57 protein-coding genes and 1 riboswitch (1 of these 58 cut by a window edge) are annotated in these 56299 nt (G+C 69.2%); of the genes, 29 read left to right on the plus strand and 28 right to left on the minus strand.

Features of this window, described 5'->3' with window-relative positions:
* Positions 1-268 precede the first annotated feature (268 nt).
* From ACLJRM_RS40475 to ACLJRM_RS40495, 5 genes are read right to left on the minus strand one after another with little or no spacing between them, the layout of a single operon-like run.
* Complete coding sequence (locus tag ACLJRM_RS40475) at positions 269-1291, minus strand: GNAT family N-acetyltransferase (RefSeq protein WP_410666071.1); 1023 nt, start codon at positions 1289-1291, stop codon at positions 269-271.
* A complete protein-coding gene (locus tag ACLJRM_RS40480; RefSeq protein WP_410666072.1) occupies positions 1285-2328 on the minus strand; it encodes a GNAT family N-acetyltransferase in 1044 nt (347 codons plus the stop codon). The genes ACLJRM_RS40475 and ACLJRM_RS40480 overlap by 7 nt, the downstream gene beginning before the upstream one ends.
* Entirely contained in the window at positions 2325-3428 is a 1104-nt protein-coding gene (locus tag ACLJRM_RS40485; RefSeq protein ID WP_101606053.1) for a hypothetical protein, read from the minus strand. Before ACLJRM_RS40485 ends, ACLJRM_RS40480 begins: the two co-directional genes overlap by 4 nt.
* Complete coding sequence (locus tag ACLJRM_RS40490; RefSeq protein WP_410666073.1) at positions 3422-4459, minus strand: GNAT family N-acetyltransferase; 1038 nt, start codon at positions 4457-4459, stop codon at positions 3422-3424. The genes ACLJRM_RS40485 and ACLJRM_RS40490 overlap by 7 nt, the downstream gene beginning before the upstream one ends.
* Entirely contained in the window at positions 4456-5181 is a 726-nt protein-coding gene (locus ACLJRM_RS40495; RefSeq protein WP_101606051.1) for a hypothetical protein, read from the minus strand. The genes ACLJRM_RS40490 and ACLJRM_RS40495 overlap by 4 nt, the downstream gene beginning before the upstream one ends.
* A 323-nt stretch (positions 5182-5504) precedes the next feature.
* Between ACLJRM_RS40495 and ACLJRM_RS40500 the strand changes: the two genes are divergently transcribed.
* Genes ACLJRM_RS40500 through ACLJRM_RS40515 form a run of 4 tightly spaced genes read left to right on the plus strand, consistent with a single transcriptional unit; the run spans position 5505 to position 11523 of the window.
* Positions 5505-7739, plus strand: a complete 2235-nt coding sequence (locus ACLJRM_RS40500; RefSeq protein ID WP_101606050.1) for a glycosyltransferase — start codon at positions 5505-5507, stop codon at positions 7737-7739.
* Complete coding sequence (locus ACLJRM_RS40505; protein WP_101606049.1) at positions 7736-9010, plus strand: hypothetical protein; 1275 nt, start codon at positions 7736-7738, stop codon at positions 9008-9010. The genes ACLJRM_RS40500 and ACLJRM_RS40505 overlap by 4 nt, the downstream gene beginning before the upstream one ends.
* 21 nt (positions 9011-9031) lie before the next feature.
* Positions 9032-10834 carry a carbamoyltransferase gene (locus tag ACLJRM_RS40510; RefSeq protein WP_410666074.1) on the plus strand — a complete coding sequence of 601 codons (1803 nt, stop codon included), beginning with the start codon at positions 9032-9034 and terminating at the stop codon, positions 10832-10834.
* Positions 10831-11523, plus strand: coding sequence for a hypothetical protein (locus ACLJRM_RS40515; RefSeq protein ID WP_410666075.1), 693 nt, complete (start codon positions 10831-10833; stop codon positions 11521-11523). Before ACLJRM_RS40510 ends, ACLJRM_RS40515 begins: the two co-directional genes overlap by 4 nt.
* Here ACLJRM_RS40515 and hemW read toward each other — a convergent pair.
* The 3 genes from hemW to ACLJRM_RS40530 all read right to left on the minus strand — a co-directional run bounded on the left by hemW (position 11516) and on the right by ACLJRM_RS40530 (position 13651).
* Entirely contained in the window at positions 11516-12730 is a 1215-nt protein-coding gene (gene hemW / locus ACLJRM_RS40520; RefSeq protein ID WP_410666076.1) for a radical SAM family heme chaperone HemW, read from the minus strand. The two genes, ACLJRM_RS40515 and hemW, sit on opposite strands and share 8 nt — an antisense overlap.
* Before the next feature lie 64 nt (positions 12731-12794).
* A complete protein-coding gene (locus ACLJRM_RS40525; RefSeq protein WP_410666077.1) occupies positions 12795-13151 on the minus strand; it encodes a hypothetical protein in 357 nt (118 codons plus the stop codon).
* Between the two features lie 86 nt (positions 13152-13237).
* Positions 13238-13651: a VOC family protein gene (locus ACLJRM_RS40530; RefSeq protein ID WP_410666078.1), complete on the minus strand. Its 414-nt coding sequence runs from the start codon at positions 13649-13651 to the stop codon at positions 13238-13240.
* Positions 13652-13733: 82 nt separating this feature from the next.
* Between ACLJRM_RS40530 and ACLJRM_RS40535 the strand changes: the two genes are divergently transcribed.
* The 10 genes from ACLJRM_RS40535 (at position 13734) to ACLJRM_RS40580 (ending at position 21727) form a co-directional block, all read left to right on the plus strand.
* Positions 13734-14306, plus strand: coding sequence for a TetR/AcrR family transcriptional regulator (locus tag ACLJRM_RS40535; protein WP_101606043.1), 573 nt, complete (start codon positions 13734-13736; stop codon positions 14304-14306).
* A gap of 152 nt (positions 14307-14458) precedes the next feature.
* The gene (locus tag ACLJRM_RS40540; protein ID WP_360907593.1) at positions 14459-14545 is read left to right on the plus strand and encodes a putative leader peptide; all 87 of its coding nucleotides are present in this window, start codon (positions 14459-14461) and stop codon (positions 14543-14545) included.
* A 36-nt stretch (positions 14546-14581) separates the two neighbouring features.
* The gene (locus ACLJRM_RS40545) at positions 14582-16276 is read left to right on the plus strand and encodes a nitrite/sulfite reductase (protein WP_410666079.1); all 1695 of its coding nucleotides are present in this window, start codon (positions 14582-14584) and stop codon (positions 16274-16276) included.
* On the plus strand, positions 16273-16425 hold the full coding sequence (locus ACLJRM_RS40550) for an Insertion element protein (RefSeq protein WP_101606041.1): 153 nt from the start codon (positions 16273-16275) through the stop codon (positions 16423-16425). The genes ACLJRM_RS40545 and ACLJRM_RS40550 overlap by 4 nt, the downstream gene beginning before the upstream one ends.
* On the plus strand, positions 16422-17117 hold the full coding sequence (locus ACLJRM_RS40555) for a phosphoadenylyl-sulfate reductase (protein ID WP_410666080.1): 696 nt from the start codon (positions 16422-16424) through the stop codon (positions 17115-17117). Before ACLJRM_RS40550 ends, ACLJRM_RS40555 begins: the two co-directional genes overlap by 4 nt.
* Positions 17118-17128: 11 nt before the next feature.
* Complete coding sequence (cysD, locus tag ACLJRM_RS40560) at positions 17129-18049, plus strand: sulfate adenylyltransferase subunit CysD (RefSeq protein ID WP_101606039.1); 921 nt, start codon at positions 17129-17131, stop codon at positions 18047-18049.
* Positions 18049-19311 carry a sulfate adenylyltransferase subunit 1 gene (locus ACLJRM_RS40565; RefSeq protein ID WP_101606038.1) on the plus strand — a complete coding sequence of 421 codons (1263 nt, stop codon included), beginning with the start codon at positions 18049-18051 and terminating at the stop codon, positions 19309-19311. Before cysD ends, ACLJRM_RS40565 begins: the two co-directional genes overlap by 1 nt.
* A complete protein-coding gene (locus ACLJRM_RS40570; protein WP_410666081.1) occupies positions 19308-20057 on the plus strand; it encodes a sirohydrochlorin chelatase in 750 nt (249 codons plus the stop codon). The genes ACLJRM_RS40565 and ACLJRM_RS40570 overlap by 4 nt, the downstream gene beginning before the upstream one ends.
* A 194-nt stretch (positions 20058-20251) precedes the next feature.
* The gene (locus tag ACLJRM_RS40575) at positions 20252-20875 is read left to right on the plus strand and encodes a cyclase (RefSeq protein ID WP_101606036.1); all 624 of its coding nucleotides are present in this window, start codon (positions 20252-20254) and stop codon (positions 20873-20875) included.
* Between the two features lie 78 nt (positions 20876-20953).
* Positions 20954-21727 (plus strand): enoyl-CoA hydratase-related protein, encoded by a 774-nt coding sequence (locus ACLJRM_RS40580; protein ID WP_410666082.1) that lies wholly within the window; start codon positions 20954-20956, stop codon positions 21725-21727.
* On the opposite strand, the gene ACLJRM_RS40585 is transcribed toward ACLJRM_RS40580, so the two are convergent.
* The 3 genes from ACLJRM_RS40585 to ACLJRM_RS40595 are packed head-to-tail and all read right to left on the minus strand — an operon-like array spanning position 21724 to position 22777.
* Complete coding sequence (locus ACLJRM_RS40585) at positions 21724-22080, minus strand: barstar family protein (RefSeq protein WP_101606034.1); 357 nt, start codon at positions 22078-22080, stop codon at positions 21724-21726. The two genes, ACLJRM_RS40580 and ACLJRM_RS40585, sit on opposite strands and share 4 nt — an antisense overlap.
* Entirely contained in the window at positions 22077-22562 is a 486-nt protein-coding gene (locus ACLJRM_RS40590; RefSeq protein ID WP_101606033.1) for a ribonuclease domain-containing protein, read from the minus strand. The genes ACLJRM_RS40585 and ACLJRM_RS40590 overlap by 4 nt, the downstream gene beginning before the upstream one ends.
* Before the next feature lie 11 nt (positions 22563-22573).
* A complete protein-coding gene (locus tag ACLJRM_RS40595) occupies positions 22574-22777 on the minus strand; it encodes a CDP-alcohol phosphatidyltransferase family protein (protein ID WP_101606032.1) in 204 nt (67 codons plus the stop codon).
* Positions 22778-22836: 59 nt separating this feature from the next.
* On the opposite strand from ACLJRM_RS40595, the gene ACLJRM_RS40600 reads away from it, so the two are divergent.
* The 3 genes from ACLJRM_RS40600 to ACLJRM_RS40610 all read left to right on the plus strand — a co-directional run bounded on the left by ACLJRM_RS40600 (position 22837) and on the right by ACLJRM_RS40610 (position 26636).
* Complete coding sequence (locus tag ACLJRM_RS40600) at positions 22837-23802, plus strand: zinc-binding alcohol dehydrogenase family protein (protein WP_101606031.1); 966 nt, start codon at positions 22837-22839, stop codon at positions 23800-23802.
* Between the two features lie 173 nt (positions 23803-23975).
* Positions 23976-25022 (plus strand): alpha/beta hydrolase, encoded by a 1047-nt coding sequence (locus ACLJRM_RS40605; RefSeq protein WP_101606030.1) that lies wholly within the window; start codon positions 23976-23978, stop codon positions 25020-25022.
* A gap of 135 nt (positions 25023-25157) precedes the next feature.
* A complete protein-coding gene (locus ACLJRM_RS40610; protein WP_410666083.1) occupies positions 25158-26636 on the plus strand; it encodes an amino acid permease in 1479 nt (492 codons plus the stop codon).
* On the opposite strand, the gene ACLJRM_RS40615 is transcribed toward ACLJRM_RS40610, so the two are convergent.
* The gene (locus ACLJRM_RS40615; protein ID WP_410666084.1) at positions 26611-27660 is read right to left on the minus strand and encodes an NAD(P)H-dependent flavin oxidoreductase; all 1050 of its coding nucleotides are present in this window, start codon (positions 27658-27660) and stop codon (positions 26611-26613) included. The two genes, ACLJRM_RS40610 and ACLJRM_RS40615, sit on opposite strands and share 26 nt — an antisense overlap.
* Positions 27661-27814: 154 nt before the next feature.
* Between ACLJRM_RS40615 and ACLJRM_RS40620 the strand changes: the two genes are divergently transcribed.
* The 3 genes from ACLJRM_RS40620 to ACLJRM_RS40630 all read left to right on the plus strand — a co-directional run bounded on the left by ACLJRM_RS40620 (position 27815) and on the right by ACLJRM_RS40630 (position 30694).
* Positions 27815-29578, plus strand: coding sequence for a family 20 glycosylhydrolase (locus ACLJRM_RS40620; RefSeq protein WP_168214242.1), 1764 nt, complete (start codon positions 27815-27817; stop codon positions 29576-29578).
* Positions 29579-29648: 70 nt separating this feature from the next.
* Positions 29649-30227, plus strand: coding sequence for a hypothetical protein (locus ACLJRM_RS40625; protein WP_410666085.1), 579 nt, complete (start codon positions 29649-29651; stop codon positions 30225-30227).
* A 20-nt stretch (positions 30228-30247) separates the two neighbouring features.
* On the plus strand, positions 30248-30694 hold the full coding sequence (locus ACLJRM_RS40630) for a pyridoxamine 5'-phosphate oxidase (RefSeq protein WP_410666086.1): 447 nt from the start codon (positions 30248-30250) through the stop codon (positions 30692-30694).
* 51 nt (positions 30695-30745) lie between these two features.
* Here ACLJRM_RS40630 and lepA read toward each other — a convergent pair whose 3' ends face one another.
* Positions 30746-32584, minus strand: a complete 1839-nt coding sequence (gene lepA, locus ACLJRM_RS40635) for a translation elongation factor 4 (RefSeq protein WP_101606025.1) — start codon at positions 32582-32584, stop codon at positions 30746-30748.
* 113 nt (positions 32585-32697) lie between these two features.
* Here lepA and ACLJRM_RS40640 point away from each other — a divergent pair, with 113 nt between their 5' ends.
* On the plus strand, positions 32698-33285 hold the full coding sequence (locus tag ACLJRM_RS40640; RefSeq protein WP_410666087.1) for a class I SAM-dependent methyltransferase: 588 nt from the start codon (positions 32698-32700) through the stop codon (positions 33283-33285).
* On the opposite strand, the gene ACLJRM_RS40645 is transcribed toward ACLJRM_RS40640, so the two are convergent.
* Together ACLJRM_RS40645 and ACLJRM_RS40650 are read right to left on the minus strand one after the other, a co-directional pair.
* Positions 33282-33656: a VOC family protein gene (locus tag ACLJRM_RS40645; RefSeq protein ID WP_101606023.1), complete on the minus strand. Its 375-nt coding sequence runs from the start codon at positions 33654-33656 to the stop codon at positions 33282-33284. The two genes, ACLJRM_RS40640 and ACLJRM_RS40645, sit on opposite strands and share 4 nt — an antisense overlap.
* 23 nt (positions 33657-33679) lie before the next feature.
* Positions 33680-34585, minus strand: a complete 906-nt coding sequence (locus ACLJRM_RS40650; RefSeq protein WP_410666088.1) for an EamA family transporter — start codon at positions 34583-34585, stop codon at positions 33680-33682.
* A gap of 332 nt (positions 34586-34917) precedes the next feature.
* Between ACLJRM_RS40650 and rpsT the strand changes: the two genes are divergently transcribed.
* On the plus strand, positions 34918-35178 hold the full coding sequence (gene rpsT, locus ACLJRM_RS40655; RefSeq protein WP_037310642.1) for a 30S ribosomal protein S20: 261 nt from the start codon (positions 34918-34920) through the stop codon (positions 35176-35178).
* A gap of 217 nt (positions 35179-35395) precedes the next feature.
* Here the strand turns inward: rpsT and holA are convergent, their stop codons facing one another.
* Positions 35396-36382, minus strand: a complete 987-nt coding sequence (gene holA / locus ACLJRM_RS40660; RefSeq protein WP_101606021.1) for a DNA polymerase III subunit delta — start codon at positions 36380-36382, stop codon at positions 35396-35398.
* A gap of 135 nt (positions 36383-36517) precedes the next feature.
* A riboswitch (SAM riboswitch) is annotated at positions 36518-36650 on the plus strand.
* A gap of 12 nt (positions 36651-36662) precedes the next feature.
* On the opposite strand from holA, the gene thrC reads away from it, so the two are divergent.
* A complete protein-coding gene (gene thrC / locus ACLJRM_RS40665) occupies positions 36663-37928 on the plus strand; it encodes a threonine synthase (protein WP_101606020.1) in 1266 nt (421 codons plus the stop codon).
* Positions 37929-37945: 17 nt separating this feature from the next.
* Here thrC and ACLJRM_RS40670 read toward each other — a convergent pair whose 3' ends face one another.
* From ACLJRM_RS40670 to nadD, 7 genes are all read right to left on the minus strand, one after another.
* Entirely contained in the window at positions 37946-40351 is a 2406-nt protein-coding gene (locus ACLJRM_RS40670) for a ComEC/Rec2 family competence protein (RefSeq protein ID WP_410666089.1), read from the minus strand.
* Entirely contained in the window at positions 40348-41073 is a 726-nt protein-coding gene (locus ACLJRM_RS40675; protein WP_101606018.1) for a ComEA family DNA-binding protein, read from the minus strand. Before ACLJRM_RS40675 ends, ACLJRM_RS40670 begins: the two co-directional genes overlap by 4 nt.
* A gap of 146 nt (positions 41074-41219) precedes the next feature.
* Complete coding sequence (locus ACLJRM_RS40680) at positions 41220-42065, minus strand: DegV family protein (protein WP_101606017.1); 846 nt, start codon at positions 42063-42065, stop codon at positions 41220-41222.
* A 10-nt stretch (positions 42066-42075) separates the two neighbouring features.
* Positions 42076-42801: a diglucosylglycerate octanoyltransferase gene (octT, locus tag ACLJRM_RS40685; protein ID WP_101606016.1), complete on the minus strand. Its 726-nt coding sequence runs from the start codon at positions 42799-42801 to the stop codon at positions 42076-42078.
* A gap of 3 nt (positions 42802-42804) precedes the next feature.
* Positions 42805-43419: a histidine phosphatase family protein gene (locus ACLJRM_RS40690; RefSeq protein ID WP_101606015.1), complete on the minus strand. Its 615-nt coding sequence runs from the start codon at positions 43417-43419 to the stop codon at positions 42805-42807.
* Entirely contained in the window at positions 43416-43820 is a 405-nt protein-coding gene (gene rsfS, locus ACLJRM_RS40695; protein ID WP_101606014.1) for a ribosome silencing factor, read from the minus strand. The genes ACLJRM_RS40690 and rsfS overlap by 4 nt, the downstream gene beginning before the upstream one ends.
* A 54-nt stretch (positions 43821-43874) precedes the next feature.
* Positions 43875-44474 (minus strand): nicotinate-nucleotide adenylyltransferase, encoded by a 600-nt coding sequence (gene nadD, locus ACLJRM_RS40700; protein WP_076166208.1) that lies wholly within the window; start codon positions 44472-44474, stop codon positions 43875-43877.
* Between the two features lie 161 nt (positions 44475-44635).
* On the opposite strand from nadD, the gene ACLJRM_RS40705 reads away from it, so the two are divergent.
* From ACLJRM_RS40705 to argS, 3 genes are all read left to right on the plus strand, one after another.
* Entirely contained in the window at positions 44636-46741 is a 2106-nt protein-coding gene (locus ACLJRM_RS40705; protein ID WP_101606013.1) for a RecQ family ATP-dependent DNA helicase, read from the plus strand.
* 123 nt (positions 46742-46864) lie between these two features.
* Positions 46865-48151, plus strand: coding sequence for an MFS transporter (locus ACLJRM_RS40710; RefSeq protein WP_410666090.1), 1287 nt, complete (start codon positions 46865-46867; stop codon positions 48149-48151).
* Positions 48152-48222: 71 nt separating this feature from the next.
* Entirely contained in the window at positions 48223-49947 is a 1725-nt protein-coding gene (gene argS, locus ACLJRM_RS40715; protein ID WP_410666091.1) for an arginine--tRNA ligase, read from the plus strand.
* On the opposite strand, the gene ACLJRM_RS40720 is transcribed toward argS, so the two are convergent.
* Positions 49942-51216 carry an FAD-dependent oxidoreductase gene (locus ACLJRM_RS40720; RefSeq protein ID WP_410666092.1) on the minus strand — a complete coding sequence of 425 codons (1275 nt, stop codon included), beginning with the start codon at positions 51214-51216 and terminating at the stop codon, positions 49942-49944. The two genes, argS and ACLJRM_RS40720, sit on opposite strands and share 6 nt — an antisense overlap.
* 89 nt (positions 51217-51305) lie before the next feature.
* Between ACLJRM_RS40720 and ACLJRM_RS40725 the strand changes: the two genes are divergently transcribed.
* From ACLJRM_RS40725 to ACLJRM_RS40735, 3 genes are all read left to right on the plus strand, one after another.
* Positions 51306-51941, plus strand: coding sequence for a TetR/AcrR family transcriptional regulator (locus ACLJRM_RS40725; RefSeq protein WP_410666093.1), 636 nt, complete (start codon positions 51306-51308; stop codon positions 51939-51941).
* A gap of 92 nt (positions 51942-52033) precedes the next feature.
* Positions 52034-52525: a SigE family RNA polymerase sigma factor gene (locus ACLJRM_RS40730; protein WP_101613009.1), complete on the plus strand. Its 492-nt coding sequence runs from the start codon at positions 52034-52036 to the stop codon at positions 52523-52525.
* A 2-nt stretch (positions 52526-52527) separates the two neighbouring features.
* Positions 52528-53259 carry a hypothetical protein gene (locus ACLJRM_RS40735; RefSeq protein WP_410666094.1) on the plus strand — a complete coding sequence of 244 codons (732 nt, stop codon included), beginning with the start codon at positions 52528-52530 and terminating at the stop codon, positions 53257-53259.
* Here ACLJRM_RS40735 and proB read toward each other — a convergent pair.
* From proB to rplU, 4 genes are all read right to left on the minus strand, one after another.
* Positions 53256-54365, minus strand: coding sequence for a glutamate 5-kinase (gene proB, locus ACLJRM_RS40740; RefSeq protein ID WP_101606007.1), 1110 nt, complete (start codon positions 54363-54365; stop codon positions 53256-53258). The two genes, ACLJRM_RS40735 and proB, sit on opposite strands and share 4 nt — an antisense overlap.
* Complete coding sequence (gene obgE, locus ACLJRM_RS40745) at positions 54362-55819, minus strand: GTPase ObgE (RefSeq protein ID WP_410666095.1); 1458 nt, start codon at positions 55817-55819, stop codon at positions 54362-54364. The genes proB and obgE overlap by 4 nt, the downstream gene beginning before the upstream one ends.
* A gap of 105 nt (positions 55820-55924) precedes the next feature.
* A complete protein-coding gene (gene rpmA, locus ACLJRM_RS40750) occupies positions 55925-56182 on the minus strand; it encodes a 50S ribosomal protein L27 (RefSeq protein ID WP_003067129.1) in 258 nt (85 codons plus the stop codon).
* A gap of 38 nt (positions 56183-56220) precedes the next feature.
* Positions 56221-56299: the end of a 50S ribosomal protein L21 gene (gene rplU, locus ACLJRM_RS40755; protein WP_005158538.1), read on the minus strand. The gene runs 236 nt beyond the window's last position; only the last 79 of its 315 coding nucleotides appear in the window; its start codon lies beyond the right edge, outside the window; the stop codon is at positions 56221-56223.

Below are 56299 nucleotides of genomic sequence, written 5' to 3' on the forward strand. Positions count from 1 at the left end.
AACAGCCGGTGAGCGTCCCGGAACTCGACCCCGCTTTGCCACTCACGACCCCCTCCGCAAAGCGTGCATATGGGTATCAATCAGACATTTACCCGGCCAAGCGTGTCCCGTGTGGACAGTCAGGGTGCGGCCGGTCCAGATCCGCGCTGCTGAAGGCTCCCTTCACCGCATCGGACGCGGCGAAGGGAGCCTTCAGCCCGGCACGACCCACCCGCGAACACGACACGTTTACCCTTCCCCTCAATAACCGCCCTTACCACTCACGAGGTCAGAGCAGCGCGACCGCGGCCGCGTACTGCGGCACCAGCCTGGCCCCCAACGATGCCTTCGTCTCCGCCATCTTCTTGCCGAACATCACCTGTGGCCGCCCGGTCTCCAACGCCCACCGCACCACCTCACCGTAGAAGTGGAAGTACAGGTTGGTGCGTCCGCCCAGTTCCGGCGGGAGCGCCGCCCAGTTGCGGACGATCGGCAGGGTCGGATGATCGAGAAGGGTCGTCATGGCGACCACCCGGCCCGTGGCGGTGTCGCGGTAGGTGATGAGGTGCACGTCGGGCTGCCGCAGCAGGGCGCTCCAGTAGCCCACGAACGCCGGGAGCGGCACGATCGGCACATCATGGTGTTTGGATTCGTTGTGTCGCAGCAATTCCGCGATCTCGACCGGATCTGCGTCGATGCCGCGCACGACTCGCGCCTCGATCGAAGGATCGGCCTCGAAGGTGCGGAAGATCTTGCGCAGGTTGTACTTGCGTTTCTTCGCCAGCGAGTTCACCCAGTCGTCCCGGTTCGAGAACGGCGTGACGTCGAGGACGGCGACGTCCTCGGTCCGGCGCACCATCTTCAGCCCGCCCCGGAAACCGTCCACTCCGGACTCACCGATCTGGCGCACCAGCAGGCCGCGCAGGCCGAAGCCGAGTTCCGCGCGCATGGCCGGGACGAAGCGGTCCAGCAACCTGCCGACACCGCCGTCACCGTCCTCGTCGTCGAACCACCAGCCCGGCATCGCGGACGCGCCGGGCGAGCGGACGTCGAGTCCGCCGAACCATCCTTTGCCCGAAGGCCGGGCGAACCGATGCCGTCTGGTGAGCCCGGTGACCCACGCCGAGCTGACCACGCCACGCGGCTCGCTGCCTTCGAGCAGCACGGTGACCGGCTGCGCGGTGCGCGCCGCCCACGCCTGGGTGGTGAGGACCTCCCAGCTCCAGTCCGCGCGCAGACCGGCCTTGGCCCGCAACGGTTTCCAGTACGCGGGCTCCGGATCGCGCCGGGGGTCCAGCACCTCGATCACCATCGGGTCACCGGCCTCGGCACGATGACCCCGAGCAGCGGGACCGGCCGGAAACCGAGCGTCGCCTTCAAGTCGGTCAGCCCCCGCCCCATCGACAGGGACTTCCGGTTGCCCTCGATCATGGAGCGCACGTTACGAACGACAGCGTCGAAGTAGAGGTGCTTCGGCCGTCCCTCCTCCGGCGCCACCGCGGCCCAATGCTGGTGCAGTGGCGCCACGGGGTGATCGAGCACGATGCCGAACGCGAGCAGCTTGCCGTCGGCGCCGTGGTAGGTCGAGGTGATCACGTCCGGCCTGCGCACGAGTTCGGCGAAGTACTCGGCCGTGACCGGACCACGCCAGTCGAACTTCACCGGCCCCATCCGCCCGCGGTGCCCCCGCAGCAGCGTCGCCAGCTCCAGTGCGTCGAGGTCAGTGCGAGCGGCTTCGGCGCGAACGACCAGTCCCGGGTCCGCGGCGACCTTCTTCACCTGCCCGCGCAAGCTCAGCCGCCTGCTGCGCCGCAGGGACGCCAGCCAGCCTTCGACGTCGACGAAACCGTTCTCCAGCACCGACGTCGGCATCGTGTCGCGAACGGGCCTGCCCCGTCCGGACAGCATGTCGAGCGCTTCCGGCTCGACGGTGCGGTAGACGACGCCGAGGCAGCCGGGTCCGGTGAAGCGGCAGACGGCCCGCTCGAACCGGCGCATGATCTCCCGACGGTCGGCGGCGTCGACCTCGTCCGCGAACAACCACGGCGGATAGCCGGAAAGCCACGCGTGCTGCACTTCGAGCCAGCGCGTCCCCAGTCGCGCCACGCCGCGCACCGCGCCGGGCCGGTCCGGGGAGACCGGGGCGCACAGCATCGCCAGCACCGCGGCGACGATGTCTCCCCCGTCGCTGATCACGGTGAGCAGGTTGGGGCTGCGGGAGAAGTGCGATTCCACGCGAAGCAGGTGGTAGTCCCAGGGAACCGGCGCCTGCTGAGCGGTGAGGAACGCGGCCCAGCCCTCGGGTTCGGCATCGGTTCGCGGATCGAGCACCCGCACTTCCCAGGTCATCGGCCCAGCACCGGTCTCGGCACGGCGACCGAGACCAGGGGGCTGGTGCCGAAGCCGAGCGCGGTCTTGTTCTCCAGCATCGCCCGGCCGGCGGTCAGTTCGCGGCGCCCGTGCGCGATCATGTGCTCCGCTCCCCTGGCGTAGAAGTCGACATAGAGCCCTTTCCGGCCACCGTCCGCACTCGGCAGCGCGGCCCACTGGTGCAGCACACAGGCGCCGAAGGAGTCGAACAGCGTGCCGAATCCCAGCAGCCGCCCGGATCCGTCGCGGTAGGTCCGGGTGATCACGTCCGGGCGGCGCACGAGTACGTCCAGGTAGGACGGTGCGATCGGGCTCCGGGTGTCCATGTGCAGCCCGCCGAACCGCGACCGCTGTCCCTGCGCCCAGGCCCGTTCGTCCTGCCTGGCGCGGTGGGCGTTGAGCAGGACGGCGAGTTCGTGGCAGTCCAGGTCCCGGCGGGCGGGAGCCGCTTCGGTGCGCAGGTCCCCGTCCTCGCGCAGGTCACGCAGCGTCCTCCGGGTCTCGTCGCCGAGTACCCGCTCCCAGTCGTCCACAGTGGAATAGTCGTTGGGCAGCACGGCGATCGGGTCGATCTCCCGGGTCATCCGGCCCCGGCCCGCCAGCGCCGGGAGGAGTTCCGGATTCATCGCCCGGTAGATCACGCCCAGCAGCCCGGGGCCGAGGTGGGCGCACAGTGCGCGTTCGAGCCGGCGGACCACTTCCCGCCGCTCGGCCTCGTCCAGCCGCTCGTCGAGCACCCCTGCCGGATAACCGCTGAGCTGCCAGAGATAGGCCTCGGCCCAGCGCGGGCGGAACCGTCCACCGAGGACGGACAGCGGCGCGAAGTCGTCCGCCCGCCAGCTCCGGCACACCATCACGGTGAACGCGCCGACGACCTGCTCTCCCCTGCGAAGCACCGCGAGCACCGCCGGGTTCTTCGCCAGCCAGGCTTCCCGGCGCAGGACCTCGTACTCCCAGACGGGCAACAACCTCGCCCGATGCAGGAATTCCCGCCAGCCCGCGGGTTCGGCCGCGCTCCTCGGATCGAGCACTTCGACCTCGAACGCGGTGCTCCGCTCCGCCACCTTCATCGTCACCATCCCAGTACCGGTCTCGGCACGGCGGCGGAATACACCGGGCGCGCCCGGAATCCCAGCGTGGCCTTGAGTTCGGGCAGTCCGCGCCCGGCGGTGAGTTCCCTGACGCCACGCCGCGTGGCGTAGCGCATCGCGTGGATGTAGGAGTCGAACAGCAGTCCCTGCCGTCCGCCCTCGTCCACCGGCAAGGTGCCCCAGTGCTGTTTCGCCAGGCTGTCCGGATGGTCGAGCAGGGTGTTCACCGCGAGCAGCCTGCCGTCGGCGCCGGTGTAGGTCAGCGTGTGCACGTCCGGCCGCCGGAGGAACCGGTGCAGGAACGCGGCGGACGGCATGGTCCTGGCGTCGAGCGCGAACCGGCCGTGCCGTTCACGATGCGCCTGGATGAGCGCCGCGACCTCGGCGCTGTCCAGATCCCCCCGGCCTGGACCGCCCTTGACCACCAGGCCGGGATCGGCCGCGAACCTGCGCCGCTGCCGTCTGAGCCCGCCACGCCGCGACTTCGCCAGCGACGCGATCCACTCGTCTTCCGAACCGAAGCGGTTGTCCAGCACCGCGACCGAATCGACGTGTTTCACCAGCCTGCCCCGCCCTTGGACGTCCTTCGCGGATTCCTCCCCGAGCGCCCGGTACAGCACGCCGAGCAGTCCCGGTCCGAGCCGCGTGCGCAAGGCCCGTTCGAACGCCCGGATCAGCGGACGTCGTTCGGCGGCCGGGACCGGCGGCGCGAACGCCAGTCCCGGGTAACCGCTCAGCCAGGGCTGGCAGACCTCGGCCCAGAACGGGCGCAGCAGCCGGTGTCCCGGCATCGGCGCGAAGCGATACCGCAGCCGGGGACGACAGACCAGGACGGAGAACGCCGCGACGATCCCGGTGCCACCGGAGACGGTGGCCAGCACCGGCGGGTTCCGCGCGGTCCAGGCGTCGAGTCCCATCACCCCGTAGTCCCACACCGGATGCAGGCGTGCCGCGGTGAAGAACGCCGGCCAGCCCGCCGGGGCGGGATCGGTGCGCGGATCGTGGAAAGCGATCTTCACGTGAGCACGACCGGGGTGCCGTGTCGCGGGCACGGCGCGATCTCGCCATGCACCCCGCCCGCCGGGAGCACGTCCACGAACCGCGGGGAATCCTGGCGCAGCAGGGTGAACGCGAGCCCGCCCGAGGTGGGGCGCGCGTGGACGCGGGGCCAGTCGAGATGCCAGCGGCCGCAGGCTTCGATCGCGCCCAGGTAGCCCAGTGCCGGGTCGTGGAGCACTCCGTACGGGCCGGTGTCCATGGTGTCCAGTTCCCGTCGCGGTACGGATTCGACCCGGTACGCCCGGTCTTCGGGCAGCGCGGTGGCGAAAACGGCCAGCTGCTTGTCGTCGCCGACCGCGATCACGCGACGACCGCGGCGGAGCGCCGCGGTCAACTCCGCGAGGACACCCGGCGCCGGGGTGTCGGGATCCACCACGCAGCACCGGACCCCGCCCGGCAGGTCCGCCGGCGGGCGCGTCCCCTCGTCGCCGAGCACGACGACCAGTGCGTCCCCGGTCACCGAACGTGCCCTGCGCAGCACGGGACCCAGCCCGCGATTCGGCTCGATCCGTTGCGTGCCACCGGCGAGCGGTACGAGATCGACGATCTTGTGCACCGCCTCGGACAGCGGTGCCGCGCCGGAGTCCGTTCCGGTCCGGCCGGGCACGAGCACGGGATCCGTTCTGCCGTCGAGTGCCCAGCGTTCGCGGTAGAACGGCACCGTCGCGAAGGCCGACCTCACGGATCGCCGATAAGCGGCACGCCAGGCGGCACTCACCCCCACTTTCCACATGGCGCGCAAGCCTGCGTCATCGGAACCGGTTTGGGAACACCCCACGTCTGGTTCATCCGGTTTTCGGCGAACTTCCCACCTTTTCGACTGAGCTGAAAGGACCAATTTTCCGGATGTGCTGGCGGGACCAAAGCGAACCTGCCTATAACACCGGGACCTTTCGAGCCGGCACGATCCGCCGGCCGGTCCGCGCCGAGGGGAAATATGAATCATGCACTCAGCACAGGTGACGCTACGAACACACTAGCGCACTCACCGCAGGGGTCAGGCAGATGAACTCGTCGATCCCCGGGCCTGTGCACAGTGGACTCACCGTGGTCGTCCCGTGCTTCAACGAGGTCGACAACGTGGAGCCCTCCTACCTGGAGATCATCGCCGAGTTGGGGAATCTCCCACTCGAACTGATCTATGTGGACGATGGGAGTACGGACGGGACACTGGACGTCATCCGCGCGCTGGCGCACACCGACCCTCGGGTGCGCTATCTGTCCTTCACACGCAACTTCGGGTTCGAGGCCGCTTTTTCCGCGGGTTATCGCTACGCGGGGAAACCGTGGATCTTGCATATCGACGCCGACCTGCAGTTCCCCGCTGCCGAAGCGAAGAAATTGATCATCGCGGCCGAGGCGGGATACGACGCCGTTTTCGGCGTCCGGACCAATAGGAAAGATCCTTTACTGCGGCGCTGGGGTACCGCGGCCTTCCATTTCCTCGGCCGCCGCGTGCTGCGCATCGAGATCCCGACCGGCGCGACGGCCTTCCGGCTGGTGCGCACGGAACTCGCGCGCGAAATCGTCGGCCTCCGGCTGGGCACCCCGTACTTCCTGGCCACCGTGCCGAGGCTGACCAGCCGCTACACCACGGTCCCGGTGGCACACCGGGCCAGGGAACGCGGTGAGTCCAAAGTGGGCTTCGGTTTCCTGTCCTCGCACGCCATCGAACTGTTCGTCGGCTTCACCCGGCGGCTGACGACGGTGGCTTCGGTCACGGCGATGCTCACCGCCGGGATCTCGGTGCTCGCCGGAATCGCGGCCGCCACCGGACTTCTCGGCCTGAACGCCGCTGCGGCGCTGGAGTTCGTCATGTTCGCCGTGCTGCTGACCGTGCTCGCGCTGACCGTCCGCTACCTGGTCGTGGTCGGCGCGGGGCAACCACGGCCACGGCAGTTCTACATCAGGGAAGCCAACTTCGCGGTCGACGAGGACGACCGCCTCTACGCCTCGGCCTTCGCCGAGGTCCATCCTGGGGAAAGGCAAGCGGGAGTGAAGAACACCGAAGACACGGCGGCGCCTCGGAGCCTGGTGATCCTGGGCGGCGCCGACGGTTCGGTCAGCACGTACCACCGGGCGCGGGAACTCGGGTTCCGCACCATCTGCGTCGACGTCCGCGCGAGCGCGCCGGCGGTGGCGCTGGCCGACGAGTTCGTGCAGGTCAGTGTCCGCGCGCCGGAACAGATCGCGGCCGCGCTGGACGGGCGGGACGACATCGCCGGGGTGCTCTGCCCGGCCAGCGACGTCGGGCTGCCCACGCTCGCCTGGCTCACCCGGCACTGGAACCTGCCGGATCCGCTGCCCGAAGCCGCCGTCGCCGCTTCCGTCGACAAGTCCGTCTTCCGCGCGCTCTGCGACCGCCTGCGCCTGCCGACCTACCGCAGTGTCGGCGGGAAACCGGGGCCGGATCTCGCCCTCGCCGCGCAACAGCTGCGGTTCCCCACGTTGGTGAAACCGGTCGACTCCTCCGGGAGCCGCGGTGTCGTCTCGTGCCCGAGCCCCGGCGGTCTGGACACCGCGTTCACCGAGTCGCTCGCGTTCTCGCCGTCCGGACGGCTCGTCGTCGAAGAGCACCTCGACGGCTCGCACTACACGATCGAAGCGCTCGTGGTCGACGGCCGGATCGTGTTCCACGCGGTCACCCGGCGCACACTCACCCCGCCGCCGTTCTTCGTGACGGCGTCCCACCTCCTGCCCGCCGGGTTGCCGCCGGTGGTCGATCGGGCGCTGCCGCTCATGCTGACCGCGTTGTGCGCGGAACTCGGCTACCGCACCGGGCCGCTCACGCTCGACGCCGTCCTCGGCCGCGACGGGAAGTTCTACCTGATCGAAATGGGCGCCAGGATGGGCGGGAACGGCCTGGCGGAGGCGATCGCGCTCAGCACCGGCGTCGATCTGATCGCCGCGGGGATCGCCGCCGCGACCGGCGGCGAGGTCGTGCTCTCGCCGCGCGACCCGAGGCCGACGCTGGTGCACATCCTCGCGTCCGACCGAGGCGGCCGGATCGTCCGGATCGAAGGCACCGACGAGGTCCGCGCGATGCCCTCGGTGAGCAGCCTGGAGCTGTTCGCGGAAGAGGATTCCTTCGTCAAGCCGTACGAGCAGGCGGGCTACAAGATGGGCTACGCCGTGCTTTCGGCGCCGACCGTCCCCGACGTGCTGGCGGCGGAGGACGAGATGCGCGGCACCCTGAAGTTCCTGCTCGACGAGCAGGGTCTGGCGGTACCGCTCCCTTGACCGGAACCTCGCTTTCCGAGGGCACCGCGTCGATCGCGGCGCCGAAACGTTCGACGGTGCTGCGGCTGCTCGCGGGCCGGGGCGTTTTCCGGCTGGCGATCCAGGCCATGGGGCTGGTCCTGATCACCGCATGGGGAGCACACGACTACGGCCGGTTCGCCACCGCGCTCGGGCTGATGTCGTGGCTGAACTTCGTCCCGTCGGCGGCCGAGAAGTCCGCGCTGAAATGCCTGCCCCGGCTGAACGTGACCCGGAACGCGGTCGCGGCACTGGCGATCCGGATGGCCGCGGTGCCCGTGCTGGTGGTCCTGGCGGCGATGGCCGTCGCGCTCGTGCTCGCCCCGCGTTCGGACGCGGCGCTGTACCTGACGGCCGCGAGCTGGTCGATCTCCAGTGGGCTGCTGATGACCGTCTCGGGACTGCACCGGTTCCGTGGCAAGTCCACTTTGGACGCGCTGGCCTTCACCGCGGGCGCGCTGGTGGTCGGCGTCGTGACCATGGGCACCTGGTTCGCGCGCTGGTCGCCGCTGACGCACCTCGCGTTGCTGCTCGGCGGGATCCTTCTCATCCTGGCGGGCTCCGCCGCGTTGCTGCCGAAGGAGTGGCTGCGCGCGGAAAGGATCGACGGTCACCGGCTCTGGCCCGCGTTCGGCCGCACCACCGTGTTGCTCGGGCTGACCGAGGTACTGGACGTCCTGGCGACGTCGACGGTGTTCGGGGTCCTCGCCCTGGCGGGCCGGACCGTCGACAGTGGACCGTTCTACCTCGCTTTGCTGGCCAGCAGCGCGTTCTGTTCACTGCTGTTCTATCAGCTGAGGGTGCACCAGCCCGCGATCTCGGCACGGATGCGCGGCAGCGGGGCGGCGGCGGGCCGGGCCCGGGCCGCCGAGCTGCTCAAGCTGGTCGAACGGGGCTCGCTGGTCTTCCTCGTCCTGGCGGGGATCGCACTCGCGATCCCGGCGGCCCGCGTGGTGCTGACCGCCGAGGACACCGTCGGCGCGTACGTGGTGCTCGGTGTCTTCGTCCTGGCCGAAACGGTGCTGTTCGCCGTCCGGCTCTACGCGGGCTTCCTGATCGAGAACACCAACAGCAAGGTCCTCACCCTGACCGCGGCGGCCTCGATCGCCGGACTCGTCGCCACTCCGCTGGCCGCCGCCGCGCTCGTCCCGGCGATGGGCCCGGTCGGCGGGTTCGCCGCCCTCGTCTTCGCCATCGGTGTGCGGGCGGCCGTGCTCCGGCGGCTACTGCGCCGCCATCATCCCGAACTCTGAATGTCGCACTGGAGAAGGAACATGTACGTACTGGGTATCAGCAGGGTCCACGATTCGGCGGCCGCGCTCGTGCGCGACGGCGAGATCATCGCGTTCGCCGAAGAGGAACGCTTCACCCGGGTGAAGCACGACGGGGGCTTTCCCGCGGAGGCGATCAAGTTCTGCCTGGAGCGCGGCGGGATCACGCTCGCCGACGTCGACCACGTCGCCTACTACTGGCAGCGCTGGCGCGAGGGCATCCACGCGGCGAAGGTGTTCGCGCGGTATTTCCCGGCGACGCTCGAGGTGTTCCGCAACCGGAACGGCGACGACGGCGGCTCCTCGGCGAGCTTGGTGGAGACGTTCAAGACCGGTGGTGGCAAAGGGGTCGACGACTACCACGTCGGCGGCGCGGTGCTCGCGCACCTCAAGCGCTCCTACACCCTCGAACGCGACGTGAAGGAAGCCGTGGGCTGGACCGGGCCGACGAAGTTCAAGACGCATCTGGTCGACCACCACAAGGCGCACGCCGCCAGCGGGTACTTCATCTCACCGTGGGAAGAGTCGGCGGTGCTCACCTTCGACGGCATCGGCAGCGACGGCACCGCGACCTATCTGGGGCACGGCAAGGGGAACCGGATCATCGACATCCGGCGAATCAAGTTCCCGCACTCGCTCGGCGCGATGTACGCCGGCGTCACCGGCTACCTCGGCTTCTACCCGACCCGTGACGAAGGCAAGATCATGGGACTGGCGCCGCTCGGCACCGACACCTATGTCGACGCGTTCAAGCAGCTGATCCATCTCGACGACGACGGCGGTTACGAGCTCGATCTCGGCTTCTTCGGTCACCACCGCACCGGCAAGCACGTGATGTCGAAGAAGTTCACCGACCTGTTCGGCCCGGCGCGGCCCAAGACCCGGGTCACCGCCGAGAACCCGGTGCCGCAGCACTACTGCGACATCGCGTACGCCTTGCAGGTCACCTTGGAGGAGGCCGGGCTGCACCTGGCGCGCTGGCTGCAGCGGGAGACAGGGTCACGGAGGCTGTCCGTCGCGGGCGGTGTCGCGCTGAACAGCGTGATGAACGGGCGGATCCTGCTGGAAACCCCGTTCGAAGACTTCTTCGCCCAGCCCGCCGCCGCCGATGACGGCTGCGCGATCGGCGCGGCGCTGGAGGTGTCGGTCGGCAAGTACGGCAAGCCGCGCCCCCGCGACGGCTACACCTACACCGGACCGGACTACACCGAGGCCGAGATGGAACTGGCCCTGCAGGACGCCGGGGTCCACTACACCAAGGTCGACGACATCGCCGCGCACACGGCGAAGAAGATCTCCGAAGGCAAGATCATCGGCTGGGTGCAGGGCCGGATGGAATGCGGGCCGCGCGCGCTCGGCAACCGCTCGCTGGTGGCCGACCCGCGCGACCCCGATTCGAAGACGCGGATGAACGAGAAGGTCAAGCACCGCGAGGCGTTCCGGCCGTTCGCCCCGTCATGCCTGGCGGAACGCGCGGGCGACTGGTTCGTCAGCGACTACCCGTCGCCGGTCATGCTGCTGGTGTTCGACGTCCTGCCGGACAAACGCGACGAGGTCCCGGCCATCACCCACGTCGACGGGACCGCCCGCGTGCAGACGGTGAGCGAGCCGGGCAATCCGCTGTACTACCGGATGATCAGCGAGTTCGAGAAGCTCACCGGGGTGCCGATGGTGGTCAACACCTCGTTCAACGACAACAACGAACCGATCGTCGCCAGCCCGGCCGACGCCGTCGCCTGCTACCTGAAGACCGACGTCGACGCGCTCGCCCTCGGGCCTTTCTGGGCCGAGAAGGACACCCTGTGACCGCCACGCTGCCCAGCACGGACGGCTGGGTTCCCGCGCTCTACCGGCGCCGAAAGTGGCTGTGGCTGGTGGCCGCCGTCCCGGCCGTGGTGACCGCGCTGCTGATCATGGTGATCCTGCCGCCGGACCAGACCCTGGACAACGTCGTGGACTGGGCGTTCAAGCTGTGCCCGTTCGTGTTCGCGGTCGCGACGGTGGCGCTCTTCCCGCGCACCAAAGGGGGTCCCGCGCTGATCGTGCTCGCGGTGTTCGTCTACATGTCCTATTTGGACACCGAACTGGTCATGCGGATCCAGGCGTTCGCCAGGAACGCGGCCACCGACGAGGACGCCTTCCAGCCGGTGTACCAGTTCGAACTGTTCGTCGTGACGTTCATCGTCCTGTTCGGGCTGATGGCGTACCGGCTGGGCGGCGGCCGGACGGCGAACGTGCTCAAGACCGGCGTCGCCGCGATCCTGGTGGTGATCTCGGGCGCGAACGACCTGACGTTCTGGGCGCTCAACGACGTCTGGTCCGCCGGGACGAAACCGACGGAGCTCAAGTGGGCGTCGCACATGATCGTGTTCCTCGGCGGGCCGCCGAGCGTTCCCGCTGCGGTGGCGTTCATGGTGGTGCACCTGGCGCTGGCGGCCGTCGTGGTGGCGCTGCCGGTCGGCCGGTGGGTCGACCGGGCGCTGGGCCTCAGGTGAGCCGCCGCACCAGTCCGTCCGCGAGCAACCGCCCGCGATCGGTCAGCACCGCCCGGTCCTGACCGTCCAAAGCGGACTGATCGAGCAACCCCTCGGCGGCGGCGACGCGGGCTTCGGCCCGGCCGTCGTCGTCGAGGGCGTCGAGCGGAAGTCCTTCGGACAGCCGGAGTTCCAGCATCACGCGTTCCAGATGCCGGTCTTCGTCGGTCAGCAGTTCGCGGCCCGCGGCCGGTGAGTCCCCGGCGGCGAGCGAGGCGGCGTACCGGGCCGGATGTTTGACGTTCCACCAGCGGACGCCGCCGACGTGGCTGTGCGCGCCCGGCCCGGCGCCCCACCAGTCGCCGCCGCGCCAGTAGCCGATGTTGTGCCGGCAGCGGGCTTCCTCCGAGGTCGCCCAGTTGGACACCTCGTACCAGCGCAGACCCGCCGGAGCGAGGACGCGGTCGATCAGTTCGTAGTCGGAGGCCAGCACGTCGTCGTCCGGCGCGGGCAGTTCGCCGCGGCGGATGCGGCGGGCGAGCGCGGTGCCCTCCTCGACGATCAGCGCGTACGCCGAGACGTGGTCGACACCGGCGGCCAGCACCGCGTCCAGCGAAGCCTGGAGGTCTTCGACCCGCTCCCCCGGCGTGCCGTAGATGACGTCGAGGTTGACGTGCTCGAATCCGGCGGCCCGCGCTTCCTCCGCCGCCGCGACCGGACGGCCTGGGGTGTGCACGCGGTCGAGGATCTTCAAGACGTGCTGTGCGGCCGACTGCATCCCGAGCGAGATCCGGTTGTATCCGGCGTCACGGATACCGTCGAAGAACTCGCGCGAGGTGGACTCCGGATTGGACTCCGTCGTCACCTCGGCGTCGGGCGCGAGGCCGAACGTGTCCCGTACGGCGTCGAGGACGCTTCGGAGCCCTTCGGCGCCGAGCAGCGACGGAGTGCCTCCGCCGACGAAGACGGTGTCGACCGCGGGCGGCTTCCCGAGGACGCGCGCGGCCAGGTCGAACTCGCGCTTGAGGCCTTCCAGCCAGGACTGCGGCGACGAATCGCTGTCCAGCTCACCGGCGGTGTAGGTGTTGAAATCGCAGTAGCCGCACCGGGTCGCGCAGAACGGGACATGCACGTAGACACCGAACGGCCGGGTGCCGAGCCCTTCCAGCGCGCTCTCGGGGAGCGCCGACTCGACGGGCGTGGTGGTTTCGGGCAGCAGTGCGGGCACACCCCAGTGTCCCCCACGCCGTGAAGGCCTCCTTCCCCGGGGAAAGAGGCCTTCACGGATCGCGCTATCTGTCGGCGATGTGCACCTTGACCGACGTCGAGCGGGTGCCGTCCTCGAACCGCACCCAGACGAGGGTCTCCATGCTCAACGAGTAGTCGTTGACCACGTGGTCGAGCGACCAGTCACCGTATTCGTCCGAAGCGGCGTCGCGGCTGATCGCCACCTCGACCAGCACCGTATGGGACAGGTGCCCCCGGGCGTTCGGCGAGCAGCCGACCGCCTCGAACCGGTACGAGCCGCCCTTGTGCAGCACCGCCCCCTCGTCGGGCGAAACCAGCCTGCACCCCTGCTCGGCCCCGGAAGCCGTACCCGGGACCAGCAGGGACGCCAGCACCATCGCGGCGACCACCCATCGGCGCATGCGCAACTCCTCCGTCCAGTGTGGATCGGAAACCGAAGCTAGCGGCGACGCGGTCCTCGCGCGGCCTCACTCACCCAAAGCGGGTACTAGGCCAACCCGTTAGCGGCCAACCACTCCTGGCTCGGCGGGATCACCTCGATGATGTCGATGAGGAAGCCGTTGAGGTCCTCGATATAGAAGTGCCGCTGGCCGAATTCCTCGTCCACGAGCTCCGTGACGATCTTGACCCCCTCCTCGTGCAGCCGCTCGTACTCGGCCGCCGCGTCGGCGACCATCAGGCCGACCATCGACCCGGCGGGCTCCTGCGCCCGCCAAGGCTCCGGCGTGGCCTTGTGACCGCGCTTCGCGAAGCTCATCTCATAGCCCGGCACTCCGACGTTGAGGCTCGAGAACCAGTCGAGCTCGATCGTCACCGTCAACTGCAGGTGCCGCTTCCACCAGGCGGTGGTCTCGGCGATGTCGTCGACGAGCACACAGGCACCGAAACCGCTGAGTTGCATTTGGTGTTTTCCTCCCAGAAGAACCACTTGATGTGTAGTACTATAGACATAGTGGTTTGATCGAAGCAAGGAGAATGTTCCGATGCGACAGAACCCGGAGCGCCGGACCGCCCTCACCGACGCCGCCATCACCGTCCTCGCCCGCGAGGGCGCCCGCGGGCTCACCTACCGCGCCGTGGACGTCGAAGCCGACGTCCCGCCCGGCACGACGTCCAATTACTTCCGGAACCGGGACCAGCTGCTCGGCGAGGTCGGCGTCCGCGTGCAGGAAAGGCTGTCGGCACCGGCCGACGTCATGGCGAATCCGCAGGCCGAGACGCCGTCCCACGACCGGGTCGGCGTCCTGCTCGGCGAACTCATGGGACGGCTGACCGGCCACCGCGAGCCGTATCTCGCCCTGCTCGAACTCCGGCTCGAAGCCACCCGGCGCCCGGAACTGGCGGCCGAGCTGACCAAGACCATCCGCGAGGGCATCGACATGAGCGTCGACTGGCACGTCTCGGCGGGAATGCCGGGCGGGCGGGCGGAGGTCCTGCTGATGTATCTCGCCCTGACCGGGCTCACCGTCGAACGGCTCACCCTCCCGGAGGTCCTCGCGGACGTCACCGACGAAGACGTCATCCGGCTCATCGTGGACCGCGTCCTCCCCTCTTGAGGCTTGCGCGTTCTGCGTCACAGTGGCGGCGGCGAACCCGGACTTGACCTTCGAAACAGGCGCCTGAACAGCGGAAACAGTCGTATCCGAACCCTGTTCCCAGCATTCGGACCGGCCTAGACCACATAGTGGGCGCGTGGCACGCTGAACGAATGACCCGCGCCGGAATCACCCTCGTGGCACGCCGCCACGTGGATCTCCGTCGTGTGGCCAGCGCGCTCTGTGCGACGAACCGCTGACTCCCCGCCACCACCACGATCTGCCGGAGGACTCCCATGTCGTCGCCCACGCGCGAGACCCCTGCCCGCACGCCCCGGGTCAAACAAAAACGGGGCGAGGGACAGTGGGCGTTGGGGTACCGCGAACCGCTGAACCCCAACGAACGGTCCAAGAAGGACGACGACCCGCTCAACGTCCGGGCGCGGATCGAGAACATCTACGCCCACCGCGGGTTCGACTCGATCGACCCCGGTGACCTCCGCGGCCGGTTCCGCTGGTTCGGCCTCTACACCCAGCGCAAGCCGGGCATCGACGGCGGCCGCACCGCGACGCTGGAGCCCGAAGAGCTCGACGACCGCTACTTCATGCTGCGGGTCCGGCTCGACGGCGGCGCGCTGACCACGGATCAGCTCGCCGTGCTCGCCGAGATCTCGCAGACCCACGCACGCGACACCGCCGACATCACCGACCGGCAGAACATCCAATACCACTGGATCCAGGTCGAGGACGTCCCGACGATCTGGGCCAAGCTGGAGAAGGCCGGGATGACCACGATGGAGGCCTGCGGCGACAGCCCGCGCGTCATCCTCGGCTCCCCGGTCGCCGGCATCGCCGCGGACGAGGTCATCGACGGCACGCCCGCGATCGACGAGATCAAACGCCGCTACATCGGCGACCCGCGGTACTCGAACCTGCCGCGCAAGTTCAAGACCGCGATCTCGGGCCAGCAGGACGTCGCCCACGAGATCCACGACATCGCCTTCGTCGGGGTGAACCACCCCGAGCACGGGCCCGGCTTCGACCTCTGGGTCGGCGGCGGCCTGTCCACCAACCCGATGATCGGGCAGCGGCTGGGCTCCTGGGTCCCCCTGGAAGAGGTCCCCGACGTCTGGGAAGGCGTGATCAGCGTCTTCCGCGACTACGGCTACCGGCGCCTGCGCGCCCGCGCCCGCATCAAGTTCCTGGTGAAGGACTGGGGTGCCGCGAAGTTCCGCCAGGTGCTGGAGGACGAGTACCTCAAGCGCAAGCTGACCGACGGCCCGGCGCCCGAGGTGCCCGCCACCCAGATCGACCACGTCGGCGTGCACCCGCAGACCGACGGCAAGTTCTACGTCGGCGCCGCGCCGATCGCGGGCCGCGTCTCCGGCGCCACCCTGCTGGCGGTCGCGAAGGCCGTCGAACGCGCCGGATCGAACCGCGTCAGGCTTACGCCGCAACAGAAACTCGTCGTCCTCGACGTCCCCGAAGCCGAGGTCGCCGGGCTGAAGGCCGAACTGGCCGACCTGGGCCTGCAGACCGAGCCGTCGCCGTGGCGGCGCGGGATCATGGCCTGCACCGGGCTGGAGTACTGCAAGCTCGCCATCGTCGAGACCAAGGCCCGCGCCATCCAGCTGGTCGACGAACTGGAGAAGCGGCTCGCCGACATCCAGGCCGAGATCGAGAACCCGGTGACCGTGCACCTCAACGGCTGCCCCAACTCCTGCGCGCGGATCCAGACCGCCGACATCGGGCTCAAGGGCCAGATCGTCACCGACGAGGACGGCAAGCAGGTCGAAGGCTTCCAGGTGCACCTCGGCGGCGGGCTCGGCCTGGACGCCGGGTTCGGCCGGAAACTGCGCGGGCACAAGGTGACCGCGTCGGAGCTGACCGCGTACGTCGAACGGATCGTGCGGGCGTACCTCGCCGGCCGCGAACCCGGCGAACGGTTCGCCCAGTGGGTCACGCGGGCCGAAGAAAGCGCCCTGCAGTGACCGAACGAGCGACGCCGTATCACTGCCCTTTCTGTGGCGATGAAGACCTGCGGCCGGAAGAGGGCGGCTCTTGGCTGTGCTCGGCCTGCCGCCGGGTCTTCACCGTGAAATTCCTCGGACTGTCCTTCCCGGAGGTGTCACCAGGATGACCGCCACTGCCGACTACAAGACGCTCGCCGAGCGGGCCTCGAAGGAGCTCGCCGAAGCGACCGCCACCGAGGCCCTGCGCTGGACCGCGGAGACGTTCGGCGACGACTTCATCGTCGCGTCGAACATGCAGGACGCCGTCCTCATCGATCTGGCCACCCAGGTCAAACCCGACGTCGACGTGCTGTTCCTGCAGACCGGCTACCACTTCCCGGAGACCATCGGCACCCGCGACGCGGTGCAGGCGGTCTATCCCGGCGTGCGGATCGTGAACGCCCAGGCCGCGCAGAGCGTCGCCGAACAGGACGCGGAGTACGGCCCGAAACTGCACGAACGCGACCCGACCCAGTGCTGCCAGCTGCGCAAGGTCGTGCCGCTGCGGAACACGCTCGCGAAGTACTCGGCGTGGGTGACCGGCGTCCGCCGGGTCGACGCGCCGACCCGCGCGAACACCCCCATCGTCACCTGGGACGACCGCAACGGGCTGGTGAAGATCAACCCGATCGCGCCGTGGTCCGACGACGAGTTCAGGGACTACATCGACGAACACGGAATCCTCGAGAACCCGTTGGTGTCCATCGGTTATCTGTCGATCGGCTGCGCGCCGTGCACCGCGAAGGTCGCTCCGGGTCAGGACCCGCGCAGTGGCCGGTGGGCCGGGCAGGGCAAGACCGAGTGCGGCTTGCACGGCTGAGAAGGGACGACATGACCACGCTCGAACCGGCCGCTGACGCCGCCACGGACAACCTGGCGGCGCTGGAATCCGAGGCCATCCACATCTTCCGCGAGGTGGCGGGCGAGTTCGACCGGCCGGTGATCCTGTTCTCCGGCGGCAAGGACTCGACGCTCCTGCTGCACCTGGCGATCAAGGCGTTCTGGCCCGCGCCGGTGCCGTTCCCGTTGTTGCACGTGGACACCGGGCACAACCTCGACGAGGTCATCGACTTCCGCGACCGCGTGGTCGAGCAGCACGGGCTGCGGCTGCTCGTGGCGAAGGTGCAGGACTGGATCGACGACGGCAGGCTCGAAGAGCGCGCCGACGGGATGCGCAACCCGCTGCAGACCACGCCACTGCTCGACACGATCGCCGAGAACAAGTTCGACGCGGTCTTCGGCGGCGGGCGCCGCGACGAGGAACGCGCTCGCGCCAAGGAGCGGATCTTCAGTCTCCGCAACGCTTTCGGTCAGTGGGAGCCGCGCAGGCAGCGCCCCGAACTGTGGAATCTCTACAACGGCCGTCACCGCCCCGGCGAGCAGGTCCGCGTCTTCCCGCTGTCCAACTGGACCGAGGCGGACGTCTGGAACTACATCGCGCGGGAGAAGGTCGAACTGCCGTCGATCTACTACGCGCACCGGCGCGAGGTCTACCAGCGCGACGGCATGTGGCTGACCGAAGGGCCCTGGGGCGGGCCACGGCCGGGCGAGGAAGTCAAGGAACTGACCGTGCGCTACCGGACCGTCGGCGACGGTTCGTGCACCGGCGCCATCGAATCGACCGCCGCCACGGTGGACGAGGTCATCGCCGAGGTCTCGGCCTCCCGGCTCACCGAACGCGGCGCCACCCGCGCCGACGACCGGATGTCGGAGGCGGCGATGGAAGACCGCAAGCGTGAGGGGTATTTCTGATGTCCAGCCTTCTCCGGCTCGCGACCGCGGGCAGCGTGGACGACGGGAAGTCGACCCTGGTCGGGCGGCTCCTGTACGACACCAAATCCGTTCTCGCCGACCAGCTGGACGCGGTCACCCGCGCCAGTGTCGACAAGGGACTGTCCACTCCGGACCTCTCGCTGCTCGTGGACGGCCTGCGCTCGGAACGTGAGCAGGGCATCACGATCGACGTGGCGTACCGGTATTTCGCGACGCCGAGGCGCAGCTTCGTGCTCGCGGACACCCCTGGCCACGTGCAGTACACGCGGAACACGGTGACCGGGGCGTCCACCGCGCAACTGGCCGTGCTGCTGGTCGACGCGCGCAAGGGCGTCATCGAGCAGACCCGCCGTCACGCGGCGGTGCTCGCCCTGCTGGGTGTCCCGCATCTGGTGCTGGCGGTGAACAAGATCGACCTCGTCGGCTACGACGAAGCGACCTTCACCGTGATCGCCGAGGAGTTCGCCGAGCACGCCGCGTCCTTGGGCTACGAGCGGGGTTCCGTGCTCGCGGTGCCGGTTTCGGCGCTGGAGGGCGACAACGTCGCGGAGAAGTCGGACAAGACCCCGTGGTACTCCGGCCCGACCCTGCTGGAGCACCTGGAAACCGTGCCCGTGGCGCCGGATCCGCACGATTCGGCGTTCCGCTTCCCGGTGCAGTACGTGATCCGGCCGCGCACGGCCGACCACCCCGACTACCGGGGTTACGCGGGACAGATCGCGGCGGGCACGGTCCGGCCGGGTGACGAGATCGTCGTGCTCCCGCAAGGCCTCCGGAGCCGGGTGGAGGGTATCGACACCGCCGACGGGCCGCTTTCCGAAGCCGGGTCGGGCACCTCGGTGACCCTGTTGCTGGCGGACGATCTCGACATCTCGCGGGGTGATCTGATCGCCGCCGCCGACCGGCAGCCGACGGTGACCGACGAGATCACCGCGACCCTGTGCTGGCTCTCGGCCAAGCCGCTCAAACCGGGCGCGCGGGTGCTGGTGAAGCACGGCACGCGGACGGTACAGGCCCTCGTCGGCGAACTCCACGCCCGCTTCGACGAGCAGACGTTGTCCAGTGTGGACGGTCCGGCCACCTTGGAGCTCAACGACATCGGCCGGGTCACGCTGAGGCTGGCCGAGGAGATCGGCGTGGACGACTACGGCGTCAGCCCGCGGACGGGCGCGTTCCTGGTCATCGACCCGAAGGACGGCGACACCCTGGCCGCCGGGCTCGTCGGCGAAAGGTTCGCATGACCCCGAGCCGCACTCCGCCACTGGTCGCCGTCGCCCACGGCAGCCGCGCTCCGCGGTCCGCCGCGACCATCCGCGCCCTGCTCGACGTCTCCCGCGGGCTGGCGCCGGGCCTCGACATCCGTGAGTCCTTTTTGGACCTCTCGGAGCCGTTGCTCACCGACGCCCTGCGCGGTCTCTACGCCGAGGGGCATCGCGAGGTCGTCGTGGTGCCGCTGCTGCTCGGCGTGGCCTACCACGCCCGGGTCGACCTGCCCGCGCTCGTCGCCGAGGCGACCGCGGACTGTCCCGGCCTCGACGTGCGGGTTTCCGGGGTGCTGGGCATCGACCCGATCATCGAGACGGTCGCGCTGGACCGGCTCACCGAAGCGGGAGCCGATCTGGACGATCCCGGACTGGGGGTCCTGCTGGCGGGCGTCGGCTCGTCGAACGTCGCGGCGAACGACGCGGTCGCCGGGATCACCACCCGCTGGCATCTGCGTCGCGGGCTGCTCGCGACACCCGCCTTCGCCAGCGCCGCGCAGCCGGACGTCCCCGCCGCCATCGCGCGGTTGCGGCTCAACGGCGCGCGGCGGCTCGCTGTCGCGGGCTGGTTCCTCGCGCCGGGACTGCTGCCGGACCGGATCGCGCGCCTGGCCCGCGAAGCCGACCCGTCGGTGATCGTCGCCGGGCCGCTGGGACCGGATCCGCGGATCGCCGGGCTCGTCCTGGACCGCTACGACGTCGCCGCCGCCCGGCTCGCCGCCTGATCATTCATCGGCACAGTAGCGCGACTCGTCCCGTTCGGGCGCTTGATACCGATCTTCGGAGGGTCTTGTTCCCAGTTCCGTGACGCCTCGCGTATGGGAACGGAGAATTCTTGACGGGTTACTTAACTTGCCGGTAACTCTCTAAACGCTGCGCAGCGCCCTTTCTCCCCATCGAACCCCCAGGTAGGTGGAACATGAAGGCTGCCATCCGTGCCCTCGTCTGCGCTTCGGCCGTCCTCGTCCCGTTAGTCGGTCTCTCCGCCCCGGCTTCGGCGGCGACCACCGTCGTCTTCGACTGCGAGGCGAAACCGCCGCTCGTCGGGAACAAGTACCTCAAGCTGAACCAGGACGCCGACGTCACCGCGCCCGCCACGGTCGCGCCCGGTGCCGCCCTCGACGTCGTCATCGACCCGGCGGCCAACACCGTCCCGGCCGAGGTCAGCGGGTACAAGGTCAAGCACATCAAGGACTTCGCGCTGAAGATCCCGATCCCGGCGAACTCGACCTGGGTGGGCGCCGAGCTCAGCGGCGGCTCCGGCATCGGCTCGACCCCGCCGAAGATCACCGTCTCGGGCAGCGTCGCGACGCTGAGCTTCCCCGGCCCGATCGCGGGCGGCTCGACGTTCGAACTGCCGACCGTCACCGCGCACCTCACCGCGGGCTCGTCCGGCACCATCGAGACGAAACTGGCGGGCAGCGGCTACGGCGACCCGGGCCTGACCTTCACCGCGGTGGTCAGCGCCGGCTTCGACGTCTCGGCGCCGACGTCGTGTTTCCCGAACCCCAGCCCCACCTTCACCACGACGACGATCGGCTGAGCGGCGCCTGCGCCACCATCGGAGCATGGTGGCGCAGGCCACTGCCCGGCCCGACTTCGCCCGTGCGAAGGTGTGGCCATGGCTGACGAACTGGTGCACTACGACGTGGTGGGCGGCACCGCCACGATCACCTTGGACTCCCCGCACAACCGCAACGCGCTCTCCGCCCAGCTGCGGCGTGAACTGAGCGAGTCGCTGGACAAGGCCCAGGCGGACGACGCGGTACGGGTCATCGTGCTCACCCACACCGGCCCGGTGTTCTGCGCCGGGATGGACCTCAAGGAGGCCCGCGGCGCCGGTGCGGGCGCCCAGGGCGTCAACGAGTTCCCGAAGATCCTCGAGCAGCTCTGGACCAGCCCCACGCCTGTCGTGGCGAGGCTGGCGGGCCCGGCACGGGCGGGCGGCATCGGCATGGTGGCCGCGACCGACATCGCCGTCGCCGTGCACGAAGCGACGTTCGCCTTCTCCGAGGTGCGGATCGGCGTCGTCCCCGCGGTCATCTCGCTCACCGTGCTGCCGCGGCTCAACGCCCGTGCCGCGCACGAGCTGTTCCTGACCGGCGACACCTTCGACGCGAAGCGCGCCGTCGAGATCGGCCTGCTGAACTCGGCCGTCTCGGCCGACGAACTCGACGGCGAGGTCTCCCGCTACGTCAAGGCTCTCGCCCTCGGCGGCCCGAAGGCGCTCGCGGCGACGAAGGAGCTCCTCAGCAAGCCCCGCCCGGCGACACCCGGTGAAGGCTTCGAGGCCATGAACAAGCTGTCCGCCGGGTTCTTCGCGAGCGAAGAGGGCCAGGAAGGCATCACGGCCTTCGCGCAGAAGCGCAAGCCGAACTGGGTCCCGGAGGCCTAGTCCGGCAGGACCACGGTGAGGCGCCGGGAATCCGATCGGTCCCCGGTCGGTCCCAGCGCCCGCTGTGCGTCCGAGAGCACGCTCCGGACGGCCAGGTAGGCCTTCGGATCGCGATCCTTGAGCACCGAGGAACCGGACCAGATCAGCACGTGCTCACCCGTCGGGAGCCACGACAGGTCGGTGAGGCAGTCGTAGAGCGCGTCGAGGTTCTTCCCGAAGTAATCGGGGAACGACAGCGCCTCCGCGATCGCGTCGAGCGTGGTTGCCTTGTCGACCGTCCGGCCGCCGTCGATCAGATGCGGATGCGCGCCGCGGGTGAACGCCTTGTCCGCCGCGTCCTTCGCCGCGCTCATCGATCGGTGTCCACTACGACGAAGGACTTGTAGTGGTCCTCGGTGTAGTACAGCTCTTTGCCGGTACCTCTCACCAGCCGCCTCGCCCCGCGATCCGGGCTGCCCGGCGTCTTGACCGTGTATTCCCGGTAGTAGCCGGACGCCTTGGCGGGCAGGACCTTTTCCCGGTTCTGGAAGAGGACGTCGTCGTTGCGCGGATACGGATACGGTCCGCCCGCCTTGATGAGCCCCCAGGTCTCGGATGCCTGCGGGGGCAGTCCCGTGAGCGGTTTGACCGGGAGACCGGACTCCTCGCCCGCGACCTTGCCCTTGGCCCGGTTCGCTCCGGTCTCGCCCGACGGCTTCGCCGAAGCGGACGAGCTCGCCGGGGCCGAGTTGCTCTTCGAATCGTCACCGCTGATGCCGTCCTTGACGAACCAGCCGGCGAGCACCAGCACGATCAGGCCGATCAGGGCGGCGGTGATCCGCCTACGGTTGAACATGGTGCGCCAGCTTAGGAGGGCCGGTCGGGGTCGTTCGCATCGCGGGCCGTGCCGAAGAGCCGGGCGACCTTCCCGAAGAGCGTGTCGAGCAGCCAGGCAGCGACCAGGCACAGCGGCACCACGACCGCCATGACCAGCACGAACTGCACGGGGAACGGGGCCTGCGCGAGCCACAACTCGACGCCGTCCCACCAGTCTGCAAGCCCGTTGAACACGCTGTGAGCCTACGCTCGTACCCCCTGCCACCGCCGGTCAGGCCATGTAGGTTGCTGGAATGTTCGCCGTTTACGCTTCCGAACCCAACGCCGAAAAGCCGCTGGACTCGCTCGTGATCGGCGAGCGACCCGAGCCCGAGGTGCCCGAAGGCTGGGTGCGGGTCAACGTCAAGGCCGCCAGCCTCAACATGCACGACCTGTGGACGCTGCGCGGCGTCGGCATCAAACCCGAGCAGTTCCCGATGATCCTGGGCTGCGACGGGGCGGGCACCCTCGACGACGGCACCGAGGTCGTCCTCCACTCGGTGATCAACGCCCCGGGCTGGCAGGGCGACGACACTCTCGACCCGAAGCGCACCCTGCTCACCGAGAAGCACCAAGGCTCGTTCGCCGAACAGGTCGTGGTCCCGGCGCGCAATGTCGTTCCGAAGCCGTCGAGCCTGAGCTTCGCGGAAGCCGCGACCATGGGCACGGCGTGGCTGACCGCGTACCGGATGCTGTTCGTGAAGTCCGGGCTGCGGCCGGGACAGACGATGCTGGTCCAGGGCGCTTCCGGCGGCGTCTCGACCGCCCTCGTGCAGCTCGGACGTGCGGCCGGATTCCGGGTTTGGGTGACAGGGCGTAGCGAAGAGAAGCGTGCGCTGGCCGAGAATCTGGGTGCACATCAGACCTTTGAGTCCGGCGCGCGGCTGCCGGAGCGGGTCGACGCGGTCTTCGAGACCGTCGGGAAGGCGACCTGGTCCCACTCGGTGAAGTCGCTCAAACCGGGCGGGATCATCGTGGTTTCGGGCTCGACCAGCGGTCCGGACGCTCACGCGGAGTTGCAGCGCGTGTTCTTTCTGCAACTGCGTATCGCGGGTTCGACGATGGGGACCAGGGACGAACTGACCGATCTCCTCGCTTATCTGGAGCTCACCGGGGTCCGACCGCAGATCGGCGCGGAATTGCCTTTCTCGGAAGCGAAAACCGGGTTTAAGAACATGCTCGACGGGGAAACCTCAGGAAAGGTCGTCTTCGCGCATTGATCGGAGGGGTGCGACCAGCCCCTCGCTGCGCACGCAGACGCACATCCCCGCGTTCCTCGCAGGTCAAACCGCGATTTTCCGATCTTGTCAAGTGTCAAGAACGTTATGACTCAGCAAGATTCTTACGACCAAAGTTCGACCAAAATCCGACCTCTCGCGGTTAACCTGGAATCATGACCGCATCGCAGCGGCCCGAACCGGCGGACCCCGGGGGCCGGAACAACGCCGACGCCGACCCGATCCGCGTCTCTTTCCGGCGCTATGCCGGTGTCCGCACCAGAGTGCTCGAAGTCGGGCCGCAGCCGGTGGAATCCACCGACCGCGCGCCCCGGCGGGTACTCGGCAAGCGGGCCACCGCGCGCGGGCACGCCAAGCCGACGGCCCCGAGGCTGGTGCTGCTGCACGGCTATTGCGACAGCGCCGACACCTGGCGCCCGGTTCTGGAGCTGCTCGCGGCCGCCGGTGTTCCGGCGGTCGCGGTCGATCTGCCCGGCTTCGGTGACGCTCAGCCACTCCGGCCCGGCCCGATGCTCCCGCAACTGGACGCCTTCACCGCGGCCGTGATCAAAGAGCAGGCCGTACTCGGCACGGTGGTGCTCGCCGGCAACTCGCTCGGCGGCACGATGAGCCTGCGTGCCGCCGAAAACCACCGGCTGCCGGTCTCGGGCGTGGTGTCGATCGCCGCGCCCGGTTTCGTGGACAGCTGGCTGATCCGTACCGTGGCCCGCTACCCGCTGCCGCTGCGGATGTACTCGGCCCTGCCGTTGCCGATCCCCGGCTTCCTCGTGCGCGCCGTCGCCGAGCAGGTCGTCCCCCGGCTGCTGTACGCCAACGCCACCGCCGCGGACGCCGAGCAGGTGCGCCGGTTCACGTCGCTGTTCCCGGACTACCGCTCCACCACCAGCCGGCTCGAACAGGCGAGGCAACTCGTCGAGGAGCTGACGAACGCGTACCGGCTCGAAGAGGTCCGCATCCCGCTCCTGGTGGTCGTCTGTGGCAAGGACAAGCTGGTCAGCGCCGCCTCCGGACGGCAGCTGCACGCACTGGTCCCGCACAGCAGGTTGATGGTCCGCGAGGACTGGGGCCACTGCCCGCAGCTGGACGACCCCGTCGAGATCTCGGAGCTGCTGACCTACTTCTCCGCCAGCGCGTCGAGGCCGTCGAAGATCGCCGCCGCTCGCGTGGCCGCCGAAGTGAGCGAGGACACCGTCGCCGGATAGGTGCGGTGTCCCGACTCCCGCTACGTCCATCCATGCCCCCGCCGCCACCCTCAACGGAGCCGCTTCGCGGCACTTGCCTAGTCTCCACTCGGACTGTGACCCAGTCCGAAAGTCACAACCTGTTGGGAGACGACGATGTCCGCACCGCGCAGCCTGGGCACGGGATCCGGGATGTTCCGCCGCAAACCGATCGACCAGATCCAAGAACTCAGTGACGGCGGTGGCGGGCTCCAGCGCACGCTGGGCCTGCGCCAGCTGACCGCGATCGGCGTCGGCGGCATCATCGGCGCGGGGATCTTCTCCCTGGCCGGCGCGGTCGCGAACCAGACGGCCGGCCCCGCCGTGCTCATCTCGTTCCTCATCGCCGGTATCGCCAGCGCGGCCGCCGCGTTCTCCTACGCCGAGTTCGCCGGGCTGATCCCCCGCGCCGGATCCGCGTACACCTACGGCTACACGGTGCTGGGCGAGATCGTCGGCTGGTTCATCGGCTGGGACCTGCTGCTCGAGTACACCGCGATCGTGGCGGTGGTCGCGATCGGCATCTCCGGCTACTTCAACGAGCTGCTGGGCTACCTCGACATCGATCTCCCGACGTGGATGCTGGGCGCTCCGGGCACCGAAAAAGCCGGCGTGGAGCCGGGGTCCTACAAGATCAACCTGTTCGCCGTGCTGCTGTGCCTGCTGATCGCCTTCATCCTCAACCAGGGTATGAAGAACGCTGCCCGGTTCGAGACGCTGCTGGTCTATCTGAAGGTCGGCCTGGTCCTGCTGGTGATCGTCGTCGGCGTCTTCCACATCAACACCGACAACTACTCGAACTTCTTCCCGTTCGGCCTCAGCGGCGCGTTCACCGGCGCGGCGACGGTGTTCTTCGCGGTCTTCGGTTATGACGCCATGTCCACCGCGGCCGAGGAATCGACCGACTCCCAGAAGCACATGCCGAAGGCGATCATCTACTCGCTCGCCATTTCGATGGTGCTCTACGTGCTGGCCTGCCTGGTCCTGACCGGGATGGTCAACTACAAGGACATCGACAGCGAAGCCGCGTTCTCCAGCGCCTTCGCCGGTGTCGGGATGAAATGGCTCGGCCTGATCATCGCGGTCGGCGCGATCATCGGTATCACCACGGTGCTGTTCACCTTCCTGATGGGCGCGAGCCGCGTCGGCTACTCGATGAGCCGCGACGGCCTGCTGCCGAAGTGGTTCAGCAAGACCCACCCGGTGCGCAAGGTGCCGAGCCGGATGACGTGGGTGCTCGGCGTCGCGTCGGCGATCATCGCCGGGCTGCTGCCCATCGGCGAGGCAGCGGAACTGACGAACATCGGCATCCTGCTCGCGTTCGTCGTCGTCTGCGTCGCGGTGATCGTGCTGCGCTACAAGCAGCCGGACCTGCCGCGGACGTTCAAGACCCCGGGCATGCCGGTCGTGCCGATCATCGGCATCGTCTTCTCGATCTGGCTGATCACGTTCCTGAACTACCACACCTGGCTGCGGTTCGCGGCCTGGTTCGGCCTCGGCCTGATCGTCTACTTCGCCTACAGCCGCCGTCACTCCGCGATGAACCCGGGCAACGGCAACACGAAGCAGGTCAGCGGAGACGACTCAAACGCGTAGCGGCTTCGCGGGCTTCGGCTTGGAGGCGTTCGACGATCGACGCCGCCGGGCCGGAGCCCGCGAGTTCGTAGGTCTGCCCCGCGTAGAGGGACATCACTTCCGGGTCCCCGGCCTTGCCCGCCGCCGCGCGGATCGGTTTGGTCAGGTTGTTGATTTCCGGATACGCCGACGGCGCCGCGGCCGAGAAGTCCGCGACCGCGCGGTTGACCAGTGACCGGGCGGGACGCCCGCTGAACGCCCTGGTGAATGCCGTCGCCCTTCCCCCGTCCGCGAGCGCCTGCCGGTGCGCGGGCTGCGTCCCGGCTTCGTCCGCACGCAGGAACGCGGTACCCAGCTGCGCCGCGTCGGCGCCCGCCGCCAGCACCGCCGCGATGTCGGCGCCGTGCACGAGCCCACCGGTCGCGACGAGCGGCAAGTCCGTCCGTGCCGAGACCAGGCGAAGCAGGCTGAGCACGCCGTACTGCACTCCCCCGCCTTCGGCTCCGGGCTCGTCAGCGAAGAGCCCTCGATGCGCTCCGGCTTCGAATCCCTGGACCACGAGCGCGTCCGCGCCGGCCGCCACCGCCTGGTCGGCCTCCGCCGGGCTGGTGACCGTGACGGCCACCTTGCTCCCGTTGGCGTGCAGGCGTTCGACGTCCTCGGGTGAGGGCGTGCCGAAGGTGAAGGAAACGACCGGCACCTTCCGCTCCAGCACGACCTCGAGCTTCGCGGTGTAGGCGTCGTCGTCCCAGCGCGGCTCGCCCGGCTCGACGCCGTAGCGCTCGGCCTCCGCGCGCCAGCGCTCGAGGTGGCCGCCGAGATCCGCCGTCGCGGCGCCACCCGGGACGAAGAGGTTCACCCCGAACGGCTCACCGGTGAGTTCGGCCGTCTTCGCGATCCGGTCCGCCAGGGCGTCGGCGCTCAGATAGCCCCCGGAGAGGAAGCCGAATCCGCCCGCCGCGGTCACCGCGGCCACGAGCTCCGGAGTGGTCGGCCCGCCCGCCATCGGGGCCGCGATCACGGGGAAACGCAGGTCTTCGAACACGTTTCCGACGATAGTCCTCCCGTGGCGACACGGTATGTGACGTTCGAGTCACGCCAAGGTTCCTTGCTGGTGGTCTAGACCTTTAACGCCGAAAATGCGACGATCGGACGAGTCGTGACGCGGGTCACGTCTCCCAAGTCCCCAGGAGGCCCTGGTGAAGACCTTGAGAGTGCGGCTCGGCCGCGCCTTCGTCGGGGTGGCGCTGCTCGCCGGCGTCACCACCGCAGCCGCCCCCGTCGCCGACGCGGCCACCCCGCCGTTGCAGGCGATCGTCCCGGTACCGGTCTCGGCCCAGGCGGTCACCGGCGCCGACCACGCCCTGACCGCGACCACCAAGATCTACACACAGGCCGGTTCGGCGCCCGCCAAGGCCGTCGGCGAGTACCTCGCCGGGGTCCTCCGCACGTCCACCGGCTTCGCCCTGCCCGTCTCCGACGCGCCCTCGGGCACGCCGACCGACGGCATCTCGCTACTGCTGTCCGGCGCCGATGCCCGAGTCGGCGACCAGGGTTACCAGCTGAACTCGACGTCCGCCTCGGTCATCCTGCGCGCGACGACGGCCCAGGGCCTCTTCGGCGGCGTTCAGACGCTGCGCCAGTTGCTGCCCGGCAAAGTCGAGAGCCCCACGGTGCAGCAGGGCCCCTGGACCATTCCGGGCGCCACCATCCTGGACTATCCGCGTTTCGGCTATCGCGGCGCGATGCTCGACGTCGCCCGGCACTTCCACCCCGTCGCGACCGTCAAGCGGTACATCGACCAGCTGGCGCAGTACAAGATCAACAACCTGCACCTGCACCTGGCCGACGACCAGGGCTGGCGCATCCAGATCGACAGCTGGCCACGGCTGACGACCTACGGCGGCAGCACCCAGGTCGGCGGCGGCGCCGGTGGCTACTACACCAAGGCGCAGTACACCGAGATCGTGAACTACGCGGCTTCGCGGTTCATCACGGTCATCCCGGAGATCGACATGCCCGGGCACACCAACGCCGCCCAGGCGTCGTACGCCGAACTGAACTGCAACAACACCGCTCCCCCGCTGCGTACCGACACCGCGGTCGGTTACAGCTCGCTCTGCATTTCGAAGGAGCTCACCTACACCTTCGTCAACGACGTGATCCGGGAGGTCGCCGCGCTGACACCCGGGCCGTACTTCCACCTCGGCGGTGACGAGGCCCAGGCCACCAGCGACGCGGACTACCGCACCTTCATGAACCGTGTGCTGCCGATGGTGGCCGCCGCGGGCAAGCAGGTCGTCGGCTGGCACGAGATCGGCAAGGCCACCCTGCCCGCCACGGCGACCCCGCAGTTCTGGGGCACGACGACCTCCAGCACGGAGGTCTCGAACGCCGTCGCCCGCGGCAGCAAGGTGATCCTGTCGCCGGCGAACAAGGCGTACCTGGACATGAAGTACAACTCCAGCACGCCGATCGGGCTGTCGTGGGCGGGATACATCGAGGTCCAGGACGCCTACAACTGGAACCCGGGCGCCTACCTCTCCGGCGTGCCCGAATCCGCCGTCCGCGGCGTCGAATCCCCGCTGTGGACCGAAACCGTGGTGACCCCGGCGAACATCGACTACCTCGCCTTCCCGAGGCTTCCGGCGCACGCCGAACTCGGCTGGTCGCAGTGGTCGACGCACGACTGGAACGTCTTCCGGGTACGCCTCGGCGCGCAGGCCCCGCGCTGGCAGGCACAAGGCATCAACTACTACGCGTCGAGCCAGGTGCCTTGGGAAACCGGATCCGGCAACCCCGGCACCTGCTCACTCCCGGCGTGGGACCGCGCCTCGGTCTACACCGGCGGAGCGACCGTCTCCCACAACGGGCACAAGTGGGCGGCACAGTGGTGGACGCAGGGCGAAGAGCCCGGGACCACCGGCCAATGGGGAGTCTGGCGCGACAACGGCACCTGCTGAATCCGGCCGGGGCCGGTGGGGATTCCGGAAATCCTCGCCGGTCCCGGCCAAAACTTTCTAAACTGGCGGCATGGGGGCACACCCGGCGAAAACACGCTGGCACCACAGGTTCGCCGTTCACGAGATGATGGGCGCGGTCACCGGCGGCATCGGTCTCCTCGTGGCCATCGGGTACGTGACGATGCTGGCCATGGGCGGGCAGGTCCCTCCGTTGCCGTTCATGGTTCCGTTTCTTCTCGTCTGGCTGGCGGCGGGGTTCTCGACGGCGGTGCCCGTCCTTTCCCAGCGGTCATCCGGGATCCGAGTCCGTGAAGAAGGCCGGTTCTTCCCCCGACGACACATCGCCTGGGAAGACATCTCGGAGTTCATCGTGACCTCGAAGGCCGAAGATCTCACGTCGGAGTTCCTCAAGGCTCCCAAGACCGAGGAGTTCGGAGCCGGCCGCTCGATCCTCGTCGTCAAGCTCCGGGACGGCCGCCGGGTGCCGACGGAATTCCAAAGCCTGGGAAAGGAATCCCCCTTTGCCCCCGGCCCGGACGGGGAAGAGAGTCCCGGCTTCTATTGGCAACCGGCCAGGAAGTTCGACAACACCGTCATCGCCCTCCGGGCCGCTCTCGCGGCTCACCGCTCGTCTCCCGCGGAGGGCTGACCGGGCGCTACGGTGGTTCCATGGCCGCAGACCTCGAACTCGTCCGCACTCTTTCCTTGCGCGAAAACGGACTCGCGACCGTCGCGACGGTCCGCGCGGACGGCACCGTGCACTCGTCGGTGGTGAACGCCGGGGTGATCGAAGACCCCGTCACCAAGGCTCCGGGAGTCGGTTTCGTCGCGGTGGGCGGGGCGAAGAAACTCGACCTGTTCCGCCGGGCGGGCCACGCCACGATCACCTTCCGCCGCGGCTGGGAATGGGCGGCGGTCCAGGGCGCCGTCCACCTCATCGGCCCGGACGACCCGGATCCGGACTTCGACCCGGCCGGGCTCCCCGGGCTGCTGCGCGAGGTCTTCGTCGCGGCGACAGGCACCCATGACGACTGGGACGAGTACGACCGCGTGATGGCGGCCGAACGCCGTGTCGCCGTCTTCGTCACGGCGAACCGTGTCAGCGGAAATCGCTGACACGAAAAAGGCCGCCCGACAACGCTTCGGGCGGCCTTTTCGCGAGTATCGCTACTTCTTCTTGCCGTTGTCCTCAGTGGACAGTGCGGCGACGAAGGCCTCCTGCGGGACCTCGACCCGGCCGACGGTCTTCATCCGCTTCTTGCCTTCCTTCTGCTTTTCCAGCAGCTTGCGCTTACGCGAGATGTCACCGCCGTAGCACTTCGCGAGCACGTCCTTGCGGATCGCGCGGATGGTCTCGCGGGCGATGATCCTGGCCCCGATGGCGGCCTGGATCGGCACCTCGAAGTTCTGCCGCGGGATCAGCTCGCGAAGCCGGTTCACCATGCGGTTGCCGTAGTTGTAGGCGTCGTCCTTGTGCACGATCGCGGAGAACGCGTCCACACCCTCGCCCTGCAGCAGGATGTCCACCTTGACCAGGTCCGCCGCCTGCGAACCGGCCTCTTCGTAGTCCAGCGACGCGTAGCCACGCGTACGCGACTTCAGCGTGTCGAAGAAGTCGAAGATGATCTCACCCAGCGGCATGTTGTACCGCAGCTCGACGCGGTCCTCGGACAGGTAGTCCATGCCGAGCAGCTGGCCGCGCTTGTTCTGGCACAGCTCCATGATCGTGCCGATGAACTCGGACGGCGCCAGGATGCTCACCTTGCTGACCGGCTCGAGCACCTTGTCGATCTTGTTCCCGGTCGGCCAGTCCGACGGGTTGGTGACGTGGATTTGCTTGCCGTCGTCCTGCACGATGTCGTAGACCACGTTCGGCGCGGTGGAGATCAGGTCGAGGCCGAACTCGCGCTCCAGCCGGTCCCGGGTGATCTCCAGGTGCAGCAGGCCGAGGAAGCCGCAGCGGAAGCCGAAGCCGAGCGCCACCGACGTCTCGGGCTCGTAGTCCAGCGCGGCGTCGTTGAGCTGGAGCTTGTCCAGAGCCTCGCGCAGCTCGGGGTAGTCCGAACCGTCCACCGGGTACAGGCCGGAATAGACCATCGGCTTCGGCTCGCGGTAGCCCGCGAGGGCCTCCTTCGCGCCGTTGCGCTCGGAGGTCACGGTGTCACCGACCTTGGACTGCCGGACGTCCTTCACCCCGGTGATCAGGTAGCCGACCTCGCCGACGCCCAGCCCCTTGCTGGCCTTGGGCTCCGGCGAGATGATCCCGACTTCCAGCAGCTCGTGCGTGGCGCCGGTGGACATCATCTTGATCCGCTCGCGCGGGGTGATCTTGCCGTCGACGACCCTGATGTAGGTCACGACGCCCCGGTAGGTGTCGTACACCGAGTCGAAGATCATCGCCCGTGCCGGGGCGTCCGCGTCACCCTGCGGCGCGGGCACCTGCTTCACGACCTCGTCGAGGAGCTCGCCGACCCCGACACCGGTCTTCGCGGACACGCGGAGCACGTCCGACGGTTCGCAGCCGATGATGTGCGCGATCTCGGCGGCGTACTTGTCCGGGTCCGCGGACGGGAGGTCGATCTTGTTGAGCACCGGGATGATCTGGAGGTTGTTCTCCAGCGCGAGGTAGAGGTTCGCGAGCGTCTGCGCCTCGATCCCCTGTGCGGCGTCGACCAGCAGGACAGCCCCTTCACACGCTTCGAGCGCGCGGGAGACCTCGTAGGTGAAGTCGACGTGGCCGGGGGTATCGATCATGTGCAGGACGTGGTCCTGACCGTCGACCTTCCAGGGCAGGCGCACGTTCTGCGCCTTGATGGTGATCCCGCGTTCCCGCTCGATGTCCATGCGGTCGAGGTACTGCGCACGCATGGCCCGTTCCTCGACCACACCGGTGAGCTGCAGCATCCGGTCGGCCAGGGTCGACTTGCCGTGGTCGATGTGCGCGATGATGCAGAAGTTCCGGATGAGCTCCGGGGGCGTGAAGGTCGTGTCGGCGAACGTCGTCAACGGGTTTCCTCGCGAAGGTCGGGGTGTGCCACCTCTATGGTCCCATGCCGCTCCGGGTGCGAGTGGGGGTCATCCCCGATGCGGCCCGTGGCGTGCTGTGGTGCCCTCGAAGTATGAGTAATTCACTGACCCAGATCCTCGACAGGACGTTCGGCCATCCCAGGGGACTGCTCGGCCGGTTCGGTGGCCTGGCGATGGCGCACGGCAACGCTGCCACCGAACTCCGCATCGTCGAACTGGCGTCGATCGAGTCGGGCGAAACCACCCTGGTCGTGGGGCCTGGTCCTGGCATCGGCCTGCAAGCCGCGGCAGAACGCGCCGGCCGCGCGATCGGCGTCGATCCGTCCCCGGAGATGCTCGCCCGCGCCCGCAGACGGTGTGGCGACAAGGTGGAGCTGCGGAGCGGCGCCGCGGACTCCACGGGCGAGCCGGACGAGAGCGTCGACGTGGTCCTGAGCGTCAACAACGTGCAGCTGTGGGAGGACCGGGCGGCCGGGTTCGCCGAGTTGTTCCGCGTGCTCCGGCCGGGCGGCAGGCTGCTGCTGTCGTCGCACGAGAAGTGGCTGCCGGTTTCCCGCCACGAGCTGGCCGACGAAGCGGCCGCCGCCGGCTTCACCGACCTGCAGACCTGGACCTGGGACCCGCCGGGCTTCGGCGCCTCGCTCGCCGCTCAGCTGCGCGCGGTCAAGCCCGCGGCCTAACGCGGGTCGGTCCGCAACGGATGCTCACGCGGCACCTCGACCAGCACGATCCTGGTGCCGTCCGGGTCGGCGATCCACGCTTCGTCCAGGCCCCAGGGTTCACGGCGAGCCCCGCGAACCGGGTCCAAGCCCTTCGCGGCGAGTTCCTCGAGCGCCGCGGGGAGGTCACGGACCTGGAGCCACAAGGCGACGTCAGGGGTCGGGCCCGTCTTCCCGGTACCGACGATCTCGATCGACCCGTTCCCGGCGAAGAACACCGTCCCACCAGGGAATTCCTTGTCGATCGCCAAGCCAAGGGTGTCCCGATAGAACGCCGTCGACACGTCGAGGTCCTTCGGGTGGATCAGCACCCTGCTGCTCAGCACGTCCATGGCTCAATCCCTACCCGATGGGTTCAGGCCATCGCAATCGCGGCGATGCCCGCCAGCACCACCACGGACCCGACAAGCCTGCGCACGGCGTTCGCCTCCTTCAAGATCAGCCAGGCCGCCAGGCCGCCGAGGACGATGCTCAACTCCCGCGCGGGTGCGACGAGGCTCACCGGAGCGATCCGAAGCGCGTAGAGGACCAGCAGGTAGGCGATCGGTGAGAACAAGCCGACGATGACGATTTCGCGCTTGTGCTCGCGCCAGAGCCACGAGACCTCTTCGCGGTCCTTCAGCGCGTACGGCGCCATGAGCAGGCTCTGCACGATCGCGCCGGTTCCGAAGTAGACGATCGGCGGGACACCGAGACCGGTGACCGAATGCGCGTCCCAGAGCGTGTAGGCGGCGATCGTCAGCCCGGTCAGCAGCCCGTACGCCACGCCCTTGCGGCGAGCGACGCGATCCGCGGCGTCGGCGTGGGCGGGTGCCCGCCCGGTACCGATGACCAGCACCCCGGCGACCACGAGGAACGCGCCCACCAGGCCGAGCGGCCCCGGTCGCTCCCCGAGCAGCACGACGGCCGCCAGCACCGAGATCAGCGGCCCCGTCCCGCGGGCGAGGGGATACACGACGGACAGGTCACCGACGGCGTACCCCCGCTGGAGGACGACTCCGTAGGTGACGTGGAACACCGCGGTGACCGCGGCGGCCAGCAGCCATGTCCACTGTGGACGTTGCGGCTCCACGGCCAGCGAAACCGCCATGACGGGGATGAGCAGGATCGCGGACAAGCTGTAGTACGCCCAGACGAACCGGGCTCCGCCACGGCGGATCCGCTTGGCTGCCAGATTCCAGCCCGCGTGAATGATGGCGGCGGCGATGACGAGGGACAGGGCGGTGGCGTTCACTGCGGACCTTTCACGTTTTCCGCGCATGCGGAAAACACCGGTCCTCCAGGCTTTTGTCCCGTCAGATGAACGGCGGTGCTTCCGGCCCCGCCGATGGTGCCGCTCGGACCTGTCCCGCTTGCCCTGATTGTGTGTTTCGCTGAACGGGCAGGCGGCGGAACCCTAGGCACTACGCTCTCGACCGTACCGCAGAGCCCCTCCGGAGGCGGCCGAGATCCGCTCCGGGACGACTGTTAAGCTGGCCCTTCACCGCTGTGTGGCATTCCGTCATGGAGGAAACCCGCGCCGCTTTCACGAGCGCGCAGGGCCGGTCACAGCGCGGCGGTGAAACCACCGAGAGAGTCAAGAGGAGCGCCCCCGTGGCCAACATCAAGTCGCAGATCAAGCGCATCACCACCAACGAGAAGGCGCGTCAGCGCAACCAGGCGATCCGGTCCTCGGTGAAGACCGCGATCCGCAAGTTCCGCGAGGCCGCCGACTCCGGCGACAAGGCCAAGGCCCTGGAGCTGCAGAAGGACGCGGCCAAGAAGCTGGACAAGGCCGTGACCAAGGGCGTTCTCCACGCCAACCAGGCCGCCAACAAGAAGTCCGCGCTGGCGAAGCGCGCTAATTCTCTTTAATCGCGCGCTGACGTAAACGCGCCGAAGGGGCGTCGATCCGCTTGTCACTCACGTGGCGCGGGGAGGCGCCCCTTCATCGCGTTTACGTGGGCCTTCGGCCCAAGGGAGGGCGCGCGACTGGTGAAGTCTCGCCGTCGCGCTGACGCGCTTTCGGCGAGACAGTCCGCCGGTCGGGTTGTCGGGCGCGTTGACCTTCGGGGTTGGTCCGGCGGGTGTGTTAGCGGCTGGGGGTGCCGTGTGCGGCGACGACCTCCAGGACGGCGCGTTCCAACGCGTACTCCGGGTCGGCCGCGGCACCCTTGACCTCGGCGTTGAGCCGGGCGACGATCCGCATGGCGGTGGCGAGACCGTCCTGCCCCCAGCCGCGGGCCTGCCCCTGTGCCTTGCGTACCTTCCACGGCGGCATCCCCAGCTCGCCCGCCATCTGGTTCGGGTTCCCGCGACCCGCGCCCGACACTCGCGCGATCGTCCGGACGGCGTCGGCGAGGGCGTCCGCGACCAGCACGTACGGAACGCCCAACTGCATCGCCCAGCGCAGTGACTCCAGCGCCGCCGCCATGTCGCCGGCGACGGCCTTCTCGGCGACGGCGAACCCGTTCACGTCCGCGCGGCCCCGGTGGTAGCGGCGGACCGCCTGCTCGTCGACCGCTCCCCCGGCGTCCGCGACGAGCTGGGTCGCGGCCGACGACAACTCGCGCAGATCCGAGCCGACGGCATCGATCAGCGCGAGCACGGCCGCACCGTCGATCTTCCCGCCGACCCGGCGAACTTCGTTGCGGACAAAGGATTCCCGCTCAGCCGCCTTGGTTAGTTTCGGGCACTCGACGACCTCCGCCCCGGCCTTCTTCAAGGCTGCGGGAAGCGCCTTCGCGGCCTTGCTCCGGCCGCCTCCGCTGTGCACGACGACGAGCACGATGCCCTCGGCGGGCGCCTTGACGTAGGCCATCACCCCGTCGGCGAGCTCCTGCGAGATATCGTGCGCGGATTCGAGGACGATCACCCTGCCCTCGGCGAACAACGAGGGGCTGACCATCTCCGCGAGCGCGGGGACTGTGAGGTCGGACACCCGGATCCGGGACAGATCCGCTGTCGGATCGGCCGCTTTGGCCGCGTCCGAAGCGCTGCGGACCGCGCGTTCGATCAGCAGCTCTTCCTCACCGAGAACCAGGACCAGCGGCGATGGGGCGGAAGCTTGCGTCGTCACGGTGACGATCCTCCCACTCGTCCTCTCGGGTGCTTTGTCCGGTGACGTGTTCCGGGCACGGTGGCCCCACCCGAGCCTCATGTCGTACGGTGTTGGCGAGGCGACGCGATCGAACGCGTGCCGACAATCGAATACCGCTCATCCAGAGGGGCAGAGGGAACGGCCCGATGAAGCCCCGGCAACCGGCGTCAGCCTGTCATTCCGCGATCGCGGGATAGCTGACGAACACGGTGCCAATTCCGGCCCGCCATGGCGGGGCAGATGAGGAAGGAACCTCGCGATGACCGCAACCCTCGGCACGACCTCCACCACCAAGACCCCGGATCTCGGACCGGCCGTCGAACTGGTGTCGAAGGAAGAGGGACACCGGCAGCCGCTCGCCCCCGAATTCGTTTCCGCCGAGGACTTCTCGCCGCTCGAAGTCGCCTACGACTTCGGCCGCGTGCGCCGCGAGGACATCGAAGCCGGGCCGAAGAACATCTGGCGCTACAAGAAACTCCTTCCTGTTCCCTCGAACGTCGAGGAAATCCCCAACACCGAACCCGGCGCCACCAGGCTCATCCAGGCCGACAGGCTCGCGAAGGCGTTGGGCGTCAAGAAGGTCTGGGTCAAGGACGACACCGGCAACCCGACCCACTCGTTCAAGGACCGCGTGGTCGCCGTCGCGCTGGCCGCCGCGCGCGAGTTCGGGTTCGACGTGCTCGCCTGTCCGTCGACCGGCAACCTGGCCAACGCGGTCGCCGCCGCGGCGGCCCGCGCCGGCTGGCGGTCGGTCGTGCTGATCCCGAAGACCCTCGAGCGCGCCAAGATCCTCACCACCGCCGTGTACGACGGCGACCTGATCGCGGTCGACGGCAACTACGACGACGTGAACCGGCTCGCCACCCAGCTCGCCGCCGAGCAGGAGAGCTGGGCGTTCGTCAACGTGAACGTCCGGCCCTACTACTCCGAAGGCTCCAAGACGCTGGCCTTCGAGGTCGCCGAGCAGCTCGGCTGGCGGCTTCCCTCGCAGATCGTGGTGCCGATCGCCTCCGGTTCCCAGCTCACCAAGGTGGACAAGGGTTTCCGCGAGTTCGGGCAGCTCGGCCTCGTCGACGAGACGCCGTACAAGGTGTTCGGCGCGCAGGCCACCGGCTGCTCGCCCGTCTCGGCGGCGTTCCGCGCCGGCCACGACGTCGTCCAGCCGGTCAAGCCGGACACGATCGCCCGTTCGCTGGCGATCGGCAACCCGGCCGACGGCCCCTACGTCCTCGACGTGGTCAACCGCACCGGCGGTGCGATCGAAGACGTCACCGACGAAGAGGTCGTCGAGGGCATCCGTCTGCTCGCCCGCACCGAAGGCGTCTTCACCGAGACCGCGGGCGGCGTCACCGTGGCGACGGCCAAGAAGCTCATCGAGACCGGCAAGCTCAACCCCGACGAGGAGATCGTGCTCCTGATCACCGGTGACGGCCTCAAGACCCTCGACGCGGTCGAGGACAAGGTCGGCCCGAAGGCCACCGTCAGCGCCTCGGCCGACGCGGTCCGCGAGGCTCTCGGCATCTGAGTTCCCGGCGGCCCGCCTCACGAACGAGGCGGGCCGCGGGGCTCACCCCGGCGCGTCAGGGCGAGGCCTCCCGCGTCGGAGACGACCGCTGTGTCGCCGTCCGTGTCCGTCCTGGCGATCGCGGCACCGACCGCCCCCAGATTGTCCAAAGTGGACTTGTTCGGATGACCGTAGGTGTTTCCGGCGCCGACACTCACCAGTGCGACCCTCGGCGCGACGGCGTTGAGAAAATCCGGTGCCGTGTAACGACTTCCGTGATGCGGGACCTTCAAGACCTCGGCACGCAGATCGGCCCCCTCGGCCATCAGGTCGGCCTGGGCGGCGAGTTCGACGTCGCCGGTCAGCAGCAACCGGCCCGCCGGAGTCCCGGCACGCAGGACGACCGAACCGTTGTTGATCACCGTGCCGTCCTGTTCGAGGACCGAGCGCCGGGTGACGTATCGCGGCCCGAGTACGTCCAGCGACAGTCCGGGCCAGTCCAGCCGTTGCCCGATCCCCAGTTCCAGCAAGGGAATCCCGCGGCGTGCGGTCTCGTCGGCGACCTGCCGCCACGCCCAGGCGGGAGCCCTGCCCGGACCGACGGCGACCGCCCCGACCGACCGGCCCTCGAAGACGGATTCGAGACCTCCGATGTGGTCGGCGTGCAGATGGCTCAGCACGATCAGCGGAACGCGGTCCACCCCTAACCTGCTGAGGCATTCGTCCACCGGGCCTGGTTCCGGCCCGGTGTCGACCAGGATCGCCCTCCCGGGCTCGGCCGTGGCGAGGACGACTGCGTCACCCTGTCCGACGTCGCAAGCAACAGCGCTCCACGACGCCGGTGGCCACGCCGGGGCCAGCACCCGCACCGGCACGAAGACGAGGAGCCCGCCGGCCAGGGCGAGCGCCAGCAGGATCCTGCCGTGACGCAGCCGGATGGCGAGGAGCAGCACGACGAGCAGGCCGCCCGCCAGCAGCCCGCCCCACCAGCCATCCGGCCAGTCCACGACCGCTCCCGGCGCGCGGGCGCCATGGCGGGCCACGGTGATGAGCCAGCTCGCCTCGGGTTCGGTCAGGCGGACGAGCAGCCTGCCCGCCGACGGCCACCATGGTCCGAGAACGGTCGCGAGCACGCCGAACACGGTGGCCGGGGCGACCACGGGCGCGGCGAGCACGTTGGTCACCACCGAGACGAGACTGACCGATCCCGCCATGCCCGCGATGACCGGCGCCGTCATCACGAACGCGGCCAGCGGGATGGCCAGTCCCTCGGCGTAGCCGGCCGGAACTCCGCGTCCGACCAGCCACTCGGCCCACCTCGGGGCCAGCAGTACCAGCCCGGCCGTGGCCAGCACCGAAAGCGCGAACCCGAAGTCGGCGGCCATCGCGGGATCGGCCACGACGAGCCCCGCCACCGCGAACGCCAGCGCGGGCAGCGCCGAACCCCGGCGCCCCAGTGCGAGCGCCAGCAATCCGACCGCCCCCATCACCCCGGCGCGGAGCACGCTGGGCGCGGGCCCGGCGAGGACCACGAACCCGGCGAGCCCCGCGGCGGCCGCGGCGGCGGACGTCCGCGGCCCGACCCGGAGCACTCGCAGGAGGAGAAGGATCGAGCCGCAGACGATCGCCACGTTCCCACCGCTCACGGCCATCAGGTGGGACATGCCGGAGTCCGTGAACTCGCGCTCGACTCTGGGGGACAGTGTGCTCGTGTCCCCCACGACCAGTCCGGGCACCAGACCGGCCTGCTCCTCCGGGAGGACGGCGCACAGGTCCCGGAGCCCGGTGCGCAGCGATTCCGCGGCTCGCTGCCACCAAGGCGCCGGTCCGAGTGCCGACGGCGGACCTCGCACCGAGAGGACCGCGACCGTCAGTTCGGCCCCCTCTGCCGGTGCGAGCCGTCCGGAGGCGGTGACCTGCTGCCCGGGCAACAGGTCCGTCCACCCCTCGGCGGGAGCGAGCAGCAGGATCCGGCCTGCCGAATCCACCACCCGCTCCGCCGCCACCACGGCGTCCACCGTCGCGGCGATGACCACCAGGCGGGTGCCTGCCCGGCGATCGGCGTATCCGGCACCGCGGACCGGACGTGGCCGCTCGGTGACCACCACCCTCATGGTGGCGTCGCTCCCCCGTGCGGCGGCGGCACGGAGGTCGTCCTGCTCGGCGGCCCGGATCCGCAGCGCCACCGGACCGGCGGTGAGCACCCCGAGGACCGCGAGCACGCCCAGGCCCGCCACCCACCGGGACGCCGTCCGGCGGGCACGGACACCGGCGGTGATCGCGAGCACCACGGCGGCCGCACCGCAGAGCATCGTGATCCACCAGCCGCCGAGCAACCCGGAGAGAGTGCCGAGCCAGGCCGTCGCCGCGGCCGGTATCAGCCGCAGATCCTGACCTCGCCACGACGTGGTGTCCACTTCGGACGGATCGGCGGACGGGTTCATCCGACGGACACCAACTCCCGGATCTTCTTGAATTTTGCTTCGCCGATCCCTTCTACGTCACGGAGTTGCTCGACCGTGGTGAACCCGCCGTGCCCGGACCGCCAGTCGACGATGCGTTTGGCCATCACCTCGCCGACCCCGGGCAGGGAGTCGAGTTGCTCGGCCGTGGCCGTGTTCAGGTCGAGCTTCCCGGTGGGTGTTCCTGTTCCGGCCGCGGCCGGAACAGGAACACCCACGGCCACCTGCTCGCCGTCGGTGAGCCGCCGGGCCAGGTTCAGCCCGGTCAGATCCGTTCCGGGCGGTGCCCCACCGGCCGCCGTGAGGGCATCGGCGACCCGTGCGCCCGGAGGGATCGTGACCAGGCCGGGTTTGAGCACCCGGCCGACGACACTGATCACCAGAGGCGCCTTGCCCGCCGCGGCGGGGGCGTCTCCGGCGGCCTTGGCCGACGGCAGGGGCGGCGGGGTCTCCGCCCCTGGCCGGTGTCCGAACAAAGCGATCGCGCCGGTCACGATCACGGCCACCGCGATCAGCACGGCCACCACGGCCACCCACCGCCGGTTCACCGGAACCCCGTCCGCCGTGAACCGGGCGGGCACCCAGCGGCGGACGAGCCTGCCCGAAGGCGGGCCCTGGGCGGCGGGCGGCGACAGCTGCGCGGCCAGCCACGCCAGCCTGGCGTTGGCGGAGGAGCCCGGTGGACGGGCGGTTTGGTCGAACACGTGACCGACGCTACGGAGCGGGGGCGGCGGGCGGCAGTGGAGAATCGCGAGGCTGTGGACAAGTGGGGTGTTGTGGACAACCCGGCCCCGGGCGGGACCGGATCACCGGTTTCCGTCGGGGCCGTGTGGGATGGTGGCGGGTTTCCCTAACCCGCCCGCTGGATCACGACACCGAGCACGCCGGGACCGGTGTGGGCCCCGATGACGGCGCCGATCTCCGACACCACGCACCCCTCCGGGCAGTCGATGGACTCTTCCAGCCGGTTGGCCAGTTCGACGGCGCGTTCCGGCGAGGCCAGGTGGTGGACGGCGATGTCGGCGAGTCCGCCGTCTGCCGCTTTCACGGCGAGTTCGACCAGTCGCGCCACCGCGCGATTCATCGTCCGCACCTTTTCCAGCGGCTGGATCTTGCCCTCGGACATGTGGAGCACCGGTTTCACCGCGAGCGCCGTGCCGAGCAAGGCCGCCGCCGGGCCGATCCGGCCGCCACGGCGCAGGTATTCGAGGGTCTCGACGGCGAACAAGGTCTCCGAACGGCTCACCGCGTCGACCGCGGCGGCCTCCACCTCGGCCGGATCGGCCCCGTCCGCGGCGGCGCTCGCCGCTCGCAGGGCGGCGAAACCGAGTCCCATCGCGGTGCTGCGCGAATCGACGACGCGCACCTTGTCCGGCCCGACCTCCTGGGCCGCGAGCACCGCCGCTTCCCAGGTCCCGGACAACTCACGGGACAGATGGACCGACACGACGGCGTCCGCGCCTTCGGCCAGGGCCGCGCGGAACTCCTTGACGAACTCGGCGGGGGTCGGCCGGGACGTCGTCACCATGCTGCGTTTGCCGAGCGCTTCGGCCAGGGCCGCGGGGCCCATTTCGACGCCGTCGAGGAACACGACTCCGTCCACGAGGACGTGCAACGGGACCACCCGGATCCCGTTCCGTTCGGCGAAGCCTTCCGGCAGGTGGGCGGTGGAATCCGTGACTACGGCGACCGACACGGCAGTCAGCCTACGTTGCCGCGGGGCGCAGCACCGGGGCCATCAGGCGGGCCATTTCCGCGCCGACGGCAGCGTGCCCTTCCCAGCCCCAGTGCATCCCGTCCGGATTGCCCCGGCCGCTCAGCACGTGATCGCCGACGACGGCCGCGAGATCGAGAAGCGGGACGTCCGCGCGGCGCCCCCAAGCGGCCATGGCCGCGGCGGCACCGGAACGGGCGGTGTGGACGCGGCCGTACGAGTCGGACCGGTGCACGGACGGCAGCATGCCGAAGATCGGCAGGTCCGGTCGCAGCACCCGCAGGGCTTCGACGGCCTCGTCGAGATAGCGGACGGTCAGCTTCGCCGGGAGGACGGCCGGACGTCCCCGGAAGGCGACGGCGAGCCGGGGCTGGGCGGCCAGATACGTCTTGCGCACCACCCGCCGCAGCTGGTCGGGTCGCAGGTAGCGCAGCCCGGTCCGCAGGTAGGTGGGCAACGGCGAAGGCAGGGTGTCCATGCTTCCGATGGCCAGCACCACGGCGTCGACGTGGTGGAGGTCGGCCCAGACCCGAGGATCGCCGGTCAGGGACCACCAGGCGTCACGGGCGTTCCAGCCGAACCCGGCGACGAGGTCCGCATCGCCACCGAGCGCTTCGGCGGCGATATTGGGCCACAGGCGCGCGTCGTCGGCGGCGAGCGGGCCGTCCGGGCCGTGGAAGCTGAGGGAATCGCCGAACACCAAGAGGCGCGGGGCCATGGATCAGCCGGTGATTCCCGCGTTGTAGGCGGCCAAGCGCCAGTTGCCGTCACGCCGGGTCAGCTCGACCCAGTGGCAGTTCGCGATCCCGCCCAGCGACGGCCAGGACGGGACCGGCAGGCCGAGCAGCTTCGCGGTCAGCGCGATGATCAGGCCGCCGTGCGTGGCCAGCAGGACGGCGTCGCCGGCGTCGGAATTGGCCTGGTCCAGATCCGCGACGACCTCCAACGCGCGTTCCGCGACGTCCACCCGCGACTCGCCGCCCGGCGGCGCCCAGGTCGCGTCGACCCGCCAGCGTGCGCGTTCCCCGGGGTACGCCTCGTCGACCTGCTGGCCGGTGAAGCCCTGCCATTCACCCAGGTGGGTTTCCCGCAGGCGCTTGTCGATCCGCAGGGGGACACCGATGGCCTCCGTGAGCACGGTGGCCGTGTCGGTCGCGCGGCGAAGATCCGAAGCGATCACCAGGTCGGGTGAAAACCGGGCGAGCGCGGGTACGGCGAACCTGGCCTGGTTCCAGCCGACCGGCGTCAGCGCGGAGTCCAGATGCCCTTGCATCCGGCCCGCCGCGTTGTAGTCGGTCTCGCCGTGGCGCCAGAGCACCAGGCGCCGCGGACTCACGAGGCGCCTTGCGCGTCGGCGGGGTCCTCCTGATCCGGCATGGTGAGACCGGCGACCTCGATACGAGGGCAGTCCTTCCAGAGCCGCTCGAGACCGTAGAAGGAACGCTCCTCCTGGTGCTGGACGTGGATGACGACGTCGACGTAGTCCAGCAGGACCCAGCGGCCTTCGCGGGCGCCTTCGCGGCGGACCGGCTTGTGCCCGCCGAGCCGCAGCTGCTCCTCGACGTTGTCGACGATCGCGCCGACCAGTCGCTCGTTGGGCGCGGACGCGATCACGAAGGCGTCGGTGATGACCAGCTGGTCGGACACGTCCAGCACGACCACGTCGCTCGCCTTCTTGTCCGCCGCCGCATGGGCGGCCGCTACGGCCAGCTCTCGTGCCTCGGACGTGGCTGTCACAGTTCTCCTCAAAAGATGGCTTTACTCGCAGGTGCGCCCGACGAGAGTACCCGGTCAGCCACGGCGGTCCTTGCGATAGAGGTCCTTTTTGGCGATGTAGCGCACCACACCGTCGGGGACGAGGTACCAGACGGGTTCCCCGCCTTCGACCCGTTCGCGGCAGGCGGTGGACGAGATCGCCATCGCGGTCACCTCGACCAGGCTCACCTTGCCGCTCGGCAGATGCTGCGAATTGAGCCGGTAGCCGGGCCTGGTGACCCCGATGAAATGCGCCAGATCGAACAGCTCGTCGGCGTTGCGCCAGGTGAGGATCTGTTCGAGCGCGTCCGCACCGGTGATGAAGAACAGCTGGTCGTCCGGGTATTCCGCGCGCAGATCGCGCAGCGTGTCGACGGTGTAGGTCTGCCCGACGCGGTCGATGTCGACCCGGCTGACCGAGAACACGGGGTTGGACGCCGTCGCTATCACGGTCATCAGGTAGCGGTCTTCGGCCCGGGTGACGACCCTGTCGGACTTCTGCCACGGCTGGCCGGTGGGCACGAAGATGACCTCGTCGAGCGCGAACCGGGACTGGACCTCACTGGCCGCGACGAGGTGTCCGTGGTGCACGGGGTCGAAGGTGCCGCCCATGACCCCGATCCTGCGTGGTGACATGGGTCGTGAGCCTATACACCGCACGAGGCTCCCCGCTCGGGTCGCCGGACCCACCGACAGTGGGTGATCTGGATCACATTACCCTCGGTTCCATGGATGAACGGTCCGTTCACGACATGCCGATCGCGACTTCGTCGGTGGCATGGGGTAGAGGTGGGGACGTGGACACATCGACTCTCCGGGACCGCGCCGAGACCCTCCTCCGGGCATTGGCGGGCGATGGCGCCCGGCTGCGCGAAGACCAGTGGACGGCGATCGAGGCGCTGGTCGCGCACCGCCGTCGCGCGCTCGTCGTCCAGCGCACCGGCTGGGGGAAGTCGGCGGTGTACTTCCTGGCGACGGCGTTGCTGAGGGAACGCGGCGAAGGCCCGACCGTGATCATCTCGCCGCTCCTGGCGCTGATGCGCAACCAGATCTCCGCGGCCGCGAGAGCGGGCATCCGCGCGGTGACGATGAACTCCGCGAACCCGCAGGAGTGGGATCAGGTCCAGGCCGCGATCGCGGCCGGCGAGGTCGACGTCCTCCTGGTCAGCCCGGAACGGCTGAACAACCCCGACTTCCGCGACACCGTCCTGCCGAAGCTGACCGCGAGCGCCGGTCTGCTCGTGGTCGACGAGGCGCACTGCATCTCGGACTGGGGCCACGACTTCCGGCCGGACTACCGGCGGCTGCGGACACTGCTGAAGGACCTGCCCGAGGGGGTCCCGGTGCTCGCCACCACCGCGACCGCGAACGACCGGGTGGCGACCGACGTCGCCGAGCAACTCGGCATCGGCAACGGGGGCGGCACCCTCGTCCTGCGCGGGACCCTGGACCGCGAAAGCCTCCACCTGTCGGTGGCCAAGCTGCCGACTTCGCAAGCGCGGCTCGCCTGGCTGGCCGAACATCTGGAAGAACTGCCGGGCTCCGGGATCATCTACACGCTCACCGTCGCGGCCGCGCACGATGTGGCGGGACTGCTGACGGAACGCGGTTACCCCGTCGCCGCGTACACCGGCAAGACCGATCCGGCGGACCGGCAGGCGGCCGAAGACGATCTGCTGAACAACAATGTCAAGGCACTGGTCGCCACTTCGGCACTGGGCATGGGATTCGACAAGCCGGACCTGGGATTCGTCGTCCACCTCGGCGCCCCGTCCTCGCCGATCGCGTACTACCAGCAGGTCGGCCGTGCCGGACGTGGCGTCGATCGCGCCGAGGTGATCCTGTTGCCCGGCCACGAGGACAAGGACATCTGGGCGTACTTCGGCTCGCTGGCGTTCCCGGACGAACTACGGGTGACGCAGGTGCTCAACGCACTGGCGTACGCGGACCGTCCACTGTCGACACCCGCACTCGAACCGTTCGTCGAGCTTTCCCGTTCGCGGCTGGAGATGGTCCTCAAGGTGCTGGACGTCGACGGCGCCGTCCGCCGGGTGAAGGGCGGCTGGGAAGGCACCGGCGAAGAGTGGCGCTACGACAAGGAACGCTACGCGCGCGTGAGCGCGGCACGGACCAACGAGCAGAACGCCATGCTCGCCTACCTCGAAACCACCGGCTGCCGGATGGAGTACCTGCGAAAGCAGCTGGACGATCCGGAGGCGACGCCTTGCGGGCGGTGCGACAACTGCACCGGAAAGCATTGGGACACCACGATTTCGGATGACGTCGTCGACGCCACCCGGCAACGGCTGCGCCGCCCGGGTGTCGAGGTCGCGCCCCGGAAGATGTGGCCGACCGGGATGGCCGGACTGGACGTCCCGTTGTCCGGACGGCTGCCCGCGGGAGAGCAGGCCGAAACCGGCCAGGTCGTCGGCCGGGTGACCGACGTCGGCTGGGGCACCCGGCTGCGTGAACTCGTCGGCCCGTCCGCGGCGGACGCCGAACTCCCCGATGCGGTCTTCCAGGCCTGTATCGAGGTACTCAAGGGCTGGCAGTGGACGGCGCGCCCGGTCGCGGTGGTGGAAGTGCCGTCCGCCACGCGGCCTCAGCTGGTCCACAGTCTGGCGACGAAGCTGGCCTCGATCGGACGGCTGGAGTATCTGGGCGCCATCACCTCCGCGGGGCCGCCTCCGCGTCAGGCGAACAGCGCGCAACGACTGGCCGACCTGTGGAAGCGGCTCAGCCTTCCCGAGGAACTCGCCGCCAGGGTCGCCGCGGCCGAAGGCCCGATCCTGCTGGTCGACGACCTGATCGACACCGGTTGGACGGTGACCCTGTCCGCACGCCTGCTGCGCCAGGCCGGGGCCCGTGCCGTCTTGCCGTTCGCTCTCGCCAGCACCTCGTGACCCAGGAGCCGTAAGCCGGAAGACACCCCTGCGACCACGAACCGATCCCGGCATTCGACAGGTTCTTTCCCGCACGGGGACTTTCTGGCAAGGTTCCGTCCACGCGCGAGTACGGAGGTACCGATGGCGGACGCAACGACGGAGCGGCTGGGGCATCGGCTCCCGGTGAAGAAACTGTTCGCCGCCAGTGTCGGGAACGCGCTCGAGTGGTTCGACTGGACCATCTACGCGACCTTCAGCATCTACTTCGCCAGCGAGTTCTTCCCGAAGGGCAACGAAGCCCTGGCGTTGATCAACACCTTCGCCACGTACGCGCTGGCGTTCTTCTTCCGGCCACTCGGCGGCATGTTGCTCGGCCGCTTCGCCGACATCAGGGGCCGGAAGCCGGCGATGATCCTGACCATCGTGCTGATGGCGGGCGGTTCGGTGGCCATCGGGCTCCTGCCGACTTTCGATCAGGTCGGCTGGCTGGCCCCGATCCTGTTGCTGCTGGCGAGGGTGGCGCAGGGACTGTCACTCGGCGGCGAGGTCTCCAACGCTTCGGCGTACTTGGGTGAGATCGCGCCGCCTTCCCGTCGCGGGCGGTACTCCGCCTTCTTCTACATCTCGACCGGTTCCGCCGTGCTGATCGCCTCGATCCTCGGTTTCGTGCTCGCGCGGACGATGTCCAAAGCGGACCTGACCGCGTACGGCTGGCGGATCCCGTTCCTGCTCGGCGGAGTTCTCGGCATCATCGGCTTGTGGCTCCGGCGCAGCCTCGTCGAAACCGAGATCTTCGAAGAGACGAAATCCACCGCGCGCCGGGTGGAGCGCCCGCTGCGCACCACTCTGCGCGAGCACCCGCGCGCCGTCGTGCAGCTCGTGGGCTTCTCGATGCTGTCGACCCTCTGCTACTACACGTTCTTCAGTGCCCTGACCTCGTTCGCGGTCAAGACCCGCAAGGCCGACGACGTCGACGTGTTCCTCGCGTTGTCGATCGCCACGGCGTTGTTCGTCGCGCTCCAATACCCGATGGGCGCGCTGTCGGACCGCTTCGGCCGCAAACCGCAGCTGCTCGTCTGGGCGGCGGCGACCGCGATCCTCATCGTCCCACTGTCCACTTTGGTCAGGCCGGGGCTGCCGGGACTGCTGGTCGTGTTCTGCGTCGGACTCTGCCTGTACACGGCGATGACGTCGATCGCACCCGCGATCATGAGCGAGCTGTTCCCCACCGAGCTGCGCGGTCTGGGCATCGGCGCCTGGTACAACCTGACCGTCGCGCTGTTCGGCGGTACCGCTCCCCTGGTGCTCACCGCGCTGTCCGACGCCGGCTTGTCGACGCTGTTCTTCTGGTACGTGGCCGCCGGAGCGGCGATCGCGTTCTTCGTCATCCGGACCCTGCCGGAGACCAAGGGCAGCGACCTGCGCTGAAAACTCCGTCGCCCACGACGCGGCTGGTGGCTACCCTCGCGCTCCTACGACGAGCGTGAAGGAGGGACACCGTGTTGTTCGGCGATGTGAGCGAGGAATTGGCGCGACGCGTGGTGGAGGCCCTTCGCCACGTCACCGACATCGAGCCGCCTGCCGTACTGGTCCGGGTCTCCGCGCGGAGCGGGGTCGACTACCAGTGCGATCTCGCGATGAGCCTCGGCAAAAGGCTCGGCAAGCCGCCGAGGGAGATCGCCGCCGACATCGCGCTGCACCTGGATGTCGCCGATCTCGCCGAGCCGCCGGAGATCGCGGGGCCGGGCTTCCTCAACTTCACGCTGCGCTCGTCCTGGCTGGAAGACCGGACGACCGCGCTCAACGGTGACCCGCGGCTGGGCGCCGTGGCGACGCCGCGACCGCGGCGGATCGCCATCGACTACAGCAGCCCGAACGTGGCGAAGGAGATGCACGCCGGACATCTCCGGCCCACGGTCATCGGTGACGCCATCGCGCGGCTGCTGCGGTTCGCGGGCCACGACGTCATCCCGCACAACCATCTCGGCGACTGGGGCACTCCGTTCGGCATGCTGATCGAGCATCTGCTCGACGAGCGCCCGGAGGGTCCGTACACGATCGGAGACCTCAACGGCTTCTATCGGGCCGCCCGGTCGAAATTCGAGGCGGACGAAGACTTCGCGACCCGGTCGCGGGAGCGTGTGGTCCTCCTGCAAAGCGGTGACGAAGAGACCTTGTCGTTGTGGCGGCATCTGGTCGACGAGTCGACAAGGCATTTCACCCAGGTCTACGAACTCCTCGGGATCGGCCTGTCGAGTGAGGACGTTTACGGCGAGAGCTTCTACAACCCGTTTCTCGCCGCGGTCGTGGACGACCTGACCGCCGCCGGGCTGACCGAGATCAGTGACGGCGCCGTCTGCGTCTTCCCTGACGGCTTCCGCAACCGGGAAGGCGATCCGCTGCCGCTCATCGTGCGCAAGCGCGACGGCGGTTACGGCTACGCGGCCACCGATCTCGCGACCCTGCGGTACTGGACGGAACAGCGGGAGGTCGCCGATCTGCTCTACGTGGTCGGCGCACCGCAGGCACAGCACTTCGCGATGGTGTTCGCCGTCTGCCGGGCCGCCGGATGGCTCCGCGAGGAGCACCGGGCCGAGCACCTCGGGTTCGGCTCGGTGCTGGGAGAAGACGGCCGGGCCATGAAGACCCGGGCCGGCGAGTCGGTCCGGCTTTCCGATCTGCTCGCCGAAGCGGTTTCCCATGCCGCCGAAGTGCTCGAAGGCCGGGGCGACCTCTCCCCCGGGGTCAGGGAAGAGGTCGCCAGGGCGATCGGGATCGGCGCGATCAAGTACGCCGATCTTTCCGGCGATCGCGAGCGTGACTACGTCTTCTCCTGGGAGCGGATGCTCTCCAAGAACGGGAACACCTCGGTCTATCTGCAGTACGCCCACGCGCGGATCCGTTCCGTGCTGGCGAAGGCGGATCAGGATCTCGCCGGTGCGCGGATCCTGCTCGGTCATCCCGCCGAGCGGGCGCTGGCGCTCGCCTTGGCCCGCTTTCCCGAGGCGATCGGCGCCGCGACCACCGGGTATCTCCCCCACAAGCTGTGCACGTACCTCTACGAAACCGCTGTCGTGTTCTCGCGGTTCTACGAACAGTGCCCGGTGCTGGGCGCGGAAGGACCCGGCCTCCGCGATTCGCGCCTGCTGCTGGCCGAACTCACCGCGAAGACGCTGGCGCTGGGTTTGTCCCTGCTGGGCATCTCCACTCCCGCCAGGCTATGAGGTGCCCTGATCACTGAAGGCCTTGCGCTTCAACGGAGGGACGGCTTGGAAGAAGCGGAACATCCCCCGTGCCATCGCGCGGCTCACCCGGTTCTCCGACACGAACTGGCGCGCGCTGCGTTCCGAATCGCGCACCGCCGCGAAGCCGTAGTCCCGCATCTGCCGCTCGTAGTCGGCGACCGCGGTGCGCACGTCGCCGGTCTCGCGCGCGGCGACGAGGTTGCGGCACAACAGGCGCGCGTCCCGGAGCGCGGTGTTCGCGCCGATACCGCGGAACGGCGTCATGCTGTGGATCGCGTCGCCGAGCAAGGTGATGTTGCTCGTCGGCCACGGCGCGACGGGCTTCGACGTGAAGACCGGCAACCGGGACACCGAGCCCGCGGGCGAGCCGGCGACCAGTTCCTTGAACGCGGGATCCCAGCCGTCGATCAGGTCGAGCACGAGAGCTCGCAGGGCTTCACCGTCCCATGAGGACACACCGTCCGGGTATCGCCGGTTGTCCGCGGCGAAAGCCCACATGATGTAGCTCGACGTGTTGTCGAACAGGACGGGGTCGTAACTCGCGGTCTCGTCATTGACCGACGCGGTGCCGTCCAGCTCGTGCGGCGCGCTGAACAGTCCCGCCCCGGTGCGCGGCATCACCAGACTCGGGCCGTCGGTGAGCCTGACGGGCAGGCGTTCCCGGGTCTCGGCGGTCAGCGGATGCTTGCCCGCGATCGCGACGATCCCAGTGTCGATCCGTTCAGCTTCGGGAAGGAACTGTTTGCGCACCCGGGAATTGGCCCCGTCCGCGCCGATGACCAGATCGGCCTCGACGGTGCTCCCGTCGGCGAATTCGCAGACGACCACCTCCCCTTCACGGCGGTAGCCGACGAACTCCTTGCCGTGGTGCAGAACTCCGTCGAGCCCGTCGGACAGCACCTGATGCAGGCTGATCCGGCTGACCGAATGGTGGTTCGACGCGGGATCCGGGCTCCAGGTCAGTTCACTGTCGATCACCATCAGGTCTTTCAACCGTTCGGTCACGAAGCTGAACTCGCCGCCCGTGGTGCCGGTCGTCGCCAGGAACCGTTCCCAGAGTTCGGGTGGCAGGCATTCGTGCAGTGCGGCCGAGCCCTGCGGATTGATGTGCACGCGATAGCCCTGCAGCCGCTCGGTCCTGGTGCGGCTGCGCTCGTGGACGGACACGTCGGCCCCCGCCTTGCGCAGCCCGTGCGCCAGGCAGAGCCCACCCGTACCGCCGCCGATGATCGCGATTCTCGTGGTCATGGGATCTCCTCTCTCCGCCGACCACTATCAACCGGACGGATAATAAAGTCAACCAAACGTTTGAACGAGTCAGCGGCTAAGGTGACCCCATGTCCGAAGCCGCCCCGCGCAGTCCTCGTCGCGCCCCCGTCGAACGCCAGCGCGACCCCGAGCGCACCAAGGCACAGCTCTTGGAGGCGGCGAAAAGCGAGTTCGGCGCGAAGGGCTACGCCGCGGCACGAGTCAGCGAGATCGCCGCGAGGGCGGGCGTGAACAAACAGCTGATCTCGTACTACTTCGGCGGCAAGGAAGGCCTCTACAACGCGCTGACCGCGACGATGTACGACGACTACGTCGCGGCCTCCGAGCACGACATGCCGTTCGCGGAGTCGATCCGGTTCTTCGTCCAGTCGGGGATCCGGGACCACGATCTCGCCAAACTGTTCCTCTGGGAGAACCTGACCGACGGCGCCCCCGACGCGATCGGCGTCGAAGGCCAGCGCGGCTTCCTCGAGCGGCAGGTGGAGTACGTGCGGGCCCGCCAAGCCGCGGGAGACTTCCCCGCCGACCTCGATCCGGCGTTCCTGCTGGTGATCTTCATGGCCGCGGCCAGTGCCACGCTGGCGTTCCCCCGCGTCGTCCGGGCCGTCTCGGGCCAGGATCCCCAGTCGGCCGAGTTCGTGGAGGCCTACGGCGAGCAGCTGGCACGGCTCATCGGTCACCTCGCCGATCCCGGGAAGCGATAGCAAAGGTCCCTTGCTCCCCCGTCGCGGAATCACTTGAACCTTTCGGACGCCTTCCGGACTAGAGAGAGTGAGACGAGGGGGAGGTGACCGGTGTGGGACAAACGAGAGACGCCGACTTCAGTGAGTACTTCGCGGCCCGCGTACAACGATTCCGGCGACTGGCGTTCGGCATGTGCGGCGACTGGCACGGCGCCGAAGACCTGGTGCAGGCCACGTTCATCCAGCTGTACCGGCGTTGGCGGCGGATCAGGCCGGACACGGTCGACGCCTACGCGCGCCGGATCCTGCTCAACCTCTTCCTTTCCCGAAGGCGGAAACACGGCCGGGAGCTGGTGACCTCGGCGCCTCCCGACCAGGCCGCGCCACCGGGCTACGACAGCCACGACCGGATCGACCTCGAACGGGTGCTCAGCGGCCTGACACCGCGCCAGCGCGCGATGGTCGTCCTTCGCTTCCTCGAAGACCTTTCGGTCGCCGAAGTCGCCTCGTTGCTCGGCATCGCCGAAGGCACCGTCAAAAGCCAGACCGCCCGCGGGGTCGAGGCACTGCGCGCCGTCCTGCCCTCCCCGACGAGCAAGGAGTAGTCATGGAAGACCACGATGTCCGCTCCGCGCTGAAGGAGTACGTGACCGGAGCGGAGCCGCCGATCGGGCTCACCGGCGACGGTGTGCTCACCGCGGGCAGGCGGTCCCGGCGACGCCGTCTGACGACCATCGTCGCGGTGGTCGCGCTGGCCGTGGCGGGATTCCCGGTGGGCACCGCGCTCATCGCACTTCCGGACCGGGCCGAACCGGCCTCGATCTCACCCTGTGGTGAAAAGTCACCCGAGGAGACCCCGAAGGCGGTGACCGCTCGCTTGGAGTGCCTGCTCGACCAGGCGATCCGCACGTATGTCACCCCGGCGGACCCGCTCAAGCTGGAAGCCTATCCGGCGACGGACAAGACGCTCTACGTCATGTCGGCCGAGGTGAGCGACCGGACGGGTTCGCTCTACGTGGACCTGGCGACCAACGACGGCACACTGCTTTCGGCGGGAACCGCTTGCGAGGTCCAGGAGCCGACTCCGACCACGTGCTCGGCGAGCCTGATCCGCGGCGGAACCCTCGTGGAGACGACGATCAGGAAGCCCCGCAACCCTGACTTCGTCATCTACCAGGCCGCCTATCGCACCGCGCAGGCACTCGTCGTCGTCAGTTCCAGCAACTCCACCGAAGCGGGAACGGACGCACAGCCGTATCCGCCGGGGCAGCGCGAACTGCCTCCCCTGACCCAAGCTCAGCTCCGCGAGATCGCCCTGACCCCGGGCCTGGTGCCCTAACGACGCAAGGGGACGAGGTCGTCCGCGTGGACGACCTCTCGCCGCTGCTCGGCGGGGAGGTCGTGGCTGGAGCGGCCGATGAGATCGGGCAGTTCGCCCGCGTCGAAGGCCACGACCCCTCTCGCCACGGTCCGCTGCCGGAGGTCGACCAGGTCGACGACGTCGCCCGCCTGGAAGTCCCCTTCGACACCGGTGATCCCGGCGGCGAGCAGGGAACGGCGGCGACGGACGACGGCCGAGACCGCGCCGTCGTCGAGGTGCAGTTTCCCGGACGCGCCCGCGGCGTAGCCCAGCCAGAACCGGCGGGCCGACAGCCGGGAGTCCGCGGCGGCGAACGCCGTGCCGACCTCGGCGGTGGTGAGGGCGCGTGCGGCTTCGGAAGCGGCGGCGAGCAGGACCGGGATCCCGGCGCCGGCGGCGGTGCGGGCCGCGGCGAGCTTCGAGACCATGCCGCCGGTGCCGAGCCCGGAGCTCGACATGCCGACGGTGATTCCGTCCACATCGGACTCTCCGGCGACCTCGGCGATCTTGCGGGTCGCGCCGTCACGGGGGTCTCCGTCGTACAGACCGTCCACATCGGACAGCAGGACGAGCGCGTCGGCGCCGATCAGGTGGGCCACCAAGGCGGCCAGCCGGTCGTTGTCGCCGAAGCGGATCTCTTCGGTGGCCACGGTGTCGTTCTCGTTGACCACCGGAACCGCGCCGAGGGCCAGCAAGCGGGTGAACGTGTTCTGCGCGTTGCGATAGTGGGCCCGGCGCACGACGTCGTCCGACGTCAGCAGAACCTGGCCCACCGTCAGGGAAAACCGGCCGAACGACTCGGCGTAGGCGTGGGCCAGCGCGAGCTGGCCGACACTGGCCGCGGCCTGCTGGGTGGCCAGGTCACGCGGTCGCTTGCCGAGCGCGAGCGGCGCGAGTCCCGCGCCGATCGCCCCCGAGGACACCAAAACGATCTGCGTGCCGCGAGAGACCCTCTCGGCGATCGCGTCCACCAGCGCGTCCAGCCTGGCCACGTCGAGACCGTCGCCGGCGGTGGTCAGCGCGGAGGAACCGACCTTGACGACCACCCGCTTCGCGCCGGCGATCGCATCACGGGCAGAGCTCACTCGTCGTCCGCCTCGTCTTCGACACCGTCCGGGCCGTCACGACGGATCCGGCGGGCTTCCTTGCGATCGGAGGCACCGATCCGGCTGTTGTTCTCCAGCCGCACATCCGTGCCACGGCCCGACATGTGCACCGCGACCCCGGCCGGGGTCGACGGCTCCCATTCGAACTGGACGTCGCCGATGGTGACCGGGCTGCCCGGCACGGCTCCCTTGCGGGCCAGCGCTTCCTCGACACCGAGGCGCTGCAACCGGTCCGCGAGGTAGCCGACGGCCTCGTCGTTGGCGAAGGTCGTCTGGCGGATCCACCGCTCCGGACGGACGCCGCGCACGATGAAGGCGCCTTCCTCCTCCGGGTCGAGCTCGACGGTGAAGCCCGCGTCGTTGACGGCCATCGGCCGCAGCACGACCTTCTCCGGCTCGGGTTCCGGCTGGTCGGCGCGGTACTTCTCGACCACGGCGGCGAGCGCGTAGGTCAGTTCCTTCAGCCCCTGGCGGGACGCCGTGGAGATCTCGAACACACTGAGCCCGCGGGCTTCCAGCTCCGGGCGGACGAACTCGGCGAGTTCGGCGGCGTCCGGGACGTCGATCTTGTTGAGCACCACCACCCGCGGCCGGTCGGCGAGGTCGCCGCCGAGACTCGGGGTGTAGCGGGCCAGTTCCTCTTCGAGGGCGTCCATATCGGACAGTGGGTCGCGCCCGGGCTCGAAGGTGGCGCAGTCGATGACGTGCACCAGCACCGCGCACCGCTCGATGTGGCGCAGGAAGTCCAGACCGAGGCCCTTGCCCTCGCTCGCGCCGGGGATCAGGCCCGGCACGTCGGCCATCGTGAACACGGTCGATCCGGCGGTGATCACGCCCAGGTTCGGCACCAGGGTGGTGAACGGGTAGTCGGCGATCTTCGGCTTGGCCGCGGACAGCACCGAGATCAGCGAAGACTTGCCCGCGGACGGGAAGCCGAGCAGGCCGACGTCGGCGACCGAACGCAGTTCCAGGACGAGGTTCCGGCTCTCCCCCGGCTCGCCCAGCAGCGCGAATCCGGGCGCCTTGCGCGTGCTGGAGGCCAGCGACGCGTTGCCGAGGCCGCCACGGCCGCCCTGGGCGGCGATGAAGGTGGCTCCGGAGCCGACCAGGTCGGCCAGGATCTCGCCGCCCTCGGTCATCACGACGGTGCCCGACGGGACGCGCATCTCCAGCGTGTCGCCCGCCGCTCCGGAGCGGTTGCCGCCCTGGCCCATCTTGCCGTTGCCGGCGCGGGCGTGCGGGCGGAAGTGGAAGTCGAGCAGCGTGTGCACGTTCGGATCGACGATCAGCAGCACGTCGCCGCCGTTGCCGCCGTTGCCGCCGTCCGGGCCGCCGAGGGGCTTGAACTTCTCGCGGTGCACCGAGGCGCAGCCGTTCCCACCGTCACCGGCGGTCAGGTGGATCACCGCACGGTCCACGAAACGGGACGCCATGACTTGCCTCTATTCACTCGCGAAAAGGGATACATAAAACAAACGAGGGGTGGGCCCGGATATTCCGGCCCACCCCTCGTCAGAGGTCTAACTAGAAGCCGAAGTTCAGGCTTCGGACGGCACGATGTTGACCGTCTTGCGGCCACGCTTCTCGCCGAACTGGACCGCACCGGCGGCCAGCGCGAACAGCGTGTCGTCGCCGCCGCGGCCGACGTTCACGCCGGGGTGGAACTTGGTGCCGCGCTGGCGGATCAAGATCTCGCCCGCGTTGACTTCCTGGCCGCCGTAGCGCTTGACGCCCAGTCGCTGCGCGTTCGAATCGCGACCGTTGCGGGAGCTGGACGCACCCTTCTTGTGAGCCATGGCTCAATCCTCTTTCTGACGAAGATCCGGAGAAAGTTCTACTTGGAGATGCCGGTGACCTCGACGCGGGTCAGCTTCTGCCGGTGACCCTGGCGCTTGTGGTAGCCGGTCTTGTTC

This window comes from Amycolatopsis sp. lyj-84 (assembly GCF_046549075.1).
Classification (GTDB): Bacteria; Actinomycetota; Actinomycetes; order Mycobacteriales; family Pseudonocardiaceae; genus Amycolatopsis.

Coding starts and splice junctions, on each gene's coding strand:
- ACLJRM_RS40590 (WP_101606033.1), bottom strand. CDS start 22,562: ATGTTCAACCGTAGGCGGATCACCGCCGCCCTGATCGGCCTGATCGTG.
- ACLJRM_RS40525 (WP_410666077.1), bottom strand. CDS start 13,151: ATGCGCCGATGGGTGGTCGCCGCGATGGTGCTGGCGTCCCTGCTGGTC.
- nadD (WP_076166208.1), bottom strand. CDS start 44,474: ATGTCACCACGCAGGATCGGGGTCATGGGCGGCACCTTCGACCCCGTG.
- ACLJRM_RS40625 (WP_410666085.1), top strand. CDS start 29,649: ATGGGGGCACACCCGGCGAAAACACGCTGGCACCACAGGTTCGCCGTT.
- ACLJRM_RS40575 (WP_101606036.1), top strand. CDS start 20,252: ATGAAGGCTGCCATCCGTGCCCTCGTCTGCGCTTCGGCCGTCCTCGTC.
- ACLJRM_RS40610 (WP_410666083.1), top strand. CDS start 25,158: ATGTCCGCACCGCGCAGCCTGGGCACGGGATCCGGGATGTTCCGCCGC.
- obgE (WP_410666095.1), bottom strand. CDS start 55,819: ATGGCGTCCCGTTTCGTGGACCGTGCGGTGATCCACCTGACCGCCGGT.
- ACLJRM_RS40670 (WP_410666089.1), bottom strand. CDS start 40,351: ATGAACCCGTCCGCCGATCCGTCCGAAGTGGACACCACGTCGTGGCGA.
- ACLJRM_RS40735 (WP_410666094.1), top strand. CDS start 52,528: ATGGAAGACCACGATGTCCGCTCCGCGCTGAAGGAGTACGTGACCGGA.
- ACLJRM_RS40570 (WP_410666081.1), top strand. CDS start 19,308: ATGACCCCGAGCCGCACTCCGCCACTGGTCGCCGTCGCCCACGGCAGC.
- octT (WP_101606016.1), bottom strand. CDS start 42,801: ATGGCCCCGCGCCTCTTGGTGTTCGGCGATTCCCTCAGCTTCCACGGC.
- ACLJRM_RS40725 (WP_410666093.1), top strand. CDS start 51,306: ATGTCCGAAGCCGCCCCGCGCAGTCCTCGTCGCGCCCCCGTCGAACGC.
- ACLJRM_RS40555 (WP_410666080.1), top strand. CDS start 16,422: ATGACCGCCACTGCCGACTACAAGACGCTCGCCGAGCGGGCCTCGAAG.
- ACLJRM_RS40535 (WP_101606043.1), top strand. CDS start 13,734: ATGCGACAGAACCCGGAGCGCCGGACCGCCCTCACCGACGCCGCCATC.
- ACLJRM_RS40710 (WP_410666090.1), top strand. CDS start 46,865: ATGGCGGACGCAACGACGGAGCGGCTGGGGCATCGGCTCCCGGTGAAG.
- ACLJRM_RS40500 (WP_101606050.1), top strand. CDS start 5,505: ATGAACTCGTCGATCCCCGGGCCTGTGCACAGTGGACTCACCGTGGTC.
- ACLJRM_RS40650 (WP_410666088.1), bottom strand. CDS start 34,585: ATGCGCGGAAAACGTGAAAGGTCCGCAGTGAACGCCACCGCCCTGTCC.
- ACLJRM_RS40640 (WP_410666087.1), top strand. CDS start 32,698: ATGAGTAATTCACTGACCCAGATCCTCGACAGGACGTTCGGCCATCCC.
- ACLJRM_RS40605 (WP_101606030.1), top strand. CDS start 23,976: ATGACCGCATCGCAGCGGCCCGAACCGGCGGACCCCGGGGGCCGGAAC.
- ACLJRM_RS40480 (WP_410666072.1), bottom strand. CDS start 2,328: ATGACCTGGGAAGTGCGGGTGCTCGATCCGCGAACCGATGCCGAACCC.
- thrC (WP_101606020.1), top strand. CDS start 36,663: ATGACCGCAACCCTCGGCACGACCTCCACCACCAAGACCCCGGATCTC.
- ACLJRM_RS40585 (WP_101606034.1), bottom strand. CDS start 22,080: ATGAGCGCGGCGAAGGACGCGGCGGACAAGGCGTTCACCCGCGGCGCG.
- rpmA (WP_003067129.1), bottom strand. CDS start 56,182: ATGGCTCACAAGAAGGGTGCGTCCAGCTCCCGCAACGGTCGCGATTCG.
- ACLJRM_RS40630 (WP_410666086.1), top strand. CDS start 30,248: ATGGCCGCAGACCTCGAACTCGTCCGCACTCTTTCCTTGCGCGAAAAC.
- ACLJRM_RS40600 (WP_101606031.1), top strand. CDS start 22,837: ATGTTCGCCGTTTACGCTTCCGAACCCAACGCCGAAAAGCCGCTGGAC.
- cysD (WP_101606039.1), top strand. CDS start 17,129: ATGACCACGCTCGAACCGGCCGCTGACGCCGCCACGGACAACCTGGCG.
- ACLJRM_RS40545 (WP_410666079.1), top strand. CDS start 14,582: ATGTCGTCGCCCACGCGCGAGACCCCTGCCCGCACGCCCCGGGTCAAA.
- ACLJRM_RS40565 (WP_101606038.1), top strand. CDS start 18,049: ATGTCCAGCCTTCTCCGGCTCGCGACCGCGGGCAGCGTGGACGACGGG.
- ACLJRM_RS40540 (WP_360907593.1), top strand. CDS start 14,459: ATGACCCGCGCCGGAATCACCCTCGTGGCACGCCGCCACGTGGATCTC.
- ACLJRM_RS40720 (WP_410666092.1), bottom strand. CDS start 51,216: ATGACCACGAGAATCGCGATCATCGGCGGCGGTACGGGTGGGCTCTGC.
- ACLJRM_RS40530 (WP_410666078.1), bottom strand. CDS start 13,651: ATGCAACTCAGCGGTTTCGGTGCCTGTGTGCTCGTCGACGACATCGCC.
- ACLJRM_RS40580 (WP_410666082.1), top strand. CDS start 20,954: ATGGCTGACGAACTGGTGCACTACGACGTGGTGGGCGGCACCGCCACG.
- ACLJRM_RS40485 (WP_101606053.1), bottom strand. CDS start 3,428: ATGGTGACGATGAAGGTGGCGGAGCGGAGCACCGCGTTCGAGGTCGAA.
- ACLJRM_RS40510 (WP_410666074.1), top strand. CDS start 9,032: ATGTACGTACTGGGTATCAGCAGGGTCCACGATTCGGCGGCCGCGCTC.
- ACLJRM_RS40645 (WP_101606023.1), bottom strand. CDS start 33,656: ATGGACGTGCTGAGCAGCAGGGTGCTGATCCACCCGAAGGACCTCGAC.
- ACLJRM_RS40475 (WP_410666071.1), bottom strand. CDS start 1,291: ATGGTGATCGAGGTGCTGGACCCCCGGCGCGATCCGGAGCCCGCGTAC.